Genomic DNA, 57,043 nt, shown 5'->3' on the forward strand with positions numbered 1-57,043 from the left:
CGCCCCGCGCCCCGCGCCCCGCGCCCCGCGCCCCGCGCCCCGCGCCCCGCGCCCCGCGCCCCGCGCCCCGCGCCCCGCGCCCCGCGCCCAAGATCGTCACAGTTTCGGGGATGTTGCTGCATCCGCCACGCGGGAGGCAGCAACATCCCCGAGGTTGCTGCCATCCCCCGCCCCGCCCGCCCACAGCCCGCGCGATCTTGCACATTCGGTGGTGACATAGCGGTCCAGAAGGCGCAAATCCCCAACCGAAACTGCAAGATCGCGGGGCGGGGCGAGGGCGGGGCGGGGCGGGGCCGGACGGAGTGGGTGGGGTGGAGACGACGAACCGGGCCGGCTGTTCGCAGCCGGCCCGGTTCAGGAGAGGTTGATCAGTAGCGGTAGTGGTCCGGCTTGAACGGGCCCTCGGGGGACACGCCCAGGTACGCGGCCTGCTCCTTGGTGAGCGTGCTCAGCTTCGCGCCCAGCGCACCGAGGTGCAGCCGGGCCACCTTCTCGTCCAGGTGCTTGGGCAGCACGTAGACGCCGACCGGGTACTCCTCGGTCTTGGTGAACAGCTCGATCTGGGCGATCGTCTGGTTGGCGAACGAGTTCGACATGACGAAGCTCGGGTGCCCGGTGGCGTTGCCCAGGTTCAGCAGGCGCCCCTCGGAGAGCACGATGACGGCGTGCCCGTCGGCGAAGCGCCACAGGTCGACCTGCGGCTTGATGTTGACCCGCTCCACGTCGGAGCGCTTCGCCAGGCCGGCCATGTCGATCTCGTTGTCGAAGTGGCCGATGTTGCCGACGATGGCCTGGTGCTTCATCCGGGCCATGTGCTCGTTGGTGATGACGTCGAAGCAGCCGGTGGCGGTGATGAAGATGTCCGCCTGCTCGACGACATCGTCCAGGGTGGCGACCTGGTAGCCGTCCATCGCCGCCTGCAGGGCGCAGATCGGGTCGACCTCGGTCACCACGACCCGGGCGCCCTGACCGCGCAGCGACTCGGCGCAGCCCTTGCCCACGTCGCCGTAGCCCATGACCACGGCCATCTTGCCGCCGATCAGCACGTCGGTGGCCCGGTTGATGCCGTCGATCAGGGAGTGCCGGCAGCCGTACTTGTTGTCGAACTTGCTCTTGGTCACCGAGTCGTTGACGTTGATGGCCGGGAAGAGCAGCGTGCCGGCGCGGTGCATCTCGTAGAGGCGGTGCACGCCGGTGGTGGTCTCCTCGGTCACGCCCTTGATGCCGGCCGCGATCTGAGTCCAGCGCTGGCCGTCCTCGCCCAGCGAGCGGTGCAGCAGCTCGAGGATGACCGCGTACTCCTCGGAGTCGGCGGACTCGACCGGCGGCACGACGCCGGCCTTCTCGAACTCGGCGCCCCTGTGCACGAGCAGGGTGGCGTCACCGCCGTCGTCGAGGATCATGTTGGGGCCCTGCCCGTCCGGCCAGAGGAGCACCTGCTCGGTGCACCACCAGTACTCGGGCAGCGTCTCGCCCTTCCAGGCGTACACCGGGACGCCGGCGGGGGCGTCGGGGGTGCCGTCCGGGCCGACGACGATCGCGGCGGCGGCGTGGTCCTGGGTGGAGAAGATGTTGCAGGACGCCCAGCGAACCTGCGCCCCGAGGGCGACCAGCGTCTCGATCAGGACGGCGGTCTGGATGGTCATGTGCAGCGAGCCGGTGATCCGCGCGCCGGCGAGCGGCTGCGCCTCGGCGAACTCCCGCCGGATCGCCATCAGGCCGGGCATCTCGTGCTCGGCGAGCTGGATCTCCTTGCGCCCGAACTCGGCGAGCGACAGATCCGCCACCTTGAAGTCGCCCTCGGCGAGCGTGCTCGGCCGGGCCTCGGACGGCGTACCGCTGGCGGCCGCCGGGAGGGTGCTGGTCATGAAAGCTCCTGTCGAACGATGTCTGCGCCGATCCTCCACCTTACGCGCGCCAGCGACGTCCGCCGGGGGACGGGCGGCGGACAGCGCACGGGGCGGTCGGTGGTGGACAGACCCGCTGCCCACCACCGCCCGCCCCGCGCATCCCCCCGGTTTGGTTCCCCGCACGTTGCCGGACCGTCGTCGCGATAACGCTGCGTACTCATAGAGTCACACTCAGGCAAAGCTGAGTCAAGCTATTCCGGGAAAGTCGGACTTGTGTCGAGTCAGCGTAGGCCCGACGTCGCCACGTACGCCTCGCCGTCGCCGCTGATCCGCAGCGGCTCGCCGGCCGCCGTGCCGATCGCCGCCTGGCCGGACGTCAACGTCAGAGCGCCCGCCCCGTCATCGACCGTCACCGAGCCCGCGCCGCAGAGCACCACCCGGGGACCGGGCAGGGCCAGCCTGGCCTCCGGCACGTCCGCGCCGACCCGCACCCGGTGCAGCGCGAAGTCGTCCACCGGCACCGCCCAGCAGTCCACCCCCGGGGCGACGTGCCGGGCGGCGCGCACCGGATCGTCGAGCACCTCGAAGCGCAGCACCCGCACCAACTCGTCCACGTCGACGCGCTTCGGCGTGAGACCGCCGCGCAGCACGTTGTCGCTGGCCGCCATGATCTCGACGCCACAGCCGCTGAGGTACGCGTGCAGGTTGCCCGCGGGCATCCAGATCGCCTCGCCCGGCACCAGCCGCACATGGTGCAGCAGTAGCGCCACCAGCACGCCCGGGTCGCCCGGATAGGCCTTCGCCAGCCGGCGGGCCAACTCGGCGTCCGGGCCGTCGGCCGCCGACGCCAGGACGGCCCGCAGCAGCCCGTCGCGCTCCGCGACCGGCCAGCCGAGCAGCGTGGCCACCGCCGTGCGCAGGCCCGCCGGCCCGATCCGCAGCGCGTCGACCACGGGCCCCAACTCGGGTACGCCGAACGCGGCGAGCGCCTCGGCCGACTCCACCGGATCGCGGAAGCCGCACAGCGCCTCGAACGGGGTGAGCGCGACCAACAACTCCGGCTTGTGATGCGGGTCGGAGTAGTTGCGCTCCCCCGCCGGAAGGTCCGCCTCCGCCGCGAACCCCGCCCGGGCCTGCTCGGCATCCGGGTGGGCCTGCAGGCTCAGCGGCGAGTCGGCGGCGAGGACCTTGAGCAGGAACGGCAGCCGGCTGCCGAAACGGCCGGCCACCCGTTGGCCCAGCCACTGCCCCGGCTCGTCGCGTACCAGGTCACAGAGGCTCACCCGGGCTCCGGCGCGCTCCACGCTGGCCGGGGCGCCCGGGTGAGCGCCCAACCACAGCTCCGCCTCCGGGCCGGGGCTGGGCACCGGTCGCCCCTGCAACAGCGCGATGGCGGAGCGGGACCCCCAGGCGTAGTCCCGGATCGGTCCGTACAGCGGTTCCACCGTCTCAGACCCCGGGCCGCCCGACCGCCTCGCCCGCGGACTCCTCCGGCTGCGGTACGGCGGTGTCGGCAGCGGCGCCGGTGCCCGCCTTGGCGGCGGCGACGCTGTAGATGTCCGGCTCCAGGTAGATCACCCGGGCGATCGGCACGGCGGTACGGATACGCGCCTCGACCGCGTTGATGCCGCGGGCCAGGTCGTGCGCGCTCTCGCAGGCCGGTACGCCGATCTTCGCGGCCACCATCAGCTCTTCCGGGCCCAGGTAGAGCGTCTTCATGTGGATGATCCGCTCCACCTCGGGGCCCTCGGTGATGGCCCGCTCGATGGCCGCCAGGTCCTGCTGTTCGGCACCCTCACCGAGGAGCAGGCTCTTGGTCTCGATGGCCAGCACGATGGCGATGACCACCAGCAGCACGCCGATCATCGCGGTGCCGGCGGCGTCCCACCGACCGTCGCCGGTGGCCAGGGTCATGCCGACGCCGAACAGCGCGAAGACCAGACCGACCAGTGCGCCGAAGTCCTCCAGCAGCACCACCGGCAGCTCCGGCGCCTTGGCCCGCCGGATGAAACGCACCCAGGACTGCTTGCCCCGGATGTGGTTGGACTCCTTGATCGCCGTCCGGAAGGAGAACGACTCCATGGCGATCGCCGCCAGCAGCACCGCCACCGGAAGCCACTGCCACTCGGTGATGCCGTGCGGATCCGACCACTTGTGGTACGCCTCGTAGAGGGCGAACAGTCCACCGATGCTGAACAGCACGATCGACACGATGAACGCGTAGATGTAGCGCTCCCGGCCGTACCCGAACGGGTGTTCCGGCGTGGCCGCGCGCTTCGCCCGCTTGCCACCGAGCAGCAGCAGACCCTGGTTGCCGGAGTCGGCCACCGAGTGGACGGCCTCGGCCAGCATCGACGAGGACCCGGAGAGCAGGAACGCGATGAACTTGGTGACGGCGATGCCGACATTGGCCAGCAGGGCGGCGACGATCGCCTTCGTCCCGCCGTTCGCGCTCACGCCGCCACTCCGCTTCGCGTCGTGGTGACGTTCGTGCCGCGCCGCCCCCTGCTTTCGTTCACTGGTTCGACAGCTCCTTCATCTCGGTGATGGCCGGTACGGCCATCGGGTCCAACCCATGTGCCAGAGCAAGATAGATCGAGGCGAAGTCCGGTACGGCGATCAGCGAGGCCAGCCGCTCCAGAGCCGACCCGCCCTCGGCGGTCACCACGTCACACCGCACGCCACGACGCTCGGCGAGGGTCTGCACCGCGTCCGCGCGGCGCTCCTCGACGGCGAGCGGCTCGTCCGTGTCGTCGTCGGCGTTGAGCCCACCGTCGCGCAGCAGCACCAGCCGCAGCCGGGTGCCCTCGCCGTCGTCCTCCGACGGGTCGGCGAAAATGTCCCGCTCCCCCTCGGCCAGGCCGCCGAAGACGCCGTCCAGCAGCCCGACCCGCCCCCGCCCGGCCTCGCCCAGCGCCCCGGTGACCACCGGGTAGCGGGCGTTCGCGGACAGGGTGTCGCCGAACCGGCGGGCCGCCACGGTCGCCAGCGGCGACGAGCCCCACACGATCGGGATCGAGCCGGCCAGGCCCAGCGCCAACGACTTGGCCGGGTTGACGAACGACTCGGCGGTGGACCGGCAGCGGTCGGCGTCCGCGTCGAGCCGGGCCGCCGTCTCCGCCAGGTCCGCCTCGTTGACCTTCACCAGGCCGAGCGACCGCGCCGCCAGCAGGACCGGCACGGTGAGCGCCCAGAGGCTGGCCCGGGCCGGTGCCCGTCGGGGCACCGGAATGAACGGCGCGCGGGCCCGCTCGGCCACCGACTGCAACTGCGAGTCCGGCGCGCCCACAGCGACCAGTCGAGCGCCGCGCCGGTGCGCGGCCTCGGCGGCGCCGAGCGCCTCCGGGCTGCGACCCGACGCGCTCACCGCGATCACCACGTCGGCGGCGCCCACCCAACCGGGTACGCCCGAGCTGCGGTGCCCGATGATCGGGACCGGGCAGCGCGGCCCGGCGACCGTGGCCAGCACGTCACCGGTACGCCCGGCCGTGCCGATGCCGGCGATCACCACGGCCCGGGGCCGCCCGTCGTCGGCGAGCACCGCGAGGTTCGCCTCGGCGGCCAGCGCCGCGCTCTCGCGTACCTGGGCGCCACCCGAGGCGGTGTGTCGCAGCATGTCGCCCGGGTCGTGCTCGGCCAGCGCGTTCGGGTTGTCGAGCAGGGCCTCGTCGGCGTCGCGCCGACCGCTCACCCCGGCCGTACCGTCGATCATGACTGCTGCCCGGGGCCGCCACGCGCCTCGTCGAGGAGCAGCACCGGCACATCGTCGCGGACCTCGAAGATCCGACCGCACTCCGTGCAGGTCAACGTCTGCGCCTCCGCGTCGTAGGTCAGCGGGGCGTGGTGCGTGTCCGGGCAGGCGAGGATCTCGAGCAACTGCGGATCCAGGGCCATGGCACGGCTCCTTCCACGAGTGCGGGTCACCGACGGCGGTGCCGACCGGCGCAGGCGATCTTATCGGCGAACGCGGTCGAGCACCTCGTCCCGGAGCGAGACCATCCGCTCGCGGGTGGGCGCCTCGACGTTGAGCCGCAGCAGCGGCTCGGTGTTGGAGGCACGCAGGTTGAACCACGCGCCGTCTTCGAAGCGCAGCGTCAGCCCGTCCATCTCGTCGGTCGTCGCGTCCGGGTACGCGGCCCGCACGTCGGCCACCGCCGCGGCCTGGTCGGCGACCGTCGAGTTGATCTCGCCGGAGGCGACGTAGCGCTCGTACTCGCCGGCCAGCACGGACAACGGCAGCGACTGCTCGCCCAGGGCGGCCAGCGTGTGCATCGCGGCGAGCATCCCGGTGTCGGCGAACCAGAAGTCCCGGAAGTAGTAGTGGGCGGAGTGCTCCCCGCCGAAGACGGCGTTGGTGCGGGCCATCTCCGCCTTGATGAAGGAGTGCCCGACCCGGGCCACCACCGGCTCCCCACCATGCTCACGGATGATCTCCGCGACCGCGCTGGAGGTGATCAGACCGTGGATCACGGTGGAGCCTGGATGCTTGGCCAGCTCCCGCGCCGCCACCAGGGCGGTGATCGCCGACGGCGAGACCGGCTCGCCGCGCTCGTCGACCACGAAGCACCGGTCGGCGTCGCCGTCGAAGGCCAGGCCGATGTCGGCGCCGTGCTCGACGACGGCACGCTGGAGGTCGACCAGGTTCGCCGGGTCCAGCGGGTTCGCCTCGTGGTTGGGGAAACTACCGTCCAGCTCGAAGTAGAGCGGCACGATCTCCAGCGGCAGGGCCGACAGGGCGGCCTCGCCGAGCACGGTGGGGACGGTGTAGCCACCCATCCCGTTTCCGGCGTCGACAACCACCTTCAGCGGCCGGATGCCGGAGAGGTCGACCAGCTTGCGCAGGTACGCGGCGTAGTCGGGGAGCAGGTCGCGCCGCTCGGCCGGCCGGGTCGGCTCGCCCGCCGGGCGGGACGCCCCCGAGTCCAGCATCGCCTGCGCCCGGTCACGGATCTCCGCCAAGCCGCTGTCCTGGCCGATCGGCCGCGCGCCGGAGCGGCACATCTTGATGCCGTTGTACTGCGCCGGGTTGTGACTGGCCGTGAACATCGCCCCGGGCAGGCCGAGCGAGCCGGAGGCGAAGTAGAGCAGGTCGGTGGAGGCGAGCCCGATCTCGATCACCGAGCGCCCCTCGGCCCGTACCCCGGCGGCGAAGGCGGCCGCCAGGCCGGGCGAGCTGGCCCGCATGTCGTACCCGACGACGACGGCGTCACCGGGCTCGTCAGTGGCGTTGAGCAGCTGGGTGAAGGCGGCCCCGAGCGCCTCGGCGACCCGTTCGTCCCACTGGTCCGGCACCGTCCCTCGGACGTCGTACGCCTTCACGATCTGGGACAGATCAGACACTAGTTCCGCTCCTTGGCCGCAGGTTTCCAACGAACCTGAGCGTATCGGAGCGACCGGGCCGCGCCCCGCTCAGCCGGGGAGCCGGGGCATGAACACGGTGTGGTCGCCGTCGTCCGGCCGGGGCCGAGCACCCGGATCGGCGGGTGCGCCCGGCATGACCTGGGTGGCGTCCGGCAGGACCTGAGTGGCGTCCGGCGCGGGCGTGGCGGGTCGTGCCCCGTAGACGCCGCCGGGAGCGGGTCGCGGGACGGGTACCGCCGGCGGCTGCTGGCCGTACACCGGGCCGGGGTGACCGGGCGCGGCCGGCGACCCACCACCGGCGCGGTAGGTGGTCCCACCGGGGTTGCCCGGCAGCGGGCCGGGCTCGTCGGTCGGCGTGCGGTCCTGCCGGGAGCGGCGGACCAGCAGCACGATCAGCAGCACACCCACCGCCACCATCGCGATGCCGAAGAACATGATCAGCGAACCACCACCACCGGCCTTGGCGGCCACCGCCGTCGTCGAGGGCGCGACGGAGGCCGGGCCCAGTGCGGCCGGGTCGACCACCTCGCCCGCCGTCGCGGCCTCGGTCGGGGTCGGGGTCGGGGTGGGCTTCTTCGATGGCGTCGGCGTCGGCGACGGGGAGAGCCGCCCGGCGACCTTGGCCGTATCGGTGCCCTGCCCCAACTGCTGACCGGCGGCGGTGAGACCCACACCGGTCACGGAGAGCCGACCACCCGGCGTACCGGCGGCGAACGCCACCCGGTACCGCACGGTGATGCCCTTGCCCTTGCACAGCGTCGGCTTGGCCGGCGAGGTCTGCGCGGTCGTCACGCTGCCACCACCGCCGGACACGCCCACCGGAAACCAGCGCCCGCCCGCGTTGACCTGGACCGCCACCTGATCCGGCTGAAGACCCTCAAGGCTCAGGCCCAGAGCGGTACGCAGCAGGACGCATCCCTCGGAGCGCTTGCGCACCGCGACGTTCACTCCCTGAGGGGAACCTCCGGCGGCGAAGCTGCTGGCCGCACCCACACGGACCGAGTCTTCGTCGGCCAGCGCGGGTGACGCACCGAGCATCACCAGGCCGACCAACAGACCGCAGACCGTCGCGAGCCGTGCGGCACGTCGACGCAGCGTCATGATCACCTCACCGTTCCTCCCCGGGTGGGGTCCGCCGGACAGGCTACTACCGGGCCACTCCCACCACCGGTCATAGAGCGGTCGGTATGTGTGCGGCGTTACGGTCTACGCCCCGCGTCCGGCCCGGGCGAGAGCGTCGCGGCAGAGCCGGTCGGCGGTGCGCGTCGTCTCGGGAAGGCGATAGCGCGGAGTCAACGCGAGCACCCGGGCAGTGGCGTTCTCCAGACTCATCCGGTGCCCGACGCTCACGAAGACCGGCTTGACGCCGTCCCGGGTACGCACCACCCGACCGAGCACCTCACCCCCGTCGCGCAACGCCGACCAGGCGCCCCGCTCGGCGGCCGGGGCTTCCCACTCGCCGACCAGCGGCGTCTTCCCCACTCCGATGGCGGGCAGGCCGGTGACCACCCCGAGGTGACAGGCCAGCCCGAACCGGCGCGGATGCGCCAGCCCGTGCCCGTCACAGACCAGCAGGTCCGGGACGGTCTTCACCGCGTCGAGGGCGGCGAGCAGAGCCGGCGCCTCGCGGAAGGCGAACAACCCCGGCACGTAGTCGAACGCGGGCCGGCCGACGCTGACCGCCGAATCCACCACGGTCAGCGTCCGAGCATCCAACACGGTCACGGCCGCCGCGAGGAGGTCACCGCTCTCGGCGTACGCCACGTCCAGGCCGGCCACCGTGTCCGGCGCGAGCGGGCCGGGCCCGACCAGGTCGACCAGCGGCCGCAACTCCTCCTGTACGGCCACCGCCTCGGCGACCGAACGTGGAGTCCGGGTGAGCGCCGCCCTTGATCCACTCGATTTCGGCGACGTCGCGGTATCCCGCGCCCCCGGACAGCCCGACATCGGCGATGTCGAGTCGATCACGGTCGGCGCCGGCATACCGGTCACCTTGACGCCCGACCTGCTCTAGCGGGAGGACCGGCTCGCATCGCCGTCCTCGGCTGGAGTCGACGCCTCGACAGGTTCCCCATCGGCGCCGTCGTCGACCCGCCTCCGGGTAGCACCGAACGCGACACCGACGACGACGGCCATGGCGACACCGAACGCCACCCCTCCCTTCGGGCCGAACGAAGGGATACCGATCGCCAGGCCGAACAGGAGGCCGACCGCCCACGCCCAGAAACCGGAGCTGCTGCTGCCCGTAGTGGATCTCGCCATGGAGCGATGTTAATAAACACGGTCAACCGCCGTTCGGCGCTACAGAGAGGGCCGCGCCGCGCACCGGTGCGCCCACAGGGTGCTCAGGCGAGCTTCAGCTCGTCGCGGGCCTCGTCGATCCACCGGACGATGCCGTACGCGCCGCTGCCGGTAGCCAGTGACGCGGCCTCGTCGAGCAAGCCACGGGCGGCGTCCCGGTCACCGTCGCTCGCCGCCAGGTCCGCCAGACCGATCAGATTCGCCGCCACCCCCGGCGTGAAGGACACCTTCCGACGCAACCGCGTCGACTCCTCCAGCAACTCCCGCGCCGCCGCGACCCGGCCGGCGGCCTGCTCGCCGAAGCAGAGGTGCCGCAACACGTACGAGAGGGTCAGCTCGTCCCCCGCCTCCGTCGCCAGCTCACGCGCCCGCGCAAAGGCCGGGTCGGCGGCGGCCTGGTCCTGCCGGATCACCTGGTGGACCGTGCCCACCCAGAACAGCGCCTCACCCTCGCCACGGGCGTCGCCCACCTCGCGGTAGAGCTGCGCCGCCCGCTCGAAGAGCGGCAGCTCGGCCGCGTCCTCCGTGCCGGTCTCGAGAAAACGGGCGTGCAACAGCCGTCCACGAGCCAGGGCGGTGTCCGCCTCCACCGCGACGAGATCCCGCTCGGCCTCGTCCAACGACGTCGAGTCACCACCGAAGACCGCCTGCTCGTAGCGCTCCTGCGCCCGCGTCAACCGGACGTCGAACCCCTCGGCCATCACTGACCCACCCTTCCGTCAATACGCTCGCGTAGGAGATCGGCGTGGCCATTGTGCCGCGCGTACTCCTCGATCATGTGCACCAGAAGCCTGCGCAGCACGATGACGTTGCCGTCGCGTTGCCGCCCCTGCACGTCGAGATCCGCAGCCTCGCTCACGAACTGTTCGGCGAACGCCACCTCCGCACGCCAGGCCCGGTACGCCTCGTCGACCACCGTCGGATCGGCGACCGCGCCGTCGAAGTCGCCGTCCGGATCGTCGTCCGAGCAGTACCGCTGGGGCGCGACCTGGCCGGCCATCGTCCTGCGGAACCAGCCGCGCTCCACCTCGGCCAGGTGACGGATCAACCCGAGCAGCGACATCGTCGACGGTGGCACCGACCGCCGGGCCAACTGCTCGGCGTTCAGGCCGTCGCACTTCAACTCGAAGGTGAGGCGTTGGTCGCGCAGGTACTCGACGAGAACGGCCCGCTCGTCGGCGAAGTTACCGTCCGAGCGTGGGTCGTCGTCCGGATGGACGAACAGGTACGACCAACCGAAGGTCCGCGTGGGTTCGCCGCCGGAGGTCGCCGCCTCGGCGCGTGAATCAGCCATACGGCGACTCTCGTCGATACCCGCCCACACCGCCAACCGGGAACCCACTCGGTCGCCCGCGCGGGTCAGCGGGACACCGTGACAGGAGAGCCGGCGGCGCACCCCCGTGCGGGCCCGCGCCAAGCGCGATGATCCGCAACTAGCGGGCAGCCAGATCGGGATCGGCACCCGGATCGCCGGCCGCACGAAGTTGCTCCTCGAACATCACGAACGACCGCTGCCGGATCCCCCGGATGAGAGCCTGCTCTTTGGGCGACAACGGTCGCCCTTGAGCCTTCGCCGCGTCCCTGAGCGCCTGCACGGTCTCGTAGAGGGCGAAGACCGGACCTTCGCCTTCGAGGTAGTGAGCGCGGAACCGCTCCACTTCCTGCACGAACTCCTCCGGGGTGCGCCGGAAGATCTCACCCCCCACGCCGAGTGTGATCTCCCCGAAAATGTCGTTCTTCTCCTGCCAACCCCCACTGTCGATGGAGAGGCACCACACCCTGGCACCGCGATCCGGCGTTTCCACAATCTTTACCGGGGTTGAGTAATAGAGATAGTAGGAGGGAAGCGAAATATCCCCGGACATTAGGAATCCCTCTCGAAGGTCGACTGCAACGCTTCCCAGAACAGTTGGCGCTCGCGGTGACGTATGCCTGCGGTAATCGCTCGCTCCTTCGGCGTCAACGCTCGCCCCTCCGCTTGGGCGAGAGCTTCGAGATCGCGCCGTACCTCATAGAGCCCATGCTCCCAAACGGCAACAGCATCGAGCGCCGCCAGGTGCAGCCGGAACTCAGCCAGATGGCCACCCCGCGTCTGCAGCACGAGTTGCACGTCCCGGTAGCCGCTGTCCATAGGTGACACGAAGCGGTCGTCGCAGGCAACGATGACGACGTCAGGATGGTGGCGCATCCGCTGAAGTGCCGTGTAGAGGTCGTCGAGGCTCCGAAACTCGACCTTGGCGGCGGCAAGGTCGAGCATCTTCGAGGCGTCGCCCCCGTACTTGTTGACCTTGTCCTCGGCCCGGCGGCGGTCCTTGGGCCCGGAGCGCCAGCCAGGCTCACCGACACGACGGTCACCGACCTGGGCCAGAGCCGTCGCCAGCTGGTTCAGCTCCAGCTGAGCGACAGCCGCAGCCGAGTAGAGGTCGTCCAGGTAGCGCTTGCGATAGCCCTCGCTGCCTCGTTGATGCTTGTCGAAGCCCGACTGGGTGGGCGGATCATCCGGTAACTGGATACTCGCGCTGATCAGGCGCTGCTCGTCGGTCAGGGGTGTCGGCTGCGGGTGCGACGCCTGTTGGTCCGCCGCCTCGGACCCTGCCGTCTCCTGCTGACCGATGTCGGCGAGTACGTCGGCGAGGGCGTCGATGGCCTGCTGGTGGCTCGCCAGGTGGTGCAGCGTCAGCGGTCGGGCCGTCAGTGAGTTCGCCAGTTCGGGCGTGGCGAGGATGATTCGTGCCAGATCCGGTGCCTGCGCCAGTTGCCGGGCCAACGTCTCGGCCAGCTTCGGCTCGTTCGGGGGCGGCTCTCGCAGGGCGGTGTCCAGCATGTCGCGGATGCGGGTGTCGGCGAACAGCCGCGACACGTCCTGGGCGGCCGCGTCGTCGAGGCTGGGCACCAGCCGCCGGAGGCTCGGCGGATCCACCGCCCTCGCGAAGTCGGCGGGACTCAACCCGGCCGAGAAGACCTCGTCCAGACTGCCGGCCTGCCCGAGCAACCCGGTCGGAGGCTGACTCACGCGAGCGTCAGACGACGGGCCGTCCGGCACCGAGCCGGGGCCGTCCAGCAACAGGTACATGCGGTTGACGTACGGGTCGCCGTGGCCGCCGTCGTCGTACCCGGGTGGGTGGGTCGGCAGGTCGGGGCGTTCACTGAACCGGCCCCGGGGCAGCCCGCCCAGCGGCATCGGCCGGCCGTCTCCGCCCAGGACGAGCGCGTCGATGCCGACCACGTCGGGATACAGCGGATGGTCGCGGACGAGGCCGGTCTGCGGGTCGACGTAGAGGACGGTGCCGTTCTGGTTGAGTGCCACCCAGGCGTGCGAGCCACCACCGGCCCACTCGGTGATCAGGAACGCGTAGCTGCCGTGGCCGCCCAGCAGCAGTTGGTCGTGCAGATTGGCATACCCCTGCCGGGCCTGCGCCGGGTCTGACGGCTGACCGGGGGTGAGTACGCGTTGGAAGCGGCCGCCGGTGGCGTCCTCCACCCGGCCGGGGCCACCGGCCTCACCACGGATCGGGCGTCGGATGTCGCCGTCGAGGTAGCCGTCGAAGGTACGCGGCGCGGACACCCGCGGTCGCCCGTGCACCCACGTCTCGAAAAGCGACAGGGTGCAGTCCAGGCAGTTGATGCCACGGGTGGCGTCGGCCTGGGGGCCGCCGTCGTTCAGGAGGCGGAACCAGCCGCCCCGGCGCGGATCGGCGGTGCGTCGGACGGTGCCGTCGCGTTCGCGCGGCATCTGTCGTTCGACGTCGACCTGGTGCAGCGCCAGTGGTGGCCGGAGCCCGCCCGGCTGCCCGTACGGGCGGGAGTCGTCGATCGGCGGGGGGACGTCGTCGCCGGTGAGCCGGGACGGGCCGCCGGTCTCCACCGCGCCGAGCGCCAGAGCGCCCACGTCGCTGTTGGCGTGCGCGAAGGCCCCGTCGGCCAGGTCGACGACCGGCGGCGCCGTGATGCCCGCCAGTACGTCGTTGGCCAGGTCACGCCAGTGGGCGTACGCGCGCGTCTCGTCGTTCGCCGCCCGCTGCCAGCCGTCGGCCCACTGCCGGTGGCCGGTCTGGTGCAACTGTCGGGCGTAGTTGGCGTACTCGACAGCCCGGCGGTCGTGCTCCGCCGCCCGCGCCCGCAGGCGGACGGCCTCGGCCTGCCTGCGGTTGTTCTCGAAGCCGATCCGCTGTGCCTCGAAGTGGCCCTGGTAGCGCCGCCGCTCGGCGGCCTCCGCCTCGGCGAGCCACTGGGCCGCGTACCAGTCGTCGACGTCGGCCGTGGACTCCATCGGATCGCCGAACGCCACCACGTCGACCGGCGCCGACGTGCGACCGGCGGTCCTCTGCCGGGGTACGCGGGGTGGCGCGATCGACTCCCGCGTCGCGGTCGACTCGGGTGCGGAGTGCCGGCCCGTCGGCGCGACCACCGTGCTCCCGTCTGCCGGGGTCAGGGCTGCGCCGTGCCGGCCGGCGACGTCGGGGGACGCGCCGGCCGTCGGCCCGGTGGACGTGAACGGGGACGCCAGCGGAGGCGCGATGGCCGGGGCGGGGACGGCGGAAGCGGTCGGCGTCGGAAGCCCGGCAGTGCTCGCCGCCGGGCCGACCGGAGGCACCGCCCCCACGGCCGGCACCGGCCCGGTCGTCGGGGTCACGGAAGTAGACGAGGACCCGACCGACGAAGGCAGCGGGCCCGACGACGGCCCGAGCGCTGTGGGCGGGGATGCTGCCGAAACCGGCGACGACACGGCCGCGGCGGACCCGGGCAGACCGGTCGACGAGGGTACGGGGCCGCTGACGCCCGGGGCGACGCCGGCCGGCTCGACCGCCGGGGCGACCGCCGGGGCGACCGCCGGGGCGACGCCGACCCCTGGGCCGCCGGCCGGGTCGACGACACCGGCGACGGGCGCGGTGACCCCCGGGAGCGGGGGCGCAGCCGCGTGAGGTCCCGGCTCCGCGACGCCCGCGAGCCCGACATCACCCCCCACCGCCGGCCGGGCTGCACTCGCCCCGGGCCCGTCGGCTGGCAGCCCAGGCGCGCCGGCTGCTGCCGACACCGACGAATCGGCGACGTCCGCGCCATTCCCCGTCAGACCCGACGAAGAAGACACCGCCCCGGAGCCCGCCGGCCCGGAAGACACCGTCCCAGTGGCCGGCCCTGGCGAAACCGGCCCAGACGACACGGGCGTGGACGTCGCGAGTTCCGGTGGTGGGGGCGGGATCGGAAGCGACGGGCCGGCGAGGGACGCTCCGGCCAGAGCGTCGGCCTGTGCGCGAAGGCGTGCCTGCAGAGCGTGGTCGGTCTGCGCGGTCGTCGAGCCGGTGACGCCGGACGCGGCGGCGCGTACCACGTCGTCGACCGAGGCCATGCCCTGCCCGGTGGCGACGCTGGCGGCGCTCTCGGCCAGCATCTCGCCGGTCATCTCCCGACCGAGGTGCTCGCCGATACGTGCCGCGCGGCCGGTCACGTGGCGGCCCAGGGCGGCCAGCGGCGCGACCGCACCGCCGGCGAGCCCGCCGACCGCCGAAGCGCCCAGATCGGTCAGGTCGACGCCGTGTGCCCGGCCCGTCGAGTTCTGGTACGTCTGCGTGGCGAGGCTGATCCCGGACTCCTCGGCCGCCTCCTCCAACCCTTCCCGGGTGGCGCGCTTGGCGAGCCCACGTACGCCGCCCTTGGCGACCTCCTTGGCCGCGCGTTCGCCGGCCTCCTTGAGCCCGCGCCGCAGCGCCTTACTGGCCAGTTGCCCCATGAGGCGTTTGAAGATCTGCTGGATGAGTAGCCGGGTCGCGGTGACGGCCGCGCCGGCCGCCGGAGACGCCGCCCCGGCGGTGAGCAACGCCGCCACCGCCACCGAGATCAGTTCGACGACCAGGATCCCCAGCTCGATCCAGACTTCGATCTTGGCACCCTCGATGTCGCAGCCGCACTCCTCGACCAGGCGGCCGAGGTCGGCGGTGACCGCGAGCAGCACCGGCAGGGGTGCGTCGGCGCCCTCGGCGATGCCGCGCCAGGCCGCCTCGAACGCGGCGTCGACAGCTCCCACGCCGCCGTATCCGCCGCGTACCTCGGTGGCGGCCGCCGCGGCGTCGGCGTGCGGGCCGGCGAGGACGGAGGCGACCGCGTACCACTGGTCCGCGACGTCCCAGACGGCCCGTTCGTTGCCCTCCGGCCACTGCACACCGACGGCCCAGTCGAGGGCCTCGTAGATCCAGCCCGGTACGTCCCAGGGCGCGTAGTCGAGTGGGTGCGGGATCGGGCTGGGCAGCACGCTCATCGGGACCGCCCCGCCGTCAGCGCTGGTCGGCGGCCCGGTCGAGCCGGGCGGCGCTGCTCTGGTCGGTCTGCACGCTGGCGTCGACCGCGCTGACCACGTCGACGCCCAACTCGGTGAGCCGCTGACCGACGCCCGCCCAGGCGCGCAGCACGGTCTGCTCGATGCCGCGGTAGCTCCGCTCGAACGCCGCGCCGATGTCGTCGCGCCCCCACGGACGGGCGCCGCTGGCGGCCTCGATCTCGCCGCCCTCCGCCGCGCGACGGGCCGTCACCGCCTCGCCGGACAGGGCCAGGTCGGCGCCGCCACGCCGCGCACGGGACGCGTCCAGCCAGAGCTGCCCGTCGGTCATGCCGACCCCTCCCGGCGGCCGAGCACGGCGTCGGCGCGGCCGAGCAACGCGCCGAAGTCGCCGGTACGCAGGAAGTCCGCCGAGCCGGAGCCGGCCGGCATGGTCTCGGCGACCAGGGCCTGGGTGGCCTGGCTGGCGGCGGCCACGGCGGCCCGGATCGTCTCGGTGATCTTCCGGCTCAGCGCCTCGGCGTCCCGGGCCCGGTAGGCGGCCGGCGTCAGGACGACCTCGATGACCTGGCCCTGCGCGTCGACCGTCGCCGTGACGTGCCCATCGGTGCAGCGGCGGGTCACCCGCAGCTCGGCGAGCCGTGCCGTCAGAGTGTCCAAACCGGACCTGAGCTGCTGGTACTGGCCGTACACGTCGTCGAATCGGGCTCGTAGCTCGCGATTGGCGTCCCGGTCCGCGCGTTCGCTCACCGCCACTCCTCCCGTCACCGTCGGTATCCAGGACCATACCGGCCGCCATCGATCCGCGTAGTCCGGTAGTTTCGGTGTGTGATCGACCGTCAGCAGGCTGAGCAGCTCGCGTCCGCCTGGGCTCGGCGCGATTCACAGCGCCTCGGCCACGAGTGCACCCCGCTGGTCGACGAGTTCGACCTGGGCTTCGTCGTCACCTCGATCGTGTCGAGCGGAGTGCGGGCGATCCCCGGCGACCTGCCGACGACCGTCATCGACAAACGCACCGGAAAGGTCACCACCTGGCCCCGGGTGCCGAGCGCCGTCGTGGCGGACCTGTACCGGCGTAGTCAGCCCAGCGGGCCGACCGCGCCGCGCACGATCGACGCGTCGAGCCTGCTGATCCGGGAGATCCACCGGGGTCCGACGCCGAACACGGTGGCGCACCTGACCCTCGACGGTCGCATCTGGACGGCCCAGGGCACGAGAGGCCCCGCGACCCTGAACCACCATCCGCTCGTGCGCGCCTACCTGGACGAGAGGCAGCCGGGCGAGCTGGTACGCGGCGTCGAATGTCACGCCGAGCTGATCGTGGTCTCCGACGTGCTGCACGAGTACGACCACCGACGGGCCGCCGAGGGTATCGAGCCGATGGGTCGGGCCGAGGCGGCGGCCCTGCTGGACGCCGCCCGCTTCGAGATCTTCCGGATCCGTGAGCCGGGTGATCCGGCCGGCGGCGTCGCCGAGCTGCCCTGCGACTCGTGCATCACGTTCCTGGTGCGCGCCAACGTCCTGCCGGAGGCGGCGCGGGCCTACACCGAGACGTGGCGGGCACCGGCCGCGCCCGACCCCGACCCGGGGCGCTTTCCGCCCGAGGTGACGAACGCGCTGGTGGCGGCGGGATGGCGTCCGCACATCGGCGACCAGATCATGGCGGCGGCCGGGGTACGGGACGTCACCGCCGTGCCCGGGAGGACGCATCGGCACGAGGCCTTCCCCGCCGCCGTGGAGGCGTTGACGGCGTTCCCGAGCCTGGTGGGCGCCCGGCGCGGCCCGGGCGAGCAGGTGTGGATCTCCCGCTTCGACATCCGTCCGCACCTGATCGCGCACACCGCCGACACGCTCGCCGACTTCGGCGCGGTCCTCGGCGTCCGGCTCTTTCCGATCGGCACCGAGCAGCAGGACAGCATCCTCGCCGTCGACGAGCGGGGCCGGGTCTTCGCCCTCGACCAGGCCGGCGACTGGTTCCTCGGCGAGAGCGTCGACGCGGCGCTCACCACGTTGCTGCTCGGCCGCGCCCCCGCCCGGGTTCGCGACGACGGCACCTGGGCCTAGAGCGCCAGCCCGGTCAGCACCATCACACGCGGTTCGGTGTAGTCGTCCATCGCGCTGCGCAGCCCTTCCCGGCCGACGCCGCTGCCCTTCACCCCGCCGTACGGCATCTGGTCCGCCCGGTACGACGGCACGTCGCCGACGATCACGCCGCCCACCTCCAGGACTCGCGCGGCGGCGAAGGCCACGTCCAGCCGCCGGGTGAACACGCCCGCCTGCAACCCGTACGCCGAATCGTTGACCGCGGCGAACGCGGCCTGGTCGTCGGCGACCGGGGTGACCACCAGCACCGGCCCGAACACCTCCTCGGCGACGACCTTGGCGTCCGCCGGCACGCCGGTGAGGACCGTCGGGGGGTACGTAGCACCGTTGCGGACGCCGCCCACCTCGACCGTGGCGCCGGCCGCGACCGCCTCGGACACCCACGTCTCGACCCGGCGGGCCGCGTCCTCGGACACCATCGGTCCGACGTCGGTCAGCTCCGACGTGGGGTCGCCGGTGCGCAGCGCGCGTACCGCCGCCACCAGCCGGGGCAGGAAGCCGGCGTGCAGCGCGTGGTGCACGTACACCCGTTGCACGGCGATGCACGACTGGCCGGCCTGGTAGTTGGCGAACGTGGCGATGCGCTGCGCGGCGAAGTCCAGGTCCTCGTCGGCGGTCCAGTCCGCGCAGAGCACCGCCGCCGCGTTGCCGCCCAGTTCCAGCGTCACGTGCTTCTCCGGTATTTGCCGCCGGATCGCCGCGCCGACCGGCCCCGACCCGGTGAACGACACGACCGGCAGCCGGGGGTCGGCGACCAGTTCGGCGGCGCGGTCGTTGGGCAGCGGCAGCACCGAGAACATGCCGGCCGGGAGGTCCGTCTCGGCCAGCAGTTCGCCGAGCAGCAGCGCGGACAGCGGCGTCGCCGGGGCCGGCTTGACGATGATCGGCGCGCCGACCGCGATGGCCGGGGCGACCTTGTGCGCGACCAGGTTGAGCGGGAAGTTGAACGGCGCGATGCCGAGCACCGGCCCTCGGGGCGCCCGTCGGACCAGGGCGATCCGGCCGGTGGCGGCCGGATCGGTGTCGAGTCGTTGCAGCTCACCGGAGAAGCGCCGGGCCTCCTCGGCGGCCCACCGGAAGGTGGACACCGCCCGTCCGACCTCGGCGCGCGCCCACTTCACGGGCTTGCCGTTCTCGGCGGTGATGAGCGCCGCGACCTCGTCGGCACGCTCGGCGAGCCGCCGGGACACGTGGTCCAGGGCCGCCGCGCGGGCGTGCGCGGGCAGGGCCGCGGCCTGCGCGGACACCCCGGCCGCTGCCGCGACAGCGGCCTCGACCTGGTCACTGGTGGCAAAGGTGGTACGCCCCACCGCGCGACCGTCGTACGGGTGGTGGACGGTCAACTCGCCCGTGCCGGAGGCGGGACGGGAGGCGACGAAGAAGGGTGCGGGCTCCACGCCGTGCAGCGTAGACGAGTCAGCAGTCGACGGAAACAGTCGCCGCAGCCCTTGTCTGCTGCGGATTCAGTAGCGAAGATGGCAGGAAGATTGCGATAACCGCCGCAGACCTCACCCCCGGCCCCCTCGGAGTGATCCCGTCATGAGTGACCAGCAGCAGCTGCGCAACTTCGTCAACGGCTCCTACGTCGACCCGGCCGACGGCGGCTACGCCGACCTGGTCGACCCCTGCACCGGGGAGGTGTTCGCGCAGGCGCCGGTCTCCGGCCCCGCCGACGTCGACGCGGCGATGAACGCCGCCGCCACCGCCTTCGAGAGCTGGCGGGAGGTCACCCCCGCCGAGCGGCAGCGGGCACTGCTCAAGCTCGCCGACGCCGTGGAGGCACGGGCCGCCGAGCTGGTCGACGCCGAGGTACGCAACACCGGCAAGCCCCGCCAACTGACCGCCGAGGAGGAGTTGCCCCCGGCGGTGGACGAGTTCCGGTTCTTCGCCGGGGCCGCCCGGATGTTGGAGGGGCGCTCGGCCGGGGAGTACCTGGCCGGGCACACCTCGTACGTGCGGCGCGAGCCGATCGGGGTCTGCGCCCAGGTGACCCCCTGGAACTACCCGCTGATGATGGCGATCTGGAAGATCGCCCCGGCGCTCGCCGCCGGCAACACGGTCGTGCTGAAGCCGTCGGACACCACTCCGGTGTCGACGCTGCTGCTCGCCGAGATCGCCGCCGAGTTCTTCCCGCCGGGGGTGTTCAACGTGGTCTGCGGCGACCGCGACACCGGTCGTACCCTCGTGTCGCATCCGACCCCACAGCTCGTGTCGATCACCGGCTCGACCCGCGCGGGCATGGAGGTGGCCGCCGCGGCGGCCCCGGACCTGAAGCGCACCCACCTGGAGCTGGGCGGCAAGGCCCCGGTGGTGATCTTCGACGACGCGGACGTGGCGGCGGCGGCCGAGGCCATCGCCGTCGGCGGCTACTTCAACGCCGGGCAGGACTGCACGGCGGCGACCCGGGTACTGGCCGGTCCCGGCGTCCACGACGACTTCGTGGCGGCGCTCACCGAGCAGGCCCGCGCCACGAAGACCGGCGCGCCGGACGACGCCGACGTGCTCTACGGCCCGCTGAACAACGCCAACCAGCTCGCCCGGGTCAGCGGTTTCGTCGACCGGTTGCCCGACCACGCGGCGATCCAGACCGGCGGCTCCCGGCAGGGCGAGCGCGGCTACTTCTACACGCCCACCGTCGTGTCCGGGCTGCGGCAGGCCGACGAGATCATCCAGGACGAGGTGTTCGGTCCGGTCATCACCGTGCAGCGCTTCTCCGACGAGGACGAGGCGGTGCGCTGGGCCAACGGCGTCGACTACGGCCTGTCGGCGTCGGTCTGGACCCGCGACCACGGCCGGGCGATGCGGATGACGCGACGGCTCGACTTCGGCTGCGTCTGGGTCAACACGCACATCCCGTTCGTCTCCGAGATGCCGCACGGCGGCTTCAAGCACTCCGGGCACGGCAAGGACCTGTCGGTCTACAGCCTGGAGGACTACACCCGGATCAAGCACGTCATGCACAACATCGAGGGCTGACCCTTGCCGTCCTCGGAAGAACTGCACAAGCGCCGCAGTGGTGCCGTCGCCCGTGGCGTGGGCAGCGTCATCAGCTCCTATGTGGAAGCCGCATCGGGCGGCACGCTCACCGACGTCGACGGACGGGAGTGGATCGACTTCGCCGCCGGCATCGCCGTCACCAGCGTCGGCAACTCCGCGCCGAGGGTGGTCGAGGCCGTCCGCGCCCAGGTCGAACGGTTCACCCACACCTGCTTCATGGTCGCGCCCTACGAGTCGTACGTGGCGGTGTGTGAACAGCTCAACGCGTTGACGCCGGGCGGATTCGAGAAGCGCTCGGCACTGTTCAACTCCGGCGCCGAGGCGGTGGAGAACGCCGTCAAGATCGCGCGGCACGCCACCGGACGACCGGCGGTGGTGGTGTTCGACCACGCGTACCACGGCCGGACCAACCTGACCATGGCGTTGACCGCGAAGAACATGCCGTACAAGCACCGGTTCGGGCCGTTCGCCGGGGAGATCTACCGGGTGCCGATGTCGTACCCGCTGCGCGACGGCGGGCTCACCGGCGCGGAGGCGGCGGCGCGGGCCATCGAGGTGGTCGAGAAGCAGGTGGGTGCCGAGAACGTCGCCGCGCTGCTCATCGAGCCGATCCAGGGTGAGGGCGGTTTCGTCGTACCCGCGCCGGGTTTCCTGCCGGCGCTGCGGGAGTGGGCGACGGCGGCCGGGGTGGTCTTCGTCGCCGACGAGATCCAGACCGGCTTCTGCCGGACCGGCGACTGGTTCGCCTGCCAGCACGAGGGCGTCGAACCCGACCTGGTCACCCTCGCCAAGGGCATCGCCGGCGGGCTGCCCCTCGCGGCGGTCACCGGTCGGGCGGAGCTGATGGACGCGGTGCACGTCGGCGGGCTCGGCGGCACGTACGGCGGCAACCCGATCGCCTGCGCCGCCGCGCTGGCCACCATCGAGACCATGCACGAACTGGACCTGGCCGGTGCGGCCCGCCGGATCGAATCCGTGCTGGCACCCCGCCTCCGGGCCATCGCCGAGCGGGATCCCCGGATCGCCGAGGTACGCGGCCGGGGCGCGATGCTCGCCGTCGAACTGGTCCAGCCCGGGTCGCTCGTCCCCGACCCGAGCGCCACGGCCGCCATCTCGGCGGCCTGCCACGCCGCCGGCCTGCTCACCCTGACCTGCGGCACGTACGGCAACGTGCTGCGCTTTCTACCGCCGCTGGTCATCTCCGACACGCAGCTCACCCGGGGCGCCGACATCCTCGACGCGGCGTTCGCCTGACGTGGGTGCAGGGGCCCGCGTCGGGCCCCTGCACCTTCCGTCAGCGCAGCACCTCGACCGTGTTGTTGCGCACGAGGTTCTTGCCCGGCTCGCGGATCTGGTCCATCGCGGCGGTGTTGAGCAGCACACAGCTCCCGGACGGGCCGGTCACCGTCACCGTGGTCGCCCGGTTGTTGTCCAGATTCGTCACCCGCAGCCGCGTGCCGACGGGGAACTTCCCGCTGGTCGCCGCCGGCGCGGCGTTCTCGGCGAAGAAGGTGATCGCGCCGGAGCAGGCCGAGCCGGGCACCGGGCGCGGCGCGGCGGGCGAGGCGGCACCGGGGCGTACGCCACCGGGGGCGGGCTGGGCTGCCACGCCGTCCAGCCGCTCCACCACGTTGCGGCGGATCACGTTCTTGCCCGGCTCCCGCACCAACTCCATGGCGGCGGCATTGAGCAGCACACAACTTCCCGACGGGCCGGTCACCGTCACCGTGGCCGCGCGGTTGTTGTCCAGATTGGTCACCCGCAGCCGCGTACCCACCGGGAACCGGTCGCTGGTCGCCGCCGGCGCACCGGCCTCCGCGGAGAACGTCACCGAGCCGGAGCAGACGGACGACCGTGCCGGGGCGGTGTCGGCGAACCCGAACCCGGTCCCCACCGCCACCCCTGCGGCGGCAACCACCGCCACGGTAGCCGCCAGCACATGCTTCCGCTGCACCCTCATCGCCGAAACTCCCGCCCTAGCCAATGTCCGTCAGCCCCTGATACGGAAACCACCCCCCAACCGTTCACCCGCGCCCCCCGCGCCTCACCCCAGACCCCGTCGATCATGGAGTCATGGTGGGCGTTACACGCTGGTTTGCACTTCTTCAGGAGCACCACAACTTCATGATCGACGGGGCCTGGGGTCTGGGGTCTGGGGTCTGGGGCCTGGGGCCTGGGGTCAGGGGCCTGGGGGGCGGGGACGCTAGGGGTGGAGGAGGGGGGCCAGGGTTTGGATGATGTGGGCGGGGCGACGGTAGAGGTCAAGATCGGTGAAATAGCGCATTTGCCACCCGTTGGCGGCGAGCCAGTTCATTCGAGAGCGATCGCCCTGGAGGCGGGCGCGGTCCAGATGGGACACGCCGTCGTACTCAACACCGACCCGGTGTTGCCGGTAGCCAAGGTCCAGGCGGTAGAGCGGTATCCCGTTGTTGTCCGACACCCACAGCTGAGGCTCCGGCGGTGGCAGGCCGCCGTCGATCAACACAAGGCGAAGCTGACTTTCCTGTCGGCACTCCGCCCGGGGATCGGCGTGGCTGACGAGTTCGCGCGCCTGACAGATCCCCCGCAGGCGCTCGTGCCGAGCGACTTCGACCAGGAGTTCGTCAGGTTGGCAAGCGCCGACCCGAAGACACAGGTCCAGCAGTGGCATGGCGTCCATTCGGCGCACCGATCGCGCCAGATCCACGGCACATCGAGCAGCGGGTGCACAGGGCACACCATCCAGAAGCACCGGATCACCTACGGGCAACACCGACTCGTGGGCCACGACTCCCCGAATGTGTGGCACGCGCTCCCCCGCTGGAACGATGACGTGCACGTCGGGGCTGCGGAGGTCGCCGAAACCGTGTAGTTGTGCGCCGGTGTGATATCCGACCACAGCAGTGTCGGGCAGACGCCGGAAGATCGCCGGCAGGTGCCCACTCCGGTCGGCCGATGGCGCGTAGATACTCCGCGACAGCCGGTGCAGCTGGGATAGCCCAACGATCCTGCGCACCTGCTCGCGACTGAGGCCGGCACTGAGTAGCTCCGAGTATCGATAAAGACGCTCCGCCATACCGCGGAATCTGCGTCACGGAGCCCCGACCCTCCACCCCACCCCAGCCCCCTGTGGATAAAGTCCAGCCCTGTGCAAAACCCCCAAAAAAGCGTCCAACGTGCTATGCCCTGACTCGCCAACGGGGCCGATCATGGAGTTGTGGTGCCGCCAGAAAGCCTCGAATCGGCTTCTTCTGCCCACCACAACTCCATGATCGACGCGACTGGGCGGGGCGCGACTGGGCGGGGCGCGACTGGGCGGGGCGCGACTGGGCGGGGCGCGACTGGGCGGGGCGGGGGTTAGTCGCAGCCGTAGCCGTCGTTGTCGCGGTCCAGGTCGTAGACGTCTTCGCCGATCACCTTGACTACTCCGCTGACGTAGGCCGGGCCGTTGCCGCGGCCGCCGGCGCAGTCGACGTCGCTGGCGATCGGGACGCAGGGGCGCGGGGCGGGCAGCTCACGCTGCTGAGCGCTCCTGTGTCCCCCATGGTGAGCCGTAGGCGGTGAGGAGGTCGAGGAACGGCACCGGGGGCAGCGCCTCCGGCCCGAGCACCCCCACGCCGGTCCACGCGCCAGTGGCGAGCAGTTCGAGCGCCACCACCGGGTTGACGGCGGTCTGCCAGACAACCGCCTGGTGGCCGTACTCGCTCATCGACCACTCGTTGTCGACCACGTGGTAGAGGTAGACCTCCCGGGGTTGGCCGTCCGGGCCCAGGCCACGGACCCAGGTGCCGGCGCAGGTCTTGCCGCGCATCCGCGCGCCGAGGGTGGCCGGGTCGGGCAGGCAGGCCGCCACCACGTCGCGCGGGGACACGTCGACCCCGCGTATCCGGACCGGGGAGACGCCGTCCAGGCCGAGCTTGTGCAGCGTCTTCAGGACGTCGATGAACTCCTCGCCGAGCCCGTACTTGAAGGTGACCCGGCGGGCCTTCACCCAGCGCGGGATGAGCAGCACCTCCTCGTGCTCCACGTTGACGCACTCGACCGGCCCGATCCCCTCCGGGAAGTCGAAGACCTCGGGCTCGCTGAACGGCTCGGTGGTGTACCAGCCGCGGTCGGCCTCCCAGATCACCGGCGGGTTGAGGCATTCCTCGATCGTGGTCCAGATGGAGAACGAGGGAGCGAAGTCGTAGCCGTCGACGGTGAGGTTCGCGCCGTCCCGCACGCCGATTTCGTCGATCTCGCTGAACAGCTCGTCGGCGGCGTACCGGGCGAACACATCGGACAGTCCCGGTTCGACGCCGATGCCGGCGAGCGCCAACCTACCGGCCGCCGACCAGGCGTCGGCCTGCGCGAACTGTTCGTCGCCGAGCCGCACGCCCGTGTCGGCGTGCGAGAGCGACATCGCCATGTCCAGGTAGTCCGCGCCGGCCGCGAACGCGCCGTCGAAGATGGGCATGACGAAGCGCGGGTCGACGGCGTTGAGCACGTGGGTGATCCGGTGTTCCCGGCACAGCGCGGTGATCGCGTCGGCCGAGGAGGCGTCGACCTGGGCGGCGACGAAACGGCCGCCGTGCGCGGCCACCGCGCGGGCCGCGCGCTGCGGGTCGTGGTCGGCCACGACCATCGTCTCGAAGAAGGCCCGTCGGGCGGCGATGGCTACGGCGGCGGAGCCGACGCCACCGGCGCCGACGAGCAGGACACGCATCAGGAATCAAACCCCAAACCAAGACGATCGAGAGTACGGAGCCACAGGTCACGCCGGCCCCCACGCGCATCGGCACGGGCCATCGACCGGCGGGTGAGATTGATGCCGACCGCGCGGACGGGTTCCGGCGGGAACGGCAGGGGCTTGCGGCGGACGAGGTCGAGCCGGGTCAGCGGGGTGTTTCCGCCGGCCAGCAGGTCGAGGAGGACCCGGGCGGAGAAGCGGGTCGCGCCGACGCCGAGACCGGTGTACCCGGCCGCGTACGCCAGCCGACCGCCGAAGGCGGTGCCGTAGAACGGGCAGAACCGGGTGCAGGTGTCGATGACACCGCCCCAGCGGTGGCTGAAGCGCACGTCCGCGAGCTGCGGGAACGTGGTGAAGAAGTGCTGCGCGAGGGTGGTGAAGGTGGCTGGGCGCTGTTCCAGCTTCGGGGCGACCCGGTTGCCGTAGTGGTAGACGGCGTCGTAGCCGCCGAAGAGGATCCGCCCGTCGCGGGTGATCCGGTAGTAGTGGAACTGGTTGCCGGTGTCGGCGAGCCCCTGCCGGTTGCGCCAGCCGATCGCGTCGCGCTGCGCCGGGCTGAGCGGTTCGGTCATCAGCACGTGGTCGTAGACGGGCACCACGTACGCGCGCAGCCGGCGCAGCAGCGGCGGGAACGCGTTGGTGGCGAGCACGACCCGTCGGGCGCGGACCACGCCGGGGCGGCCCGGGGCGGCTACGGCAGAGCCGGCCAGGCCGGCGGGTGCGGCAGAGCGGGCCAGGCCGGCAGGTGCGGCAGTGCGGGCCAGGCCGGCAGGTGCGGCAGAGCGGGCCAGGTCGGCGGGATCGCTGCCGAGGGTGTCCGCCCGTAACGCGACGCCGTCGGCGCGCAGCCCGGTGACCCGGGTGTGCTCGTGCACGCGTACGCCCAGGGCGAGGCAGGCGCGGCGCAGTCCCCAGGCCAGCTTCGCCGGGTCCACCATGGCGACCCGGTCGGCGTCAACCATCCCGCCCAGGTAGGTCGGCGAGTTGACCTCGGCGCGGACCTCGGCGGCGTCGAGCAACCGCACCCGGTGGCCGTACCGGCGGGCCAGCTCCGCGTCGGCGACCAGCCCGTCGAGCTGGTACGGCTCGACGGCGACGGCCAGCTCACCGGTGCGCTCGAAGTCGCAGTCGATGTCGAACTCGGCGACGGTGGCGGCGATCGCGTCCAGGTTCTCCCGGCCCAGGCGTTCCAGCTCGCCGACCTCGTCGGGGAACCGGTCGACGCCGTTGGCGAGACCATGGGTGAGCGAGGCGGCGCAGAACCCGCCGTTGCGCCCGGAGGCGGCCCACCCGCAGGTGCCCGCGTCGACGAGCAGCACGTCCCGCTCCGGGTCGGCGCGTTTGGCCTCCAGGGCGGCCCAGAGCCCGCCGTACCCGCCGCCGATGACGAGCAGGTCGGCGGTCTGCGCGCCGGTGAGCGGCGGCAGCGGGTCGGGGCGCTCCCTGCGGTCGAGCCAGTACGGCACGGGTGCCGCGTCGGCCAGCGCCCGTCCGGCGTGCGCGGGCGTCATGACGGCCGCCGCGCCTGCGGTGTCGGAACGGCCAGCAGGTTGGCGCGGCGCTCCCGCCGCCCGCGCAGCGAGCTGAGCCCCACCAGCAGCAACGCGATCGCGAACATCGCGGTGCCGATGACGTTGACCTGCGGCGGGATGCCCCGCTGGGCGGCGCCCCAGACGTACATGGGGAACGTGACCGTCGTGCCGGCGTTGAAGTTGGTGATGATGAAGTCGTCGAAGCTCAACGAGAAGGCGAGCAGCGCGGCGGCCACGATGCCGGGCAGCACCAGCGGCAGGGTGATCCGCCGGAAGGTCTGCCACTCGTTGGCGTAGAGGTCCATGGCGGCCTCCTCCAGCCGCCGGTCCATCCCGGCGAGCCGCGCCTTCACGGTGACCACCACGAACGACACGCAGAACATGACGTGCGCGATGACGATGGTCCAGAAGCCCTGCGGCACCCCGGCCGAGACGAACAGGGCCAGCAGCGACGTGCCCATCACCAGCTCGGGGGTCGCCATCGGCAGGAAGATCAGCACGTTGACGCCGGCCCGACCCCGGAAGCGGTGCCGGACCAGCGCGAACGCCATCAGCGTGCCGAGTACGGTGGCCACGACCGTGGCGATGAAGCCGATCTGCACGCTGCGGACGACCGCGTCGCACATGTCCGAGGTGGCGCAGGGCTGCCGCCAGTTGTCGAGGGTGAACTCGTTGAAGTCGTACGACAGGCGGCTCGACGGGCGGTTGAACGACAGCCCGGCCACCACCAGGATCGGCAGCGACAGGTAGCCGAGCACCAGCAGCGCCACGATCATCACCCAGCGGTCCGCCAGCCAGCGCGAGATCCTCACAGCACCTCCTCCGTGCCAGCCCGCCGCAGGTAGCCGAAGACCACCGCGAGGATCGCCGCCATCAGCAGGAACGACAGCGCGGCGCCCTGCGGGTAGTCCAGCCGGACCAGGAACGCCGAGTCGATGACGTTGCCGACCATGTACTCGTTGGGGGTGCCGAGCAGTTCGGCGTTGATGTAGTCGCCGCTGGCCGGGATGAAGAACAGCAGCGTGCCGGCGACCAGGCCGGGCATCGACAGCGGCAGGGTCACCCGGCGGAATGCCTGCGCCGGGCTCGCGTACAGGTCGGCGGCCGCCTCCAGCAGCCGCCCGTCGAGCCGCTCCAGGCTCGCGTACAGCGGCAGCACGAGAAACGGCAGGAAGTTGTACGTCAGGCCGAGCACCACCGCGAACGGCGTGGCCAACAGTCGGCCGTCGGGGGCGAGCAGGTGCACGTCGCGCAGCAGCCCGACGAGCGCGCCGTTGTCCGACAGGATCGTCTTCCAGGCCAACGTACGGACCAGGAAGCTGGTGAACATCGGCGCGACGACGCACACCAGCAGCAGGTTCTTCCACCGGCCCGCCTTCTGCGCGATGGCGTACGCCAACGGGTAGCCCAGCAGCAGCGCCACCACCAGGGCCAGCCCGGCGTAGCCGAACGAGCGCAGAAGCTGCGGCCAGTACGCCTGCACCACGTCCGGGTAGTTGCCGAACGCCCAGGTCATCGCGTACCCGGTGGAGAGCGAGCCGCCGGGGTCGTACAGGCTCGCGGCGGCGAGCTGCAGCAGCGGCACACCGAAGAAGACGAGCAGCCAGGCCGCGCCGGGCAACAGCAGCAGGTACGGCAGGAGGCGGTACCGCCCGGACCGGGCTGCCGGTGCCGTGGGCGGCGGCTGACCCGCCTTGGTGGGCGCCAGGAGGGTCACGAGGACGCACCCACCGGCTCGTCGAGCACCGGGGACGTCCGGTCGGTGTCGGCGGCGTCGCGCGGCAGCAGGAACGCGTGGCGTGGATCCCAGTACGCCACGGCCTCGCCGCCGACCGGGACCTGGGTCGTCGCACCGCTGTTGGCGGCGAAGACCGACAACTCGGTGCCCCAGCCGGTGCGCAGCAGGTACTGCGTGCTGACGCCCACGTAGGAGGCGTCGGTGACCACACCGGTGACCAGTTGGTGTCCTTGGGGGACCTGGTCGGCGGAGCCGACCAGTTGCAGCTTCTCCGGGCGTACCCCCAGGTGGACCGGACCCCGGTCGGCGCGTGAGCGGCCGGCGGGCACGGTGAAGCGCGAACCGTGCGCCGTCACCGCGACCTCGCCGCCGCTGGTGCCGGCGGCCTCGCCGGCGAGGAGGTTGGACTGGCCGAGGAAGTTCGCCACGAACGCGGTGGCCGGGAACTCGTAGATGTCCGCCGGGGCGCCCTGCTGCTCGATGCGGCCGGCGTTCATCACCGCGACGGTGTCGGCCATGGTCATGGCCTCCTCCTGGTCGTGGGTGACGTGCACGAAGGTGATGCCCACCTCGGTCTGGATGCGCTTCAGCTCGATCTGCATCTGCCGGCGCAGCTTCAGGTCGAGCGCGCCCAGCGGCTCGTCGAGCAGCAGCACCTGCGGCTTGTTGATCAGCGCGCGGGCCAGCGCGACCCGCTGCTGCTGGCCGCCGGAGAGCTGGGCCGGGCGGCGCGGGCCGAAGCCGTCGAGCTGCACCAGCGACAGCATCCGCCGCACCTCGTCGTCGACCGAGCGGATGCCGCGTCGGCGCAGCCCGAAGGCCACGTTCTCGAAGATGGTGAGGTGCGGAAAGAGCGCGTAGCTCTGAAAGACCGTGTTGACCGGCCGCTTGTACGGCCGCAGCCGGGCGATGTCGGTGTCGCCGAGCAGCACCTGACCGCTGGTCGGCTCCTCCAGCCCGGCGATCATCCGAAGGGTGGTGGTCTTGCCGCAGCCGGACGCGCCGAGCAGCGCGAAGAACGAGCCCTGCGGAATCGTCAGGCTGAGGTCGTCGACGGCGGTGAAGATGCCGAACCGCTTGGTGAGGTCGGCCAGGCGCAGATCGCCGGCGGGTGTCTCGCGCGTCATCGGAGTCACGCCCCGATGACCTGTTGGAACTTGCCCTCGTACTCCTTCTCCTGCTTCTCGTCCAGGGCCATGAAGACCTTGGACTTCGCCAGCAGCGCGTCGTCCGGGAAGATCAGCGGGTTGGCGGCCAGATCCGGGTCGATCTTCTCCATCTCGGCCTGGGCGCCCTTGACCGGGCAGATGTAGTTGACGTACGCGGCGAGCTTCGCGGCGACGGCCGGCTCGTAGTAGTAGTTGATCAGCGCCTCGGCGTTGCCCCGGTGGGCGGCCTTGTTCGGCACCATCATGTTGTCGCTGTAGAGCATCACCCCGGAGTCGGGCGCGACGAACTGCACCTTTTCGTTCTCACTGGCGAGCTGGATGACGTCCCCGGACCAGCCGATACACGCGGCGATGTCGCCCTTGGCCAGGTCGGGCGCGTAGTCGTTGCCGGTGAACTTGCGGATCTGCCCGGAGTCGACGGCCTTCTTGAGCTTGTTGAGCGCGTCGTCGAACTGGGCCGCCGTGAAGTTGGACGGGTCGTGACCGTTGGAGCCGAGCAGCAGACCCATCGTGTCGCGCATCTCGCTCAGCGCCGTCACCTTGCCCTTGAGGTCGGGGCGGGTCAGCAGCTCGTCGACGGTCCGCAGCTCCTTGGTGACGCTGCCGTTGTACGCCAGCCCGGCCAGGCCGGACTGCCACGGGATCGAGATCCGGTTCTCGGTGTCGAAGGGGCGCTTGAGCAGCGACGGCAGCAGGTTCGCCGCCACGTTCGGGATCTTCGCCGGGTCGAGCTTCTGGATCCAGCCGAGCCGGATCATCCGGGCCGCCATCCAGTCGGTCAGCACGATGATGTCGCGGTCGGTGCTCTGACAGGCGGCCAACTGGTTCTGCACCTTGCCGAAGAACTCGTTGTTGTCGTTGATGTCCTCGGTGTAGGTCACCTGGATGCCGGTCTTCGTGATGAACTCGTCCAGGCTCGGCCGCTTGGACTCGTCCTTCTCGTCGACGTCCATGTACTGCGGCCAGTTGGAGAAGGCGAGCTTCTTCTCCGTAGCGGACAGGTCCTCGCTGACGCAGCCGGCCTCGGTCTGCTGGGCGCCCTTGGTGCCACAGCCGGCGAGGCTGCCGCCCGCGGCGAGGAGAGCGGCCGAACCGAGGGTGCCGGTGAGCAGTCCACGCCGGGAGAGGGGCCGGAGGGGAGTACGCATGACGACTCCTAGGGGGTCATCGTCGGCGGCGGGACGGGGGAGGCACGCCGGCGGGAATGTCGGGAGGGTCGAGTGCCAGGGAGCACTGATCCTGACATGAGGAAACCTCCCTTACAAGGGATTCCGTTGCGGGATTAGCAGTTGACGACGAAATACGCCAGACTGCGCGGGGACACACGCTCGACATCACGATTCGGGACATGGGGAGCGCACGATGACGAACCGGCAGCACGAGAGCGGCGGCGGCGGTCGCCGTGTCGCTGTGCGTGAAGGTGCCAACCACGCTCTGCTGGACGACGTGGCCAAGCAGATCATCGAGCAGCTTCAGGAGGACGGCCGCCGGCCGTACGCCACCATCGGCAAGGCGGTCGGCCTGTCCGAGGCGGCGGTCCGCCAGCGGGTACAGCGACTGCTCGACTCCGGCGTCATGCAGATCGTCGCCGTGACCGATCCCCTCCAGCTCGGCTTCCCCCGCCAGGCGATGATCGGGCTGCGTACCGACGGCGACCTGGAGGCGGTCGCCGACCGGCTCGCCGAACTGGACGAGGTCGACTACGTCGTCATCACCGCCGGGTCGTTCGACCTGCTCACCGAGGTCGTCTGCCGCAACGACGACCACCTGCTGGAGATCCTGCAACGGCTACGCGCGGTGCCCGGGGTGCTCTCCACCGAGGCGTTCGTCTACCTCAAGCTCCGCAAACAGACCTACACCTGGGGTACGGCCTGACGACTCTCGGTTGATCGACCCGGGTTGCAGGAAGTCGGGGTGTCCGCGCCGCTCTGATGGCCCCGGCTTCCGGGAACCCGAGTGCCCTGATCCGACCCCGCGCGTCGATGCGGAATCCGTTGCCCAGACTGCCGTCACTCGCTGATTCCGTCGCACTCGGGCATCTAGGCCACTGATAACACTTGCCGAAGGGCACCGGACTGTGCGATAACCGTGGACAGAGCGGCCGGCTTCACCCCTTGACCGGCCCGACGATCGATGGGGCTGACATGGCCGACGCCACCGACCACCTCTGGATGCACTTCACCCGGATGGCGAGCTACTCCGCCGGCGAGGTGCCGACCATCGTGCGCGGCGAGGGCGCGTACATCTGGGACGCGCAGGGTCGCCGCTACCTCGACGGGCTCGCCGGACTGTTCGTCGTCAACGCCGGTCACGGCCGCACCGAGCTGGCCGAGGCCGCCGCCAAGCAGGCCGGTGAGCTGGCGTACTTCCCGCTCTGGTCGTACGCCCATCCGACGGCCGTCGAGCTGGCCGAGAAGATCGCCTCGCTCACCCCGGGCGACCTGAACCGGGTCTTCTTCACCACCGGCGGCTCCGAGGCCGTCGAGGCGGCGTGGAAGCTGGCCAGGGCGTACTTCAAGCGCACCGGCCAGCCCAACAAGTACAAGGTTGTCAGCCGCTACATCGCCTACCACGGCACCTCGATGGGCGCGCTGTCGATCACCGGTCTGCCGGGCATCAAGAGCGACTTCGAGCCGCTGGTGCCGGGCGGGATCAAGGTGCCGAACACCAACTTCTACCGGGCCCCGGAGCACGGCGACGATCCCGAGGCGTTCGGCCGTTGGGCCGCCGACGAGATCGGCCGGGCCATCGAGCGCGAGGGGCCGGACACCGTCGCCGCCGTCTTCCTGGAGCCGGTGCAGAACTCCGGCGGCTGCTTCCCGCCCCCTCCCGGCTACTTCGAGCGGGTCCGGGAGATCTGCGATGCGTACGACGTGCTGCTCGTCTCCGACGAGGTGATCTGCTCGTGGGGTCGGCTCGGCGAGTACTTCGGGGCGGTCCGCTACGGCTACCAGCCGGACATCATCACCACCGCCAAGGGCATCACCTCCGGGTACGCCCCGCTCGGCGCGATGATCGCCAGCGACCGGCTCATGGAACCGTTCCTGACCGAGACCGGCATGTTCGCCCACGGGGTGACCTTCGGCGGGCACCCGGTGTCCTGCGCGGTGGCGCTGGCCAACCTCGAGGTGTTCGCCCGCGAGGACCTCGTCGGGCACGTACGCGCCAACGAGGACGCGTTCCGCGCCACCCTGGAGAAGCTGCACGACCTGCCGATCGTCGGCGACGTCCGGGGCGACGGCTACTTCTACGGCATCGAGCTGGTCAAGGACAAGACCACCCGGGAGACCTTCGACGAAGCCGAGTCGGAGCGGCTGCTGCGCGGCTTCCTGTCCACCGCGCTGTTCCAGGCAGGCCTCTACTGCCGGGCCGACGACCGGGGTGACCCGGTCATCCAGCTCGCCCCGCCGCTGATCGCCGAGCAGCGACACTTCGACGAGATCGAGCAGATCCTCCGCACGGTGCTGACCGAGGCGTGGACACGGCTCTGACCGTGCGCTACCAGGAGCTGTCGTACTGGCTGTCCAGCCTGGACGAGCCGCTGACGCCTCGGCCCCCGTTGCCCGGCGACGCGGACGCCGACGTGGCGATCGTGGGCGGCGGCTACACCGGGCTGTGGACGGCGTACCACCTGGCTCGGGCCGACCCGACGCTGCGGGTCGTCGTCCTGGAGAAGGAGATCGCGGGGTACGGGGCGTCCGGGCGCAACGGCGGCTGGTGCTCCGCGCTCCTGCCCACGTCGCTGACCGGGTTGGCCCGCCGGCACGGCCGCGACGCCGCGGTCGCCATGCAGCGGGCGCTGCATGACACCGTCCGCGCGGTGGGCCGGGTGGTCGCGGCCGAGGGCATCGACTGCGACTGGGCGGACGGCGGCACCGTCACGCTCGCCCGGACCGGTCCGCAGCTCGTCCGGGCCCGGGCCGCCGTGGACGAGGCCCGCGCGTTCGGCTTCGGCGACGACCACCTGACGCTCCTCGGCCCCGGCGAGGCCGCCGCCCGTTGCGCCGCCGAGGGGGTACGCGGTGGGACGTACACCCCGCACTGCGCGACCGTGCACCCGGCGAAGCTGGTGCGTGGTCTCGCGCGGGCGGTGGAACGCCTCGGGGTGAGGATCCACGAGCGGACCACGGTGACCGCGATCCGGGCCGGTGCGGCGGTCGCCGAGGCGGGCAGCGTGCGGGCGTCGGTGGTGGTCCGGGCCACCGAGGGGTACACGCCCATGCTGCCTGGCCTGCGTCGCACGGTGGCACCGGTGTACTCGCTGATGGTGGCCACCGAGCCGCTGCCGGAGCACGCCTGGGAACGGATCGGCCTGGCGGAGCGGGAAACGTTCTCCGACCACCGGCACGTGATCATCTACGGCCAGCGGACGGCCGACGGGCGGTTGGCCTTCGGCGGGCGCGGAGCGCCGTACCATTTCGGGTCCCGGATCTCTCCCGGCCACGACCGGGAGCCACGGGTCTTCGCGGCGCTGCGGCGGACCCTGGGCGAGCTGTTCCCGGTGCTCGGGCCGGACGTTCCGGTGGCGTACACCTGGGGTGGACCGCTCGGGGTGGCCCGGGACTGGACCGCCTCGGTCGGGTTCGACCGGGCCAACGGGCTGGCCTGGGCGGGGGGCTACGTCGGGGACGGCGTGGGTGCCAGCAACCTCGCCGGCCGCACCCTGGCCGACCTGATCCGCGGCGAGCGCACCGAGCTGACCAGCCTGCCCTGGGTAGGCCACCGCTCCCCGAACTGGGAACCGGAACCCCTGCGCTGGCTGGCGATGAACGCGGCCCTGCGCCTCATGACCAGCGCCGACGCCAAGGAAACCCGAACCGACCGCCCCTGCCGAAGCGCCAAAACCCTCGCCCGCCTCCTGGGCCAGTAACCGCTGCGGCTCAATGGTTGGGGGGGATTACCCGGAGGTGGCCTCGGCGGCCGGTCTGGTGGGGGTTTTCCGGGCGGGGCTGGTCGGGCTCCGGGGGGCGGGGCGCCGGGCGGGCCGCCTCCCGGACCGCCTCGGCCAGCGCGACCAGGTCGTCCGTGGTGGGCGGGGGCGGCTCGAACTCACCCTCGTGCCGGACCACGTCCCAGCCGCGCGGCGCGGTGAGGCTGCGGGCGTGCTGCTCACACAGGTCGTACGTGTGTGGCTCGGCGAACGCCGCCAACGGGCCGACCACGGCGGTGGACTCGTTGTAGACATAGGTCAATGTGGCGACCGCTTGCCGGGGGCAGCCGTTACGGGAGCAGCGCCGTGGTGACCTCACGTGCGGCAGGGTATCCCCATTACCGGGTCCGGCGCACCGGTTCGCGTTGCGACACGCCCGTCGCGGTGATCACAATTCGCGGTTCGGGTCGCGCCGCGCCACGCTGGCGGCGGTGCCGCTGGCCGACCCGGCACGGGGGCTACCCTTTGCCTCATGACGAGCCCGGAACACCGCCGCCCCGGCCCCGGCCGGCGTGCGCACCGCGACCGGCACGGGCGTGGCCTGCGCGGGCGCCTGGTGCCGGCGACGGTGCCGCTGGCGCGGACCAAGGCGGAGGTCTTCGACGACCTGGTGTTGGACACCGTCGAGACGTTGGAGCGACGCTTCGCCAAGGAGTTGGCCGGCGTCGAGTTCGCGGTCGAGGACGTCCCGCCGGACCTGAACGTCTACGACTCGGATGTGCTGGAGGACGGCGAGGTGCCGCTGGCCCGGCTGCTGCCGGGTCGCCCCGGCCGCCAGGAGGTGCCGCCCCGGATCGTGCTGTACCGCCGACCCCTGGAGTTCCGGGCGATGGACCGCGAAGATCTCGCCGACCTCGTCCATGACGTGATCATCGAGCAGGTGGCGAACCTGCTCGGGGTCGACCCCGACGAGCTGGCCTGAGCCGGGCGGCCCCCACCGCCTCGACTCCGCACCACCCCCGACGCCGTACCGATCAGGCGGCGCGCCGCTTCAACTTGCGCCGTTCCCGCTCCGAGAGCCCACCCCAGATACCGAACCGCTCGTCGTGGCCGAGAGCGTATTCGAGGCATTCGGTCTTGACCTCGCAGCGCGAGCAGATTCGCTTCGCCTCGCGGGTCGAGCCGCCCTTCTCGGGAAAGAACGCCTCGGGGTCGGTCTGCGAGCACAAGGCCCGCTCCTGCCACTCCGGCGCGTTTCCGAGCAGGTCGGCCACCTCAAGCTGGCCGTCCATCAAATGCCTCCTTGTCGCGCACCGGCGTCATCGCCGCTGCAACCCCCCACGCGAAAGGCGTGCGTGTCCGTCCGGTCCCGTTTTGTTGCGTTCCGTGCGAACAACCCCATTCAAATTACACGCGTGTAATGCGTGCGCCGTCAAGCCAAACTTGATAATGGAGTCGCCCTCCCGACAACCCTGGCCGGCCACCAGGACCGTCCAGCCTCGCAACCTGCCCTATCGATTCAGACCCCGGCCGAGTAACGCCCTCTCCGGCGAGTTGCCCGACTTTTCTGCCGTGGCGCTCCCCCGGACGGCCCGCCGACCGTGGAGCACGGGTACCCCCTCCGCAAAGCTGATCTTGGTGGGGGACAGGTTAACGCGGCGCGACGCAGACCGCCCGTCCAGCCGTGGACAGCGTTCGCACCCCGCCCACAATGTGGACGGGGTGCGAGGGGAAACAGGGTCCGTCGAGGTCAGCCGGTAGCCCCAAAACCGCTGCTCGGCCAGGCGAACTCGGCTATTGCTCCACCATGGACAGAAACCGTCCCCGCTGACGTGTTTTCATCCCACCAGACGGTATACATGCCCTCGGGCAGATCGGGGTAGACCGCACTGTGGAACGAGCCGTCCCGGACCCGGCGCTCCCGGACCGCCGAGTGGACCCGCCGATCGTCACCGCGGCTGATCTCGATCTCCCGGCCGTGCAGATCCCGACCGGTGTAGATGATCAGGGCGCCGGTGTCGCCGCCCAGGTCGAGGACGACACTCCCCGTCTCCGACGGACCGTACGTGTGTTCGTGCATCGCCACTCCCCCGCCCGACGTCAGGACGACGCCGGCGGGTTGTTGAACCCGTCGTACGGCGTACCCAGGTAGGGGAAGTTCGCCAGGAACGGCGCCGTCACGTCGGCGGCGCTGAGCGCCGGGGTGACCGCGCCGGCCGCCGCGTCCGGGCGGAACGTCTTGTCCACCAACGGTACGGTCACCCCGGCGATCGCCCGCAGCGCGATGCTGACCACGTCGTCACCGACCCGCCGCCCGTTCGGGAAGCCGGCCAGGTCGCCGCCGAGCACCCCGAACCGGTCCGGCCGCCGGTTCGGCGCGATGGCCGTGTTCAACCGCAGCATGTCGGCCTGCACCTCGCCGGTGGCGTTCGTGAAGCCGTCGATCAGACCAGCGGGTACGCCGGTGAGCAGGATCGCCACCAGGTCGGCCCGCGCCTTCTTGGACTTGTTGAGCTTGTCCAGGTTGGGGAAGACGTCCGGGTAGAGGGCCGGCAGCAGGGCGGCCAACTCGGGCTGCTCGACGAAGCGGGCGAACCGCTTGTCCTCCGACGGTGGCAGCGAGTTCCACAGGTCCTTCTTGGACATCGGCACGATGACCTCGTTGAACAGCGGATTGCCCAGCCGGGAGACCTGGGTGAACGGACCGGTGGAGGTGTCCGCCCCACCCCGGTCGCCGAGCACCCGGACCTGCCGGCGCGACGCGGACGTCCACACCCCCAGCACCGACGCGGCGTCCGCCGGACCGTACCGGTTGGCGCGACGACGTACCTGCTTCAGCGGCACCTGCAGGGCGATGCTGTGCACGTTCATCCGGTCGGTGGCGTTGACCGGCTCCCCCTCGGCCTTGAAGATCTTCTTGCCGGCCACGTGCAACTGCTGGAACGGCCGCAGCGTACCGAGATCGAAGATCGCTCCCAGGTCGACGAAGAAGCCGTCCGCGCGTTGCCCGGCGAAAACCCGCTCCCCCGTCGACAGGGTGTACGTGGCCTGGCGTACGAGGTCGGCGTACTTCGGCGTGGACAGCGGTCCGACGTTGCACGGCGGGCAGGGGAGCTTGTGCGCGAGCCGGTGCTCCTTGCCGTCGGTGATCCGGGTCAGGCTGTAGAACTGCCGGCGGTTCCAGTTCTTGCTGTCGAGCGACTCGATCGGCCCGGTGTTGTAGAGGAAGCTGTTCGGGTTGGTGATCTCGGTCGTGAACTCGAACCGGTAGGTGACGTCGGGATGACCGTCACCGTTGTTGTCGATGTGGATCTCGTAACGCACGTCGTCGCCGAACTCGAAGAAGTTCGGCCCCCCGGACGGAAGCTGCAACGGCACGTAGTTGGCGATCAGCGTGACCGTGTCGGGCTTGTCGGGGCTCACGAACGCGTAAAGGTCGGAGCTGTCGGCGACCGGATCCTTGGCTATCTCCGGGGCCTCGCGGTGGGAAGACATGGCGGACCAACCTCACTGGGCGGGGACTGTTGGCGGACGGGGCGCTGGTCAGCGCCGGGCGAAGGCGCTGGTCAGCGCTTGGCGGCGCGGCGCAGCCGGTCCGCGAGGCCGCGGTCGCGTACCTCGATCCGGGACTCACCGACGAAGACGTCCATCGTTCCCGACGCGGCGTCGCGCAGGTGCACGACGATCGGCTCGTCGGCCCGACCCGCCGCGCCCGGCGCGTTCTGGGCGGCCGACAGGCCCGGCACGGTGAGCGCGGCGGCGCCGAGGGTGGCGCTGGCCGCGGCGGTCAACGTCTGCCGGCGGGTCAGTCGCGGCCAGGGCCGCTTCCGCTGATCAGTGGTCATGGGGAACCTTTCCGGCGGCGGCGCGCACGCGCCCGCGGTGACGGGTCCGGTGCCGCCGACCGACGTCGCCGGGCCCCTGGGGGAACACCGGCGGCGGCCCTCGCCGCGACCGCCGCCGGCACCGCTTGGTACGGCCGACGGCGGGAAAAGGTTCGACCTCAGCGCCGAGCGTGACCGTATGCGGTCGTCCGCTTGCGCGCCGGCCGCCCGGCCGCCGTCGCGATGGCCCGCAACTGCTCCTCGGTACGCGCCGAACCGTTGCCGGACCCCGCCATCCGGGAGATGGTCTCCTCCATGAGCGTGCCGCCCAGGTCGTTGCAGCCGCCCTGGAGCATCGCCACCGTGCCCTCGTCGCCGAGCTTCACCCAGGAGCACTGGATGTTGTCGATCCGGCCGTGCAGCAGCAGCCGGGACATCGCGTGCACCACCCGGTTCTCCCGCCAGGTCGGTCCGGGACGGGCGATGCCGGCCAGGTAGATCGGCGCGTTGGTGTGCACGAACGGTAGCGCCACGAACTCGGTGAACCCACCGGTACGGTCCTGCACGCCGGCCAGCACCCTAAAGTGCGCCAGCCACTGCCCCGGGTGGTCGACGTGGCCGTACATCATCGTGGAGCTGGACCGGATGCCCAGCTCGTGGGCCGTGCTGACCACGTCGACCCAGGCGGCGGCCGGCAGTTTGCCCTTGGTGAGCACCCAGCGCACGTCGTCGTCGAGGATCTCCGCGGCGGTGCCCGGGATGGTGTCCAGCCCGGCCTCGCGGAGCTGGGTCAGCCACTCGCGGACCGGCACGCCCGCCTTGGCGGCGGCGGTGACGATCTCCATCGGGGAGAAGGCGTGCACGTGCATCTCGGGCACCCGGGCCTTGATGGCGCGGACGATGTCGGCGTACCCGGTGACCGGCATCTTCGGGTCGATTCCGCCCTGGAGGCAGACCTCGCTGGCACCGGCCGCCCATGCCTCCTCGGCCCGGTCGGCGACCTGGTCGACGGAGAGCCGGTAGGCGTCGGCGTCCCGCTCACGCTGCGCGAACGCGCAGAACCGGCAGCCCACGTAGCAGACGTTGCTGAAGTTGATGTTGCGGTTGACCACGTAGGTCACGTCGTCGCCGACCGCGTCCCGGCGCACGTCGTCGGCGAGCCGGCACAGCTCGTCCAGCGCCGGCCCGTCCGCCGTGAACAGCGCCAACGCCGCGTCGGTGTGGGCCGGGTCGAGCAGCGCCGCCGGGTCGTCGGCCGCGAGCCGCAACCCGGCCGTAAGGTCACGGTCCGCGCCACTGCCGGCCGTCATCGGGGGTACGGCGACCCGTTGCGCTGCCGCCTCCGGGGTCACCTTGCCGGCGACCTCGGCCCAGTCGCCGTAGACGCTGTCGAAGTCACCGCGCCGGTCGTCAGTGCGGCCGGTGGTGTCGATGGTGGCGTGCAGATCGGTCCGCCCGCCGAACACCTCCTCCGGCTCCTGCCAGGGCCGGCCCTGCGGGAGGGCCGACTCGACCGCCATGCCGGTCGCCGGGTCGGCGAGGGCGGACACGTGCGGCAGCAGCCTCGGGTCGAGCCACGGGTCACCCGCCCGCACGTACTCGGGGTAGATCGTCAACCGCTCCCGCAGCGTGAACCCGGCCAACTCGGTGTGCCGGGCCAGCTCCTCGATCTGCGGCCACGGGCGCTCCGGATTCACGTGGTCCGGGGTGAGCGGCGAGACGCCGCCCCAGTCGTCGATACCGGCCCGCAGCAACAGGTCGTACTCGCCGGCGATGAGGTTCGGCGGGGCCTGGATGCGGGCCTTCGGGCCGAGCAGCAGCCGGGCCACGGCCACCGTGGCGGCCAGGTCGTGCAGCTCCGCGTCGGGCATCCCCCGCATCGCCGTGTCCGGCTTGGCGCGGAAGTTCTGCACGATCACCTCCTGGAGGTGGCCGTACTCGCGGTGGGCGCGACGGATCGCGAACAGCGCGTCCACCCGCTCGGCCGGCGTCTCGCCGATGCCGATGAGCAGCCCGGTGGTGAACGGCACCCCGACCCGCCCGGCGTCGTCGAGCACCCGCAGCCGGACCGCCGGCTCCTTGTCGGGTGAGCCGTAGTGCGGGCCGCCCGGCTCGGACCACAGGCGGGTCGCGGTGGTCTCCAACATCATGCCCATGCTCGGCGCGACCGGCTTGAGCCGTTGCAGCTCCGACCAGGACAGCACCCCCGGGTTGAGGTGCGGCAACAGGCCCGTCTCCTCCAGCACGGCCACCGCGCAGGCGCGCAGGTAGTCCAGGGTGGAGTCGTAGCCGCGCTCGTCCAGCCACGTACGGGCCGCCGGCCACCGCTCCTCCGGCCGGTCACCGAGAGTGAACAGGGCCTCCTTGCAGCCCTGCGCGGCGCCCTCGCGGGCGATGGCCAGCACCTCGTCGCGGTCCAGGAACGGCGCCGGCAGGCGGTGCGGCACAGTGGCGAAGGTGCAGTAGTGGCAGCGGTCCCGACAGAGCCGGGTCAGCGGGATGAAGACCTTCTTCGAGTACGTGACGACACCCGGCCGCCCCGCCTCCCGCAGCCCGGCGTCGCGGATCTGACCGGCCACCCGGAGCAGCTCGTCCAGCGCCTCACCACGGGCGGCGAGCAGCGCGGTCGCCTCGTCAAGGTCCAGCGCCCGGCCGGCGGCGGCCCGACCCAGGGCCCGCCGCACGCTCGCCTCGCTGGGGCCGGATTGGGTGCGATCAACCATCCGCTCACCCTATGCGCCCCAAACCCCCACCCAACCCACCCCCGCCCCGACAGCCCGCGACCCCGGCCCTCGCCGATCTTGCAGTTGCTGTGGCGACACGAGGGGCATCGCACTCATAACGACAACAGAAAGTGCAAGATCGGCACCCGCTCGCCGATCTTGCACTTTCTGTGGTGGCACCTGGGGTATTTCACGCGAACCGACAACCGAAAGTGCAAGATCGGCGCGAGGTTGGCGGTGTGCAGGTCAGCGCGGGCCTTCGGGGTTGATGTGCTGGGTGCGGTCGTTGTCCTCGTTCGCGGGACGCGGGATCGCCTGGGTCGGGTCGGCAGGGCTCGGCTCGGCCGACTGACGCGGGATCGCCTGGGTCGGGTCGGCCGACGGCGGCTGCCCGAACGGTGGCGCGGGCTGCGCGAACTGCGGTCCCGGGTTGCCCGGCGGGGCGGACTGCGGGCTGGTGTGGGCCGGCGGCGCGGACTGCGGGCCCGGGTTGGCCGGCGACGCGGACTGCGGGAACGGCGGTGCTGACTGCGGGTGCGGCGGCGCGGACTGGGGGAACGGCGGCGCGGACTGCGGGGCCTGGAACGGCGGCGACGGCTGGCCGTACTGGCCCGGGAACTGCGCCGGCGGGTAGCCGCCCGGCTGACCCGCCTGCGGGTAGCCGCCCGGCTGGCCGGGGGCGGCCCAACCGGCCTGCGGCTGACCACCGGGCTGACCGGGGGCCGGCCAACCACCGGGCTGCTGCGGCCAGCCCTGCGGCGGCTGCCCGTAGACGCCCTGCTGCGGCTTGGGCTTGGGCACGTAGTAGAACGCCCGCCAGATCGTGAACACCACCCAGGCGGCCACCGCGAAGATCACCAGCCAGGCGAAGCGGGTCAGCACGCCGAGCAGCGCGTCGAGGATCTCCGCCTCGGCGAGCCGGCCGACCGTCCAGATCAGCATGGTGAGCGTGCCGAACAGCGCGCTGACCGCGTACTCGCCGAGCGCCACCTGCGTGATGAGCTTCGCCTTCGGCAGCACCGGCGCGACGTGGGTCGCCAGCAGCACGGCCAGCAACGGCAGGACCACCGCCTCCACCCCGATGAACGAGAAGAAGGAACTGCCCGCCCGACCGGTGAAGTCGGTGTAGTCGGCCGGAATGAGCAACCGGAGCAGCCCCACGAAAAGGAACACGGCGTTCGCGCCGAGCAGGGCGAGCGCACCCAGTTCGCGCAGTGGCTTGGTCAGCTGGCGGGCCTGCGTCGCGTCGGCGGACGCGGGCTCGGCGGGGCTGGTCACGAGCTCCCCCTCGGGGCATTGACGGACAGGGCGCACGTGAGCCTAGTCTCCCCGGGCACCGGCGGACCGGAGGCGTCACGTACGCGAGGATGGTCGACATGCGCATCGTGGTTCTGGCCGGCGGCATCGGGGGCGCCCGGTTCCTGCTCGGCGTCCGGGCGTACGCCCGCGAGGTCGACGCCGAGGTGACCGCCGTGGTCAACGTCGGCGACGACCTGTGGCTGCACGGGTTGAAGATCTGCCCCGATCTGGACAGCGTCATGTACACCCTCGGCGGCGGCGCCGACCCGGAGCGGGGCTGGGGCCGGGTCGGTGAGAGCTGGACGGTCAAGGAGGAGCTGGCCGGGTACGGCGTCGAGCCCACCTGGTTCGGCCTCGGCGACAAGGACATCGCCACCCACCTGGTCCGCAGCACCATGCTCAACGGTGGTTACCCGCTCAGCGCGGTCACCGAGGCGCTGGCGAGCCGCTGGCAACCGGGCGTACGCCTGCTCCCGGCGACCGACGACCGGCTGGAGACCCACGCCATCGTCAGCGGCGGCGGTGAGCCCGCTGCCGAGGACGACCAGGGCCAGCGGGCCATCCACTTCCAGGAGTGGTGGGTGCGGTACCGGGCGAACATCCCGACCCACCGTTTCGTGTTCGTGGGCGCGGAGACGGCGAAGCCGGCACCGGGTGTGCTGGACGCCATCGGGGCGGCCGACCTGGTGCTGGTCGCCCCGAGCAATCCGGTGGTGAGCGTCGCGCCCGTGCTCGCCGTACCCGGGATGCGTGAGGCCGTGGTGGACGGCCCGGCGCCGGTGGTGGGGGTCTCGCCGATCATCGGCGGCGCGCCGGTACGCGGGATGGCCGACCGCTGTCTCGAGGTGCTCGGGGTTGAGTGCAGCGCCGCGGGGGTGGGCCGCCTGTACGGTGGCCGGTCGGCCGGCGGCCTGCTGGACGGCTGGCTGGTCGCCGAGGAGGACGCCGACACGCTGGTGCCGGAGGTGACGGTCCGCGCGGTGCCGCTGCGGATGACCGACGAGGCGGCGACGGCGGCGATGGTCCGCGCCGCGGTGGAGTTGACGTGAGGCTGGAGATCCTGCCGGTGCTGGGCATCGGCCACGTGACCGAGGGCGACGACCTGGCGGCGTTGATCGCCACCGCCGCGCCGTGGCTGCGCGACGGCGACGTGCTGGTGGTGACCAGCAAGATCGTCTCCAAGGCGGAGGGGCGCCTGGTCGACGTCCCGGCGGACGGGCCCGAGCGGCTCGCCGCACGCGAGGAGGTGCTGGCGGCCGAGACCGCGCGGGTCGTGGCCAGCCGGGGCGCGACCCGGATCGTGCAGACCCACCACGGGTTCGTGATGGCGTCCGCCGGGATCGACGCGTCGAACGTCGACAAGACCCGGCTGGTGCTGTTACCCGTGGACCCGGACGCGTCGGCACGGGAGCTGCGCGCCGCGCTCCGGGAACGGTACGACCTCGACGTCGCGGTGATCGTCAGCGACACCATGGGCCGGCCCTGGCGGAACGGGCTGACCGACGTCGCGCTCGGGGTCGCCGGCATGCCGGCCATCCGCGACCACCGGGGCGAGGTCGACCCGTACGGCAACGAGCTCCAGCTCACCCAGATGGCCGTGGTGGACGAGCTGGCGGGCGCCGGCGAGTTGATCAAGGGTAAGTGTGACCAGGTCCCGGTGGCAGTGGTGCGGGGCTACCTCACCGCCACCGGCGCGGACGACTCCGGTGGCGCGCGTGCGCTGGTCCGGGACGCCGCGCAGGACCTCTTCTCGTTGGGCACCGCCGAGGCCCGGGCCGCCGGGCTGGCCGACGCCGCGACCCTCGTCGAGACCGTCGGCCCCGAGCCGATCGACCCCGCCACGGTGCGGCGGGCGCTCGACGCGGTGGCCGAGGTGGTCACCCCGGGCACGGTCTTCACGCTCGTCGACGAGGCAGAGGTACGCGCCGGCCTGGTCGCCGAGGTGCCCGGCTGGCCCACCGACGCCACCGCGCTGGTACTCGGCACCGCCCCGGCGCCGGTCGACCCGATGGACCTGGTCCGCTTCGGCGCCGACCTGCACCGGCTGCGCATCGCCCTGGCCGCCGAGGGCGTCGGCTCGACGCTGCTGCCCCCACCCGCCGGCAGCCCAGCAAGCGCCGCCCTAGCCCTGTAATCCCGCCACCCGGCCGCCCGGCCCCGCCCGGCCCGGCCGACCTCGGCATTGATCATGAAGTTATTACCCGCTGCCTCGGCGTGTCCGGGCAATAACTTCATGATGAATCGGGTGGGGTGGGGTTAGGCCTCCAGGACGGCTCGGCCCAGCGGGGTCAGCGTGTGCAGCACGGTGTTGCGGTCGCGGTGGCTGACGAGCAGGCCGGCGTTGCGCAGCACGGTGGCGTGCTGGCTCGCCGCCGCCGGGGAGATGTCGAGCCGACGGGCCATCTCACCCGTCGTACAGCCGTCGTCGCTGGCCTGTAGCACCGCGGCCCTGGTCCGGCCGAGAAGCGCGGCCAGCGAGTCACGGCCGGTACCGGTCGCGGCCGACGCCTCGCCGTCGGCGGCGGCGAGGCCGCCCAGCCGGTCCACGGGATAGACCAGGACGGGCGGCAGCGCCGGGTCGAGCAGGGCGACCGGCGTGGGTGCGCAGAAGAACGACGGCACCAGCAGCAGCCCTCGCCCGTCCAGGTGCAACTCGCGGCTGTGCGGGTAGTCACGCACCTCGAGCACCCCGCCCGACCAGCGCATGGTCGGGCGCAGGCTGGTCAGGAGGGCCTCGACGCCGCCGTCGAGGAGGGCGCGCGCACGACGGTTACGGTCCGCCGCGACGGCGGCCTGGATCCGGCTCCAGTACGGGCCGATCGCCAACGCCCGGTACTGCTCCATCGAATCCGCGAGGTGCCGCAGTGTCGCCACGTCGCCACGGGCCAGCGCGGCGGCCGAGGCGGGCAGCGGGTTCTCGGCGGCCACCAGGGTCAGGTCCCGCTGGAGCACCTCGATCGGCGTGCTGCGAACCGCTTCCAAGCCTGCCTCGAAACCTTCCACACTGGCGTACGGGGTGAGGAAGTCGGGAAAGTAGCCGCGCGGCGGATTCAGGGCGAAGAGCAGTCGGAGCTGGTCGGAGGCGATGTCCCGGCGTAGCCCGCGGGTCACGGTGTGCCGCCACGCCGACGTCAGCGGGTCGCGGTTGCGGCTCTGCAACGCGTGCAGGCTGAGGACCAACTCCCAGACCGGGTCGGCCGCCGGTGCCACCCGGGTCCGGAGGATGTCCTCGCCGGAAAAGTGGATCTTCAGCATGGAGCACTCCCGTGCCGCCGGCAGAGGGATGCCGGACGGCCATTTCGACTCTACCTGGCCGGCAGTTATCTCCATCTTTAAGCCTGGACTGAAAAACCTCGACGCCCTCGGGGACGGTTAGGCATGCTTCCAGTGCCCGCGCACGGCACCGACGCGTCCTTGACGCGTTCGACGCCGGGGCACCGGGACTGGGGAGGACCGGTGATCGGGCGGCACCACGAGGGTCTGCGGCCCTTGCTCCGCAGAGGTGTCGTCCGGTCACCCCGCCGCCGTGGTACGCGTCGCCGGCCAGGCCGAGAGCCGACCGCTCGTAGAGTGACGGGATGCCCGACACCGCGATGACCGGACCCACCGTCGACCCCATCGATCCCACGACGTTCGCGGCACTGCACGCCGACGCGGTCGCGCTGCTCGAAGGTTGGCAGCCGACCAGCTCGGCGTCGGCCGAGGCACGGGATCGCACCCTCGCATTGCTCGCCGCCGGGCCGATCGCGATGAGCCGACAACACCGCCCCGGCCACGTCACCGCGAGCGCGCTGGTGCTGGACCCGACCGGGGCGCGGGTACTGCTCTGCCTACACGCCAAGTTCAGCCGGTGGGTGCAGCTCGGCGGGCACTGTGAGCCGGTCGACCGGACCCTTGTCGGGGCCGCGCTGCGCGAGGCCACCGAGGAATCCGGCATCACCGGGCTGCGCATCGACCCGGTGCCGATCGACATCGACGTGCACGAGGTGCAGTGCCAGGGCGGCTCGCGCCACTACGACATCCGGTTCGCCGTGGTCGCCCCGGCCGACGCGGTCGAGCAGGTCAGCGACGAGTCCGAGGCGCTGGGGTGGTTCCCGCCCGACCGGCTGCCCGAGCCGCTGGCCGGCGGGACCGCACAACTCGTCGAGCCGGCCCTCACCGCCCTCCAAAGGTGGTGACGCAGCGCTGGCGACGGGAGTTCCCGTCGCCAGCGTCACGCACCGGACGTCAGATGTAGCCCTCTTCGCCGCGCTCCTTGAGCTCGTCGACCAGCAGCTTGACGTCCTGGGCCCGCTCGCGCGGACAGACCAGCACCGCGTCCGGGGTGTCCACCACGATCAGGTCACGCACACCGATGACCGCCACCAGCCGACCCGACTGTGGCACCACGACCAGGTCGGCGGTGTCCCGCAGCAGCACGCCCGGCTTGGCGTCCGTACCGAGCACCACGTTGCCCGCGTCATCCGCGGGGAGCACGTCGCCGAGGGTGTGGAAGTCGCCGACGTCGTTCCAGCCGAAGTCACCCGGCACGGTGGCCACCCGGCCCGCGGTGGCCGCGCCCTCCATCACCGCGTAGTCGACGGAGATCTTCGGCAGCGTCGGCCACACCGTGCCGAGGACATCGTCCTGCTCCGGCGTGCCCCAGGCAGCGGCGATCGCGGTGACCCCAGCGTGCAGCGCCGGCTGCTGACGGGCCAGCTCGGCGAGGAACACGTCCACCCGCCAGACGAACATGCTGGCGTTCCAGAGGTGTCGACCCGATCGGACGTACGCCTCGGCGACCTCGGCTGCCGGCTTCTCCTTGAACTCGGCCACCTGCCGCCACGGGGCGCCGTCGGTGGCCTCGTCGGTCTCCAGATAGCCGTACCCGGTCTCCGGCCTGGTCGGGGTGATCCCGACGGTCATCAGCATGCCCTGCTCGGCGCCCCGGACCGCCTCCTGGACCGTACGCACCCAGCTGTCCGGGTCACGGATCAGGTGGTCGGCCGCGAAGCTGCCCATCACCGCCTCCGGATCGCGGACCGCGATCACCGCCGCGGCCAGCGCGATCGCCGCGCAGGAGTCCCGGGGGGACGGCTCGACCAGGATGTTCTCCTCCGGCAGCCCGGTGAGCTGCCGGGCGACCGCCGCGACGTGCGCGGCTCCGGTGACCACAAGGGTCCGATCCGGCGTGGTCAGCGGCGCGAGCCGCTCCACGGTCGCCTGCAACAGCGAGGAACTGGTGCCGGTCAGCGGGTGGAGGAACTTGGGGTGGCCGGCGCGGGACAACGGCCACAACCTTGTGCCGCTGCCACCTGCCGGGATGACCGCATAAAGCATCCGCACATCATGCCCGACGCATCGTCCCGCAGTGGCACGGGTCACCACGAGGGCGCCCGAACGGTCACGAACGGGCACGACTCCACGCAGCGATGTGCACCTCGGCGCTGGACTCCCAGGTGAACTCCTTGGCCCGGTCGAAGCCGGCCTTCGCCAGCGACAACCGGCGCTGCTCGTCGTCCAGCAGGGCGGCCAGGTCGGTGGCGATCTGGTCCGGGTCCTCCGAGGTGTACGCGACCGCGTCGCCACCCACCTCGGGCAGCGACAGGCGGGGCGTGGTCAGCACCGGGGCGGCGCACGCCATCGCCTCCAGGATCGGCAGGCCGAACCCCTCGCCGTACGACGGGTAGGCGGCGACCAGCGCACCGCCGAGGAAGCCGGGCAGGTCGGCGTACCGCAGATAACCGGGACGCAGCAGGCGCAGGTGCGACGGCACCTCGGCCACCGCGCGGTCGATGTCGTCGTCGTGCCCCTGCCCGCCGGCGATCACCAGCGCCGGCGGGTCGGTCCGCTCGGACACCGCGCGAGCCCAACCCCGGATCAGATTGGGTACGTTCTTGCGCGGCTCCTTGGCGCCGAGGAAGGCGACGTAGCTGCTGTTGCCCAGCCCCAGCCGAGCACGTACGCGGGCCTTCTCATCCTCGCTCGGCGCGTGGAAGGCGGCGTGGTCGACGCCGTGGTAGGCCACGTCGATGCGGGTCGGGTCGGCGTCGAGCAGCCGGATCAACTCGTCACGGGTGGCCTTGCTGGGCACGATCACCCGGTCGGCGCGGCGCATCGACGTCTTGATGGCGCTGCGGAAGAACGTCCGGCGAGACTTGTCGTAGTGCTCCGGCTCGGTGAAGAACGTCGCGTCGTGCACGGTGACCGTCACCGGGCACCCGGCCCGCAGCGGGCAGGTGTAGAAGGGCGAGTGCAGCACGTGCGCGCCGACCTGCTGGGCGAGCAGCGGCAGGCCGGTCTGCTCCCAGGCGAGGCGGGCCGGGCGGTGCGCCACCGCCGCCGGGGCGGGGATGATCTCCGCGCCGGGCAGCATCCGGGTGTAACGCTCCTGGTCGGTGCGGAGGCTCACCACGGCCAGCTCCACCCCCGACCCGCACACCTTGCCGAGGGCGCCGAGCAGACCGTCGACGTATCGACCGACACCACCACGGTCGGCGGGGACACTCGTGGCGTCGATGAGCACGCGGGGCGGGCGACCGGCGGTCACGGGGCGACTCCTTGCGGGTGGGTCTGTGGGGAACAACACTCCGGGGGTAAAGCCTACGCCGGAGTACGGGGCGGACGCTGACTGCGACCCGACCGTACGCCGACTTGTCATCGTCATCGAGTACGGGGCGCGGAGGCGTATCGTTCGCGCCGATGGCCGACAACATTGCCCGGGTCTTCGCCGACGCGATCGCGACCGACCCGACTCGACCGCTGCTGACCTGGTACGACGACTCCACCGGAGACCGCACCGAACTCTCCGGCGCGACCCTGGCGAACTGGGTGTCGAAGACCGCCAATCTCCTCGTCGACGAGGTCGGCCTCGCGCCGGGCACACCGGCCGGCGTCCTGCTCCCTCCGCACTGGCAGACCGCCGCCGTGCTGCTGGGCTGCTGGTCGGCCAAGCTGAGCGTCCTCGACACGCCGGGAAACGTGGACGTCCTCTTCGCCGCCGCCGACCGGTTCGACGAGGCGCAGTCCTGGCCGGCGGACGAGCGCTACGCCCTGGGCCTCGCCCCGCTCGCCGCCCCACTGCGGCAGGCGCCGCCCGGTTTCGCCGACTATGTGGTCGAGGTACGCGGGCACGGCGACCACTTCACCCCACAGCCGGGTCCGGGCCCCACCGACGCGCACCTGCTGAGCCGAGCCGAGGCCCGCGCCGGCGAGCTGGGCATCGAGCGGGGCGCGCGTCTCCTGGTCGACGCCGCCCGCTACCCCGACCCGGTCGACTGGCTCCTCGCGCCGCTGACCCGGGCCGCCACGGTGGTCCTCTGCGCCAACCTGGACCCAACCCGTCTGGCTACCCGACTGTCCAGCGAAAAGGTCACCCACTCCCTCCCGTAGCCTGCACCCGCACCCCGCCCCCACACCCCCCGCACCCGCACCCGCACCCGCGATCTTGCAGTTTCGGTTGCCGATACGCGTGGAATGCCCCTTAGGCGGCGACAGAAAGTGCAAGATCGCGGGGCTCCAGGGCCAGGCCGGGTCGATCATGGAGTCGTGGTGGCCGAATGGCAGGGATATGCACCCCTTACGGGGCACCACAACTCCATGATCGACGCGTGCGGGGGCGGGAGCCCTGCGCGGAGCCGGGGCCTGTGGGGGTGGGGGCGATGTGGGGGCGGGGGTCGGGCGTCCGGAGCCCCGGGTCAGGGGTGGGGGCGGGACTGGGCGAAGGTGGCGAAGGCGGTCAGGGACTCGGGGTTGGCCAGGGCACCCTTCGCCGCTGCGTCGTCGACCGGGGTGCCGGTGAGGATCTTCTTGACCGGTACCTCAAGCTTCTTGGCCGAGAGGGTTCGGGGTACCGCGCGCACCTGGTGGATCTCGTCGGGGACGTGCCGGGGGGAGAGCGCCGTACGCAGCTCACGGCTGATCTTCGTGCGCAGCGCGTCGTCCAGTTCCAGGCCGTCGGCCAGCACGACGAAGAGCAGCAGCTCACCTGCGCCGCCCTCGTCGTCCTCCAGGTGCACGACGACCGAGTCGACGACCTCGTCGAGCCCTTCGACCACCGAGTAGAACTCGGCGGTGCCGAGTCGTACGCCGCCGCGGTTGAGGGTGGCGTCGGAGCGTCCGGTGATCACGCAGCCGCCTCGGTCGTTGATGGTGATCCAGTCGCCGTGCCGCCACACACCGGGGTAGACCGAGAAGTACGCCTCGGAGTAGCGGACGCCGTCCGGGTCGTTCCAGAAGCCCACCGGCATGCTCGGCATCGGCTCGGTGATCACCAACTCGCCCAGTTCACCGATCACCGGGGTGCCGTCGGCCGAGCGGGCCTCCACCTTGGCGCCCAACGCACGGCAGGCGATCTCTCCGGCGTACACGGGCAGCAGCGGCACTCCGCCGACGAAGCCCGTGCACACGTCGGTGCCGCCGGACAGCGACTGGAGCTGCACCTGGTCGCCGACCGTGTCGTACACCCATTGGAAGCCCTCGGCGGGCAGCGGCGCGCCGGTGGAACCGACGCCGCGCAGCGCGGACAGGTCCGCGATCTCGCGCGGCACCACGCCGGCCTTGCGGCAGGCCAGCAGGTACGGCGCCGAGGTGCCGAAGTAGGTGGTGCCGGTCTCGGCGGCCAGTCGCCACAGCCCGCCGAGGTCGGGGTGGCCGGGGTTGCCGTCGAAGAGCACGATGGCCGCGCCCACCGCCGGCCCGGAGACCAGGAAGTTCCACATCATCCAGCCGGTGGTGGTGAACCAGAAGAACCGGTCGGACGGGCCGAGGTCGTGGTGCAGGGCGAGCATCTTCAGATGTTCCAGCAGGATGCCGCCGTGGCCGTGGACGATCGGCTTGGGCAGCCCGGTGGTGCCTGAGGAGTAGAGCACGTACAGCGGGTGGTCGAACGGGACCGGCGTGAACGTCAACGGCTCGTCGGTGGGCGCGGCCAGGTCCGCCCAGTCGAGGACGCCGTCGGGCGTCGGGCCGTTCGGGTCGAGGTACGCGATGCCGACGGTGTGCCGTACCGACGGAAGGGCGGCCCGGATGGCCTTGACCTCGGCCCGCCGGTCGACGGGCTTGTCGCCGTACCGGTAGCCGTCCACGGCGACCAGCACCGTCGGCTCGATCTGCTGCCACCGGTCGGTGACGCTGCGGGTGCCGAACTCGGGCGCGCAGGACGAGAAGACCGCGCCCAGGCTGGCGGTGGCGAGCAGCAGGACGTACGTCTCGGAGATGTTCGGCGCGTACGCCGCCACCCGGTCCCCGGCGGTGACGCCGAGCCGGCGCAGACCGGCCGACACCCGGCGGACCTGCTCGCGCAGCTCGGCGGCGGTGAGGGTGACCGGCGGTCGGGTCTGGCTGTGCGCGATGACGACCGGGTCGTCGTCGGCGCGGCCCGGCATGCGCAGCACGTTCTCGGCGTAGTTGAGGGTGGCGTCGGGGAACCAGTGGGCGCCGGGCATGGTCCGCTCGGCCAGGGTGGCCGTCGGCGGGGTGTGCGCGATGACCTCGAAGTGGTCCCAGATCGAGCGCCAGAACCCGTCCAGGTCGGTGACGGACCAGCGCCACAGCGCGTCGTAGTCGGCGAAGTCCAGCCCGCGGTGCTCCCGCAGCCAGCGCAGGTAGCCGCCGATCCGGGACCGCTCGAGCACGTCCGCCGGCGGCGTCCACAGCACGTCACCCACTGCTCCACCCTCCCCCCGGCCGCACGACACTGTGCATGGGCCGTGGCGCCATCTTGCCCTACCTCGAAGCGCCATTCTGCGCACCGGGTGGGCCGATCGACGCGTGCCCGGCCCACACTCCACCGCGCCAACCCATGTGGGTGAAGGAAGGGCCCCTTCCTAACGCTTAGCGTTAGGAAGGGGCCCTTCCTTCGAGCTCAGCCGGCCCGGTGCGCCTGGATGGCCCGTCGGCGGGCCAGGCGGTGCTCGCGGCGGATCTCCGCCTCCCGGTACCGGCGTTCGTCGTCCGGCGTCTCCGGCAGCACCGGGCGGACCGTGCGCGGCGCGCCGCCGACGTCCACCCCGACGAAGACCAGGTACGCCGTGGCGACCCGGACCGGCGCGTCCTCGGCCGAGTCCCACCGCTCGGCGACCACCCGCACCCCCACCTCCATCGAGGTCTGCCCGGTCCAGTTGACCTGGGCGTGCGCGTGCACCAGGTCACCGACCCGGACGGCCTCGGAGAAGACGATCTCGTCGATCGCCGCGGTGACCGCCGTCCCGCCGCTGTGCCGGGCGGCAGCGGCACCGGCCACGTCGTCGACGAACTTCATCAGGACCCCGCCGTGGACGGTTCCGTAGAGGTTGACGTCCACCGCAGTCATGATCTTGCTGAGGGTGACCCGGGAGTACGACGTCGGCTTGCCGGTCGGAGCGGCGGAGAGGTGCTCGGTCATGCCGGAAACGGTACGGTGCGCGGATGCGACATCTCTGGAGCTTCCTCGCCGGGTTGGTGGTGGCACCCATCACGTGGGTGCTTGTCACGCTCGGGCAGGACGGGTCGAGCCGGACGGTCGACCGCTGGGTGGAGATCGGCACCTTCAACACCGCCAACCTGATCGAACCGGCCGTGTACCTCGGTGTCGGCGGTGTCCTGCTCGGGCTGCTCGGCACACTGCGTTTCTCGCCGGCGGGGCCACTGCTGGCCGGGCTGCTGCTGGTCACCCCGTACATCGGGATGTTCGTGGCACCGTTCGAGGTGCGCGACGCCATCCCGCACGAGTGGAAGGTGTTCGGTGACCCGCTGCCGCTGCGGCTGCCGGTCGAGAACGGCACGCTCTTCCTGATCGGTCTGCTGCTGCTGATGGCGACGTTCAGCGGTCAACGCTGGCGGCGGTGGCCGCAGCCGGTGACCGTGCCGGCCGCCGCCCCGGCCCCGGTGGACGCACCGCGCGGCGACGACTTCACGCTGACCGACTGGTCGTCGTCCGAACCGGCGGAGCGCGAAACCGCGCCGCTGACCCTGGGCTACCCGGCCGATCCGACGCCGACCGAGCCGCTGCCGCGCCGGGTGGGCGGCGAATCGCCGTGGTCCGCGCCGCCGCGCGGTCAGTCGCGGCCCGAGGACACCACCGAGATCCGCTGACCGTCGGGCGGGCCGGAAACCCGGCCCGCCCGACCAGACCCGCGCGAGCGCGACTAGTGCACGGCGACGGCCAGGTCCGGGTCGACCGCGCCGAGGGTGGCGCGGGGCACGACCAGGACCATGACCGCCAGCGCCGCGGCCATGCCGCCCGCGATGACGATCGCCATCGGTACGCTCCCCGTCCCGAACAGGCCGGCAAGGGGCGCGGACAGCGCGCCGACGCCGAACTGGACGGCGCCGAGCAGCGCCGCTGCCGTGCCCGCCGCCTCGCTGTGCCGGCTCATCGCCAGCGCCGGCGCGTTCGGCAGGGCCAGACCGGCCGCGGCCAACACCAGCCACAGCGACGCGAGCAGGGTGCCCAGGCCCCCGATGCCGGTGGCGGCGAACAGCACCAGCAGCAGGCCGGCCGCCGTCCCGGCGACCAGGGCCAGGACGAGGATCTGCTGTGGCGTGTAGCGCCGCAGCAGCCGGACGTTGAACTGGGTGGCCCCGATCAGGCCCACCGCGCCGGCGCCGAAGGCCAGGCCGAACTGCTGCTCGTCGAGGCCGTACTCCCGCTGGAGGACGAAGGACGACCCGGAGACGTACGCGAACAGCGACGCCATGGCCAGCCCGGCGACCAGCACCAGACCGACGAAGGCCCGATCGCTCACCAGTCCTCGGTAGTCCCGCAGGGTCGCCGCGACACCACCGTGCCGGCGGCGTGACACGTCGAGGGTCTCCGGCAGCTTCATGGCCGCGACGACGATCAGCAACGCGCCCAGTACGGCCAACGCCGCGAACACGCCGCGCCACTCGGTCCAGCGCAGCAGCCCGCTGCCCAGCGTCGGCGCGAGGACCGGGGCGAGACCCATGACCAGCATCAACCGGGAGAAGATCCGCGCGAACGACGCGCCGCTGAACAGGTCGCGGACGACGGCCGTGGCGACCACGGTGGCGGCGGCGACGCCGAGGCCCTGCAGGACGCGTAGTGCGCCGAGCACGGCGATGTTGGGCGCGACGACGCACAGTACGGACGCCACGATGTGCGCGGCGAGGCCGGCGAGCAGTGGCAGGCGTCGGCCGACCACGTCGGAGACCGGCCCGATCAGCAACTGGCCCAGCGCGAGGCCGATCAACGTGCCGGTGAGCGTCAACTGCACGGCGGTCTCGGTGGTCTGCAGGCCGGTCGTGATGGCCGGCAGCGCCGGCAGGTACATGTCGATGGTCAGGGGGCCGATGGCGATCAACGCACCGAGCACGAGCACGAGTTGCGTGCGTTGGCGGTTGGTCATCAGGTCGCCGGGCAGCGCGTCCTGCTCGGGGGTGGGCTTCGCCAACTTGATCTCTCTCCGGGTGCGGAAGCGCCGTCATCGAGGTCGACGAGGCCGGGGCGGGGTGACTCTCCCGGCTGCAACGCCATGGAGGTGGATCAAGATTCCCGCGCGGCGCTCACGTACCCGGGGGAGCGGGCCCGCACCGGGTCGATCAGGCCCCGGTCCCCAGGCCACCCCCGCACCCTGGTAGCCGTCGTCTGCCGATCGAGGAATTCAATATCATTCCCTACTTTGGACGACTTACCGAGACAAGGGAGCGGCATGGCTCGGCACGAGCGGCCCGTAGATCCGACCGCTGGACCGTTGTCGTCTTTCGCCCATGAGCTACGAAAGTTACGTGTCGAAGCCGGCAACCCCACCTACCGGCGATTGGCCGAGATCGCCGGCTACAGCGCCTCGACCCTCTCCGCCGCGGCCAGCGGAATCCGGCAACCCAGCCTCGACGTGCTGCTCGCGTACGTCGGGGCCTGCGGCGGGGACACCGCCCAGTGGAGGCAGCGCTGGCTTGAACTGGACGAGGAGCTGCGGGCCGCCGGTTCGGCCGGCGCACCAGCAGACCCGGCGAGGGCAGCGACACCGGACTCGACGCCGGCCGGGCCGATCGCGACGCCTCTCGCCGAGTCACCGTCCACTGTGCCTGCCGGGGATGCACCCGCCCCGGCTACCGGTGAGCCAACCGGCGCCAGCGGCGCAGCCGGACCGACCCACGATCGGCCCGCGAGCCCCCCGCGGCACCGGAAACTCCGACGGCGACTGGTGCTGGCGGCGGTGGCGGTCGCCAGCCTCGCCGGTACGGTCGCCGTGGTGCCGATGACCCAGCTGAAATGGCCGGCCAGCGGGGCGACGGCGGCTGGCACGACAACCACCACAGCCTGCCCGGCGACCACCACGGACGCCGCCTTCACCGCCGTCACCTACGGCAGTGGCGTGCATGTCCGGGGCGAGCCCCGCCGCGACCAGGGCATCCTCTACACCATTCAGCCCGGCTGCGTGATCGGGCTCACCGGCTACTGCCTGGGTGAGCGGATCGCCGACTCCACCTCCCAGACCCCCGACATCCGCTGGTTCACCCTGGCCGACGGTGGACTGATCGCCTCCGGGGTGGTGCACGGCAACCCACCCCCGGGCTTGGAACCGTCCCGCTGCCGGGGCGACCGACCCGGGCCGGCCGCGATCGCCCTGGCGATCGCCCCCGATGTGACCGGCCCGGGTGGGTGGCGGCTGAGCGCGACCGGCACGCACGTGGAGATCGTCGGCTTCGCCGCCTACTACGCGGACGACCCCGCGCTGCCGGCGGAGCGCCGCTGGCACCAGATCGGAATGACCGGATTGGCCGCCCCGCCGTTCGACCTCGTCTGGAAGCTCGACCGCCGGTCCGGGCAACCCGGATCCACTGCCGAAATCCCGGTGGCCGCGGTCGCCTGTCTCGGCGGTGGCGCGCCGACCGACGTGCTCGACGTGCGGGTGGCCCGCCCCGACGGCTCCAGCACCGCCGAGGCCCTGCCGCTCGCCGCCGACCAGAGGCTCGCCGCCCGCCGTACCGCCTGCCTCTACCCCTGACGGGGGCGTACGCGGACGGACACCACCGGTGGCCCGGCGGGACGGATCCCACCGGGCCACCGGTTCGGCGTCACCGAACTCAACAGCCCTGGCGACCGGAGTGGATCCAGTAGGTGGTGCCGGCCCAGTCCATCTCGCCGTACGCGTCGACGCAGTTGTTCGCCGTGCCGGTCACTCCGCGCGGACCGGCGTAGTACAGGTAGTCGGCGTTGTCCTTGGTGGAGATCGCGGTGGCGGTGCACGAGCCGGTGCCGGAGGTCTCCGCGCACCGGGCGATCTGCACGGAGGTCCGCGCCGAGGAGCCGTACGCCGCGCCGCGGTGGTACATGCAGGCGCTGTTCGTGCCGCCGTTGGTGCTGTTGTAGTAGA

The 57,043-nt window shown here is 71.9% G+C and carries 52 protein-coding genes (1 of these 52 cut by a window edge); 14 read left to right on the forward strand and 38 right to left on the reverse strand.

The features are described from left to right. Positions 1-368: 368 nt before the first annotated feature. The 8 genes from ahcY to AB0I89_RS22385 all read right to left on the reverse strand — a co-directional run bounded on the left by ahcY (position 369) and on the right by AB0I89_RS22385 (position 9,059). On the reverse strand, positions 369-1,868 hold the full coding sequence (gene ahcY / locus AB0I89_RS22350; protein ID WP_357129868.1) for an adenosylhomocysteinase: 1,500 nt from the start codon (positions 1,866-1,868) through the stop codon (positions 369-371). A 263-nt stretch (positions 1,869-2,131) separates the two neighbouring features. After that, on the reverse strand, positions 2,132-3,295 hold the full coding sequence (gene manA / locus AB0I89_RS22355; RefSeq protein WP_357129871.1) for a mannose-6-phosphate isomerase, class I: 1,164 nt from the start codon (positions 3,293-3,295) through the stop codon (positions 2,132-2,134). A gap of 4 nt (positions 3,296-3,299) precedes the next feature. After that, a complete protein-coding gene (locus AB0I89_RS22360) occupies positions 3,300-4,307 on the reverse strand; it encodes a cation diffusion facilitator family transporter (protein WP_357129874.1) in 1,008 nt (335 codons plus the stop codon). A 58-nt stretch (positions 4,308-4,365) separates the two neighbouring features. After that, on the reverse strand, positions 4,366-5,562 hold the full coding sequence (locus AB0I89_RS22365) for an SIS domain-containing protein (protein ID WP_357129876.1): 1,197 nt from the start codon (positions 5,560-5,562) through the stop codon (positions 4,366-4,368). Beyond that, positions 5,559-5,744: a Trm112 family protein gene (locus AB0I89_RS22370; protein ID WP_007455824.1), complete on the reverse strand. Its 186-nt coding sequence runs from the start codon at positions 5,742-5,744 to the stop codon at positions 5,559-5,561. Before AB0I89_RS22370 ends, AB0I89_RS22365 begins: the two co-directional genes overlap by 4 nt. 60 nt (positions 5,745-5,804) lie before the next feature. Continuing rightward, positions 5,805-7,190 carry a phosphomannomutase/phosphoglucomutase gene (locus AB0I89_RS22375; RefSeq protein WP_357129880.1) on the reverse strand — a complete coding sequence of 462 codons (1,386 nt, stop codon included), beginning with the start codon at positions 7,188-7,190 and terminating at the stop codon, positions 5,805-5,807. A 69-nt stretch (positions 7,191-7,259) separates the two neighbouring features. Continuing rightward, positions 7,260-8,312, reverse strand: coding sequence for a hypothetical protein (locus tag AB0I89_RS22380; protein WP_357129883.1), 1,053 nt, complete (start codon positions 8,310-8,312; stop codon positions 7,260-7,262). Between the two features lie 105 nt (positions 8,313-8,417). Continuing rightward, entirely contained in the window at positions 8,418-9,059 is a 642-nt protein-coding gene (locus AB0I89_RS22385; RefSeq protein ID WP_357129886.1) for an endonuclease V, read from the reverse strand. A 28-nt stretch (positions 9,060-9,087) separates the two neighbouring features. Between AB0I89_RS22385 and AB0I89_RS22390 the strand changes: the two genes are divergently transcribed. Next, the gene (locus AB0I89_RS22390) at positions 9,088-9,225 is read left to right on the forward strand and encodes a hypothetical protein (RefSeq protein WP_357129889.1); all 138 of its coding nucleotides are present in this window, start codon (positions 9,088-9,090) and stop codon (positions 9,223-9,225) included. Here the strand turns inward: AB0I89_RS22390 and AB0I89_RS22395 are convergent. The 7 genes from AB0I89_RS22395 to AB0I89_RS22425 form a co-directional block, all read right to left on the reverse strand. Further along, entirely contained in the window at positions 9,222-9,473 is a 252-nt protein-coding gene (locus tag AB0I89_RS22395) for a hypothetical protein (RefSeq protein WP_357129892.1), read from the reverse strand. The genes AB0I89_RS22390 and AB0I89_RS22395 overlap by 4 nt on opposite strands. An 83-nt stretch (positions 9,474-9,556) precedes the next feature. Beyond that, positions 9,557-10,213 (reverse strand): tetratricopeptide repeat protein, encoded by a 657-nt coding sequence (locus AB0I89_RS22400; protein WP_357129895.1) that lies wholly within the window; start codon positions 10,211-10,213, stop codon positions 9,557-9,559. After that, a complete protein-coding gene (locus tag AB0I89_RS22405) occupies positions 10,213-10,806 on the reverse strand; it encodes a DinB family protein (RefSeq protein WP_357129898.1) in 594 nt (197 codons plus the stop codon). The genes AB0I89_RS22400 and AB0I89_RS22405 overlap by 1 nt, the downstream gene beginning before the upstream one ends. A 139-nt stretch (positions 10,807-10,945) precedes the next feature. Next, on the reverse strand, positions 10,946-11,377 hold the full coding sequence (locus tag AB0I89_RS22410; RefSeq protein ID WP_357129901.1) for a hypothetical protein: 432 nt from the start codon (positions 11,375-11,377) through the stop codon (positions 10,946-10,948). After that, positions 11,377-15,765, reverse strand: a complete 4,389-nt coding sequence (locus AB0I89_RS22415) for a toxin glutamine deamidase domain-containing protein (protein ID WP_357129904.1) — start codon at positions 15,763-15,765, stop codon at positions 11,377-11,379. Before AB0I89_RS22415 ends, AB0I89_RS22410 begins: the two co-directional genes overlap by 1 nt. Before the next feature lie 16 nt (positions 15,766-15,781). After that, on the reverse strand, positions 15,782-16,114 hold the full coding sequence (locus tag AB0I89_RS22420) for a hypothetical protein (RefSeq protein WP_357129907.1): 333 nt from the start codon (positions 16,112-16,114) through the stop codon (positions 15,782-15,784). Continuing rightward, positions 16,111-16,533, reverse strand: coding sequence for a YbaB/EbfC family nucleoid-associated protein (locus tag AB0I89_RS22425; RefSeq protein WP_357129910.1), 423 nt, complete (start codon positions 16,531-16,533; stop codon positions 16,111-16,113). Before AB0I89_RS22425 ends, AB0I89_RS22420 begins: the two co-directional genes overlap by 4 nt. Positions 16,534-16,611: 78 nt before the next feature. On the opposite strand from AB0I89_RS22425, the gene AB0I89_RS22430 reads away from it, so the two are divergent. Next, positions 16,612-17,847, forward strand: a complete 1,236-nt coding sequence (locus tag AB0I89_RS22430) for an SUKH-3 domain-containing protein (RefSeq protein WP_357129913.1) — start codon at positions 16,612-16,614, stop codon at positions 17,845-17,847. Here the strand turns inward: AB0I89_RS22430 and AB0I89_RS22435 are convergent. Continuing rightward, positions 17,844-19,283: an aldehyde dehydrogenase family protein gene (locus tag AB0I89_RS22435; protein ID WP_357129916.1), complete on the reverse strand. Its 1,440-nt coding sequence runs from the start codon at positions 19,281-19,283 to the stop codon at positions 17,844-17,846. The genes AB0I89_RS22430 and AB0I89_RS22435 overlap by 4 nt on opposite strands. A 142-nt stretch (positions 19,284-19,425) precedes the next feature. Between AB0I89_RS22435 and AB0I89_RS22440 the strand changes: the two genes are divergently transcribed. Beyond that, positions 19,426-20,862, forward strand: coding sequence for a gamma-aminobutyraldehyde dehydrogenase (locus tag AB0I89_RS22440; RefSeq protein WP_357129919.1), 1,437 nt, complete (start codon positions 19,426-19,428; stop codon positions 20,860-20,862). A 3-nt stretch (positions 20,863-20,865) separates the two neighbouring features. Further along, positions 20,866-22,137, forward strand: coding sequence for a 4-aminobutyrate--2-oxoglutarate transaminase (gabT, locus tag AB0I89_RS22445; protein WP_357129922.1), 1,272 nt, complete (start codon positions 20,866-20,868; stop codon positions 22,135-22,137). Positions 22,138-22,177: 40 nt separating this feature from the next. Here gabT and AB0I89_RS22450 read toward each other — a convergent pair whose 3' ends face one another. The 8 genes from AB0I89_RS22450 to AB0I89_RS22485 form a co-directional block, all read right to left on the reverse strand. Then, positions 22,178-22,843: a hypothetical protein gene (locus AB0I89_RS22450; RefSeq protein WP_357129925.1), complete on the reverse strand. Its 666-nt coding sequence runs from the start codon at positions 22,841-22,843 to the stop codon at positions 22,178-22,180. Between the two features lie 243 nt (positions 22,844-23,086). Continuing rightward, positions 23,087-23,938 carry a hypothetical protein gene (locus tag AB0I89_RS22455; protein ID WP_357129927.1) on the reverse strand — a complete coding sequence of 284 codons (852 nt, stop codon included), beginning with the start codon at positions 23,936-23,938 and terminating at the stop codon, positions 23,087-23,089. A 438-nt stretch (positions 23,939-24,376) separates the two neighbouring features. Then, on the reverse strand, positions 24,377-25,567 hold the full coding sequence (locus AB0I89_RS22460) for a saccharopine dehydrogenase C-terminal domain-containing protein (RefSeq protein ID WP_357129930.1): 1,191 nt from the start codon (positions 25,565-25,567) through the stop codon (positions 24,377-24,379). After that, on the reverse strand, positions 25,567-27,102 hold the full coding sequence (locus tag AB0I89_RS22465) for an FAD-dependent oxidoreductase (RefSeq protein WP_357129933.1): 1,536 nt from the start codon (positions 27,100-27,102) through the stop codon (positions 25,567-25,569). The genes AB0I89_RS22460 and AB0I89_RS22465 overlap by 1 nt, the downstream gene beginning before the upstream one ends. Continuing rightward, complete coding sequence (locus AB0I89_RS22470) at positions 27,099-27,935, reverse strand: ABC transporter permease (RefSeq protein WP_357129936.1); 837 nt, start codon at positions 27,933-27,935, stop codon at positions 27,099-27,101. Before AB0I89_RS22470 ends, AB0I89_RS22465 begins: the two co-directional genes overlap by 4 nt. Then, complete coding sequence (locus AB0I89_RS22475) at positions 27,932-28,840, reverse strand: ABC transporter permease (protein WP_357129939.1); 909 nt, start codon at positions 28,838-28,840, stop codon at positions 27,932-27,934. Before AB0I89_RS22475 ends, AB0I89_RS22470 begins: the two co-directional genes overlap by 4 nt. Then, positions 28,837-29,988, reverse strand: coding sequence for an ABC transporter ATP-binding protein (locus tag AB0I89_RS22480; RefSeq protein ID WP_357129942.1), 1,152 nt, complete (start codon positions 29,986-29,988; stop codon positions 28,837-28,839). Before AB0I89_RS22480 ends, AB0I89_RS22475 begins: the two co-directional genes overlap by 4 nt. Before the next feature lie 5 nt (positions 29,989-29,993). Further along, complete coding sequence (locus AB0I89_RS22485; RefSeq protein ID WP_357129945.1) at positions 29,994-31,178, reverse strand: spermidine/putrescine ABC transporter substrate-binding protein; 1,185 nt, start codon at positions 31,176-31,178, stop codon at positions 29,994-29,996. Between the two features lie 214 nt (positions 31,179-31,392). Between AB0I89_RS22485 and AB0I89_RS22490 the strand changes: the two genes are divergently transcribed. The 3 genes from AB0I89_RS22490 to AB0I89_RS22500 all read left to right on the forward strand — a co-directional run bounded on the left by AB0I89_RS22490 (position 31,393) and on the right by AB0I89_RS22500 (position 34,900). Next, on the forward strand, positions 31,393-31,905 hold the full coding sequence (locus tag AB0I89_RS22490; protein ID WP_355053574.1) for an Lrp/AsnC family transcriptional regulator: 513 nt from the start codon (positions 31,393-31,395) through the stop codon (positions 31,903-31,905). Positions 31,906-32,174: 269 nt separating this feature from the next. Further along, positions 32,175-33,521 (forward strand): aspartate aminotransferase family protein, encoded by a 1,347-nt coding sequence (locus AB0I89_RS22495; RefSeq protein ID WP_357129950.1) that lies wholly within the window; start codon positions 32,175-32,177, stop codon positions 33,519-33,521. After that, complete coding sequence (locus AB0I89_RS22500) at positions 33,506-34,900, forward strand: FAD-dependent oxidoreductase (protein WP_357129953.1); 1,395 nt, start codon at positions 33,506-33,508, stop codon at positions 34,898-34,900. Before AB0I89_RS22495 ends, AB0I89_RS22500 begins: the two co-directional genes overlap by 16 nt. Positions 34,901-34,910: 10 nt before the next feature. On the opposite strand, the gene AB0I89_RS22505 is transcribed toward AB0I89_RS22500, so the two are convergent. After that, positions 34,911-35,279 (reverse strand): DUF3499 domain-containing protein, encoded by a 369-nt coding sequence (locus tag AB0I89_RS22505; protein ID WP_355239687.1) that lies wholly within the window; start codon positions 35,277-35,279, stop codon positions 34,911-34,913. 153 nt (positions 35,280-35,432) lie between these two features. Between AB0I89_RS22505 and AB0I89_RS22510 the strand changes: the two genes are divergently transcribed. Further along, positions 35,433-35,882: a metallopeptidase family protein gene (locus tag AB0I89_RS22510; protein WP_007455785.1), complete on the forward strand. Its 450-nt coding sequence runs from the start codon at positions 35,433-35,435 to the stop codon at positions 35,880-35,882. Positions 35,883-35,934: 52 nt separating this feature from the next. Here AB0I89_RS22510 and AB0I89_RS22515 read toward each other — a convergent pair whose 3' ends face one another. The 6 genes from AB0I89_RS22515 to AB0I89_RS22540 all read right to left on the reverse strand — a co-directional run bounded on the left by AB0I89_RS22515 (position 35,935) and on the right by AB0I89_RS22540 (position 42,725). Beyond that, positions 35,935-36,192: a WhiB family transcriptional regulator gene (locus tag AB0I89_RS22515; protein WP_007455784.1), complete on the reverse strand. Its 258-nt coding sequence runs from the start codon at positions 36,190-36,192 to the stop codon at positions 35,935-35,937. Between the two features lie 458 nt (positions 36,193-36,650). Beyond that, positions 36,651-36,980 carry a phospholipase gene (locus tag AB0I89_RS22520; RefSeq protein WP_357129956.1) on the reverse strand — a complete coding sequence of 110 codons (330 nt, stop codon included), beginning with the start codon at positions 36,978-36,980 and terminating at the stop codon, positions 36,651-36,653. A gap of 20 nt (positions 36,981-37,000) precedes the next feature. After that, positions 37,001-38,395 (reverse strand): DUF4331 domain-containing protein, encoded by a 1,395-nt coding sequence (locus AB0I89_RS22525; protein WP_357129959.1) that lies wholly within the window; start codon positions 38,393-38,395, stop codon positions 37,001-37,003. Between the two features lie 71 nt (positions 38,396-38,466). Next, positions 38,467-38,745 (reverse strand): hypothetical protein, encoded by a 279-nt coding sequence (locus tag AB0I89_RS22530; protein WP_357129962.1) that lies wholly within the window; start codon positions 38,743-38,745, stop codon positions 38,467-38,469. 158 nt (positions 38,746-38,903) lie between these two features. Further along, positions 38,904-41,447, reverse strand: coding sequence for a bifunctional FO biosynthesis protein CofGH (locus AB0I89_RS22535; RefSeq protein WP_357129965.1), 2,544 nt, complete (start codon positions 41,445-41,447; stop codon positions 38,904-38,906). Positions 41,448-41,693: 246 nt separating this feature from the next. Further along, complete coding sequence (locus AB0I89_RS22540) at positions 41,694-42,725, reverse strand: hypothetical protein (protein ID WP_357129968.1); 1,032 nt, start codon at positions 42,723-42,725, stop codon at positions 41,694-41,696. A gap of 98 nt (positions 42,726-42,823) precedes the next feature. Between AB0I89_RS22540 and cofD the strand changes: the two genes are divergently transcribed. Next, positions 42,824-43,795: a 2-phospho-L-lactate transferase gene (cofD, locus tag AB0I89_RS22545; RefSeq protein ID WP_357129971.1), complete on the forward strand. Its 972-nt coding sequence runs from the start codon at positions 42,824-42,826 to the stop codon at positions 43,793-43,795. Continuing rightward, entirely contained in the window at positions 43,792-44,880 is a 1,089-nt protein-coding gene (locus AB0I89_RS22550; protein WP_357129974.1) for a coenzyme F420-0:L-glutamate ligase, read from the forward strand. Before cofD ends, AB0I89_RS22550 begins: the two co-directional genes overlap by 4 nt. A gap of 122 nt (positions 44,881-45,002) precedes the next feature. Here AB0I89_RS22550 and AB0I89_RS22555 read toward each other — a convergent pair whose 3' ends face one another. Continuing rightward, entirely contained in the window at positions 45,003-46,001 is a 999-nt protein-coding gene (locus tag AB0I89_RS22555; protein WP_357129977.1) for a winged helix-turn-helix domain-containing protein, read from the reverse strand. Positions 46,002-46,324: 323 nt separating this feature from the next. On the opposite strand from AB0I89_RS22555, the gene AB0I89_RS22560 reads away from it, so the two are divergent. Next, positions 46,325-46,924: an NUDIX hydrolase gene (locus AB0I89_RS22560; protein WP_357129980.1), complete on the forward strand. Its 600-nt coding sequence runs from the start codon at positions 46,325-46,327 to the stop codon at positions 46,922-46,924. 49 nt (positions 46,925-46,973) lie between these two features. On the opposite strand, the gene AB0I89_RS22565 is transcribed toward AB0I89_RS22560, so the two are convergent. Both AB0I89_RS22565 and AB0I89_RS22570 read right to left on the reverse strand, forming a co-directional pair. After that, entirely contained in the window at positions 46,974-48,065 is a 1,092-nt protein-coding gene (locus AB0I89_RS22565; protein WP_357129983.1) for a sugar phosphate nucleotidyltransferase, read from the reverse strand. Positions 48,066-48,129: 64 nt separating this feature from the next. Further along, positions 48,130-49,275 carry a glycosyltransferase family 1 protein gene (locus tag AB0I89_RS22570; RefSeq protein ID WP_357129986.1) on the reverse strand — a complete coding sequence of 382 codons (1,146 nt, stop codon included), beginning with the start codon at positions 49,273-49,275 and terminating at the stop codon, positions 48,130-48,132. A 152-nt stretch (positions 49,276-49,427) separates the two neighbouring features. Between AB0I89_RS22570 and AB0I89_RS22575 the strand changes: the two genes are divergently transcribed. Continuing rightward, a complete protein-coding gene (locus AB0I89_RS22575) occupies positions 49,428-50,117 on the forward strand; it encodes a TIGR03089 family protein (protein WP_357129989.1) in 690 nt (229 codons plus the stop codon). Positions 50,118-50,422: 305 nt separating this feature from the next. On the opposite strand, the gene AB0I89_RS22580 is transcribed toward AB0I89_RS22575, so the two are convergent. Next, positions 50,423-52,393, reverse strand: coding sequence for an acetoacetate--CoA ligase (locus tag AB0I89_RS22580; protein ID WP_357129992.1), 1,971 nt, complete (start codon positions 52,391-52,393; stop codon positions 50,423-50,425). A 197-nt stretch (positions 52,394-52,590) separates the two neighbouring features. Next, the gene (locus AB0I89_RS22585; RefSeq protein WP_355048801.1) at positions 52,591-53,109 is read right to left on the reverse strand and encodes a hotdog domain-containing protein; all 519 of its coding nucleotides are present in this window, start codon (positions 53,107-53,109) and stop codon (positions 52,591-52,593) included. Between the two features lie 23 nt (positions 53,110-53,132). Between AB0I89_RS22585 and AB0I89_RS22590 the strand changes: the two genes are divergently transcribed. After that, entirely contained in the window at positions 53,133-53,798 is a 666-nt protein-coding gene (locus tag AB0I89_RS22590) for a hypothetical protein (RefSeq protein ID WP_357129996.1), read from the forward strand. A gap of 53 nt (positions 53,799-53,851) precedes the next feature. Here the strand turns inward: AB0I89_RS22590 and AB0I89_RS22595 are convergent, their stop codons facing one another. Further along, positions 53,852-55,117 carry a multidrug effflux MFS transporter gene (locus AB0I89_RS22595; protein WP_357129999.1) on the reverse strand — a complete coding sequence of 422 codons (1,266 nt, stop codon included), beginning with the start codon at positions 55,115-55,117 and terminating at the stop codon, positions 53,852-53,854. 258 nt (positions 55,118-55,375) lie between these two features. Between AB0I89_RS22595 and AB0I89_RS22600 the strand changes: the two genes are divergently transcribed. Beyond that, positions 55,376-56,674: a helix-turn-helix domain-containing protein gene (locus AB0I89_RS22600; protein ID WP_357130002.1), complete on the forward strand. Its 1,299-nt coding sequence runs from the start codon at positions 55,376-55,378 to the stop codon at positions 56,672-56,674. A gap of 79 nt (positions 56,675-56,753) precedes the next feature. On the opposite strand, the gene AB0I89_RS22605 is transcribed toward AB0I89_RS22600, so the two are convergent. Next, positions 56,754-57,043 carry the 3' portion of a hypothetical protein gene (locus AB0I89_RS22605; protein WP_357130005.1) on the reverse strand. Its footprint extends 160 nt past the window's final position, so only the last 290 of its 450 coding nucleotides appear in the window; its start codon lies beyond the right edge, outside the window; it ends in the stop codon at positions 56,754-56,756.

The organism is Micromonospora sp. NPDC049801 (assembly GCF_040656575.1).
GTDB lineage: Bacteria > Actinomycetota > Actinomycetes > Mycobacteriales > Micromonosporaceae > Micromonospora.

Coding starts and splice junctions, on each gene's coding strand:
- AB0I89_RS22365 (WP_357129876.1), bottom strand. CDS start 5,562: ATGATCGACGGTACGGCCGGGGTGAGCGGTCGGCGCGACGCCGACGAG.
- AB0I89_RS22455 (WP_357129927.1), bottom strand. CDS start 23,938: ATGGCGGAGCGTCTTTATCGATACTCGGAGCTACTCAGTGCCGGCCTC.
- ahcY (WP_357129868.1), bottom strand. CDS start 1,868: ATGACCAGCACCCTCCCGGCGGCCGCCAGCGGTACGCCGTCCGAGGCC.
- AB0I89_RS22515 (WP_007455784.1), bottom strand. CDS start 36,192: ATGGACGGCCAGCTTGAGGTGGCCGACCTGCTCGGAAACGCGCCGGAG.
- AB0I89_RS22565 (WP_357129983.1), bottom strand. CDS start 48,065: ATGCTTTATGCGGTCATCCCGGCAGGTGGCAGCGGCACAAGGTTGTGG.
- AB0I89_RS22495 (WP_357129950.1), top strand. CDS start 32,175: ATGGCCGACGCCACCGACCACCTCTGGATGCACTTCACCCGGATGGCG.
- AB0I89_RS22460 (WP_357129930.1), bottom strand. CDS start 25,567: ATGCGTGTCCTGCTCGTCGGCGCCGGTGGCGTCGGCTCCGCCGCCGTA.
- AB0I89_RS22510 (WP_007455785.1), top strand. CDS start 35,433: ATGACGAGCCCGGAACACCGCCGCCCCGGCCCCGGCCGGCGTGCGCAC.
- AB0I89_RS22490 (WP_355053574.1), top strand. CDS start 31,393: ATGACGAACCGGCAGCACGAGAGCGGCGGCGGCGGTCGCCGTGTCGCT.
- AB0I89_RS22465 (WP_357129933.1), bottom strand. CDS start 27,102: ATGACGCCCGCGCACGCCGGACGGGCGCTGGCCGACGCGGCACCCGTG.
- AB0I89_RS22415 (WP_357129904.1), bottom strand. CDS start 15,765: ATGAGCGTGCTGCCCAGCCCGATCCCGCACCCACTCGACTACGCGCCC.
- AB0I89_RS22370 (WP_007455824.1), bottom strand. CDS start 5,744: ATGGCCCTGGATCCGCAGTTGCTCGAGATCCTCGCCTGCCCGGACACG.
- AB0I89_RS22440 (WP_357129919.1), top strand. CDS start 19,426: ATGAGTGACCAGCAGCAGCTGCGCAACTTCGTCAACGGCTCCTACGTC.
- AB0I89_RS22410 (WP_357129901.1), bottom strand. CDS start 11,377: ATGTCCGGGGATATTTCGCTTCCCTCCTACTATCTCTATTACTCAACC.
- AB0I89_RS22420 (WP_357129907.1), bottom strand. CDS start 16,114: ATGACCGACGGGCAGCTCTGGCTGGACGCGTCCCGTGCGCGGCGTGGC.
- AB0I89_RS22560 (WP_357129980.1), top strand. CDS start 46,325: ATGCCCGACACCGCGATGACCGGACCCACCGTCGACCCCATCGATCCC.
- AB0I89_RS22555 (WP_357129977.1), bottom strand. CDS start 46,001: ATGCTGAAGATCCACTTTTCCGGCGAGGACATCCTCCGGACCCGGGTG.
- AB0I89_RS22585 (WP_355048801.1), bottom strand. CDS start 53,109: ATGACCGAGCACCTCTCCGCCGCTCCGACCGGCAAGCCGACGTCGTAC.
- AB0I89_RS22380 (WP_357129883.1), bottom strand. CDS start 8,312: ATGACGCTGCGTCGACGTGCCGCACGGCTCGCGACGGTCTGCGGTCTG.
- AB0I89_RS22450 (WP_357129925.1), bottom strand. CDS start 22,843: ATGAGGGTGCAGCGGAAGCATGTGCTGGCGGCTACCGTGGCGGTGGTT.
- cofD (WP_357129971.1), top strand. CDS start 42,824: ATGCGCATCGTGGTTCTGGCCGGCGGCATCGGGGGCGCCCGGTTCCTG.
- AB0I89_RS22520 (WP_357129956.1), bottom strand. CDS start 36,980: ATGCACGAACACACGTACGGTCCGTCGGAGACGGGGAGTGTCGTCCTC.
- AB0I89_RS22575 (WP_357129989.1), top strand. CDS start 49,428: ATGGCCGACAACATTGCCCGGGTCTTCGCCGACGCGATCGCGACCGAC.
- AB0I89_RS22600 (WP_357130002.1), top strand. CDS start 55,376: ATGGCTCGGCACGAGCGGCCCGTAGATCCGACCGCTGGACCGTTGTCG.
- AB0I89_RS22525 (WP_357129959.1), bottom strand. CDS start 38,395: ATGTCTTCCCACCGCGAGGCCCCGGAGATAGCCAAGGATCCGGTCGCC.
- AB0I89_RS22530 (WP_357129962.1), bottom strand. CDS start 38,745: ATGACCACTGATCAGCGGAAGCGGCCCTGGCCGCGACTGACCCGCCGG.
- AB0I89_RS22405 (WP_357129898.1), bottom strand. CDS start 10,806: ATGGCTGATTCACGCGCCGAGGCGGCGACCTCCGGCGGCGAACCCACG.
- AB0I89_RS22535 (WP_357129965.1), bottom strand. CDS start 41,447: ATGGTTGATCGCACCCAATCCGGCCCCAGCGAGGCGAGCGTGCGGCGG.
- AB0I89_RS22590 (WP_357129996.1), top strand. CDS start 53,133: ATGCGACATCTCTGGAGCTTCCTCGCCGGGTTGGTGGTGGCACCCATC.
- AB0I89_RS22395 (WP_357129892.1), bottom strand. CDS start 9,473: ATGGCGAGATCCACTACGGGCAGCAGCAGCTCCGGTTTCTGGGCGTGG.
- AB0I89_RS22485 (WP_357129945.1), bottom strand. CDS start 31,178: ATGCGTACTCCCCTCCGGCCCCTCTCCCGGCGTGGACTGCTCACCGGC.
- AB0I89_RS22480 (WP_357129942.1), bottom strand. CDS start 29,988: ATGACGCGCGAGACACCCGCCGGCGATCTGCGCCTGGCCGACCTCACC.
- AB0I89_RS22400 (WP_357129895.1), bottom strand. CDS start 10,213: ATGGCCGAGGGGTTCGACGTCCGGTTGACGCGGGCGCAGGAGCGCTAC.